At 54.1% G+C, this 57,671-nt stretch carries 48 protein-coding genes (2 of these 48 cut by a window edge); 26 read left to right on the forward strand and 22 right to left on the reverse strand.

Features of this window, described 5'->3' with window-relative positions; all coding sequences use genetic code 11:
* The 4 genes from aceE to ACLJNW_RS18745 form a co-directional block, all read left to right on the forward strand.
* A protein-coding gene (aceE, locus tag ACLJNW_RS18730; protein ID WP_000003852.1) for a pyruvate dehydrogenase (acetyl-transferring), homodimeric type crosses the window boundary here: on the forward strand, positions 1-1,282 show its 3' portion. The gene continues 1,382 nt to the left of window position 1, outside the view; only the last 1,282 of its 2,664 coding nucleotides appear in the window; its start codon lies beyond the left edge, outside the window; the stop codon is at positions 1,280-1,282.
* A 14-nt stretch (positions 1,283-1,296) separates the two neighbouring features.
* Positions 1,297-3,186, forward strand: coding sequence for a pyruvate dehydrogenase complex dihydrolipoyllysine-residue acetyltransferase (aceF, locus tag ACLJNW_RS18735; RefSeq protein ID WP_000963594.1), 1,890 nt, complete (start codon positions 1,297-1,299; stop codon positions 3,184-3,186).
* A gap of 200 nt (positions 3,187-3,386) precedes the next feature.
* Positions 3,387-4,811, forward strand: coding sequence for a dihydrolipoyl dehydrogenase (gene lpdA, locus ACLJNW_RS18740; protein WP_001519338.1), 1,425 nt, complete (start codon positions 3,387-3,389; stop codon positions 4,809-4,811).
* A 288-nt stretch (positions 4,812-5,099) separates the two neighbouring features.
* Complete coding sequence (locus ACLJNW_RS18745) at positions 5,100-5,384, forward strand: outer membrane protein (RefSeq protein WP_000765363.1); 285 nt, start codon at positions 5,100-5,102, stop codon at positions 5,382-5,384.
* Between the two features lie 37 nt (positions 5,385-5,421).
* Here ACLJNW_RS18745 and ACLJNW_RS18750 read toward each other — a convergent pair whose 3' ends face one another.
* Both ACLJNW_RS18750 and ACLJNW_RS18755 read right to left on the reverse strand, forming a co-directional pair.
* The gene (locus ACLJNW_RS18750) at positions 5,422-6,213 is read right to left on the reverse strand and encodes a DUF2950 family protein (RefSeq protein ID WP_000757452.1); all 792 of its coding nucleotides are present in this window, start codon (positions 6,211-6,213) and stop codon (positions 5,422-5,424) included.
* Between the two features lie 12 nt (positions 6,214-6,225).
* The gene (locus ACLJNW_RS18755; protein ID WP_000174520.1) at positions 6,226-7,851 is read right to left on the reverse strand and encodes a DUF3300 domain-containing protein; all 1,626 of its coding nucleotides are present in this window, start codon (positions 7,849-7,851) and stop codon (positions 6,226-6,228) included.
* A 388-nt stretch (positions 7,852-8,239) separates the two neighbouring features.
* On the opposite strand from ACLJNW_RS18755, the gene acnB reads away from it, so the two are divergent.
* A complete protein-coding gene (acnB, locus tag ACLJNW_RS18760; RefSeq protein WP_000888958.1) occupies positions 8,240-10,837 on the forward strand; it encodes a bifunctional aconitate hydratase 2/2-methylisocitrate dehydratase in 2,598 nt (865 codons plus the stop codon).
* 39 nt (positions 10,838-10,876) lie between these two features.
* Here acnB and ACLJNW_RS18765 read toward each other — a convergent pair whose 3' ends face one another.
* Together ACLJNW_RS18765 and ACLJNW_RS18770 are read right to left on the reverse strand one after the other, a co-directional pair.
* Complete coding sequence (locus ACLJNW_RS18765; RefSeq protein WP_000110436.1) at positions 10,877-11,341, reverse strand: membrane protein; 465 nt, start codon at positions 11,339-11,341, stop codon at positions 10,877-10,879.
* Between the two features lie 410 nt (positions 11,342-11,751).
* Complete coding sequence (locus ACLJNW_RS18770) at positions 11,752-12,075, reverse strand: low molecular weight protein tyrosine phosphatase family protein (protein WP_001101536.1); 324 nt, start codon at positions 12,073-12,075, stop codon at positions 11,752-11,754.
* 270 nt (positions 12,076-12,345) lie between these two features.
* On the opposite strand from ACLJNW_RS18770, the gene yacL reads away from it, so the two are divergent.
* The 5 genes from yacL (at position 12,346) to ACLJNW_RS18795 (ending at position 16,914) form a co-directional block, all read left to right on the forward strand.
* Positions 12,346-12,708 carry a protein YacL gene (gene yacL, locus ACLJNW_RS18775; protein ID WP_000384308.1) on the forward strand — a complete coding sequence of 121 codons (363 nt, stop codon included), beginning with the start codon at positions 12,346-12,348 and terminating at the stop codon, positions 12,706-12,708.
* 234 nt (positions 12,709-12,942) lie between these two features.
* Positions 12,943-13,896, forward strand: a complete 954-nt coding sequence (locus ACLJNW_RS18780) for a 2-keto-3-deoxygluconate permease 1 (protein ID WP_001022089.1) — start codon at positions 12,943-12,945, stop codon at positions 13,894-13,896.
* Positions 13,893-15,164 carry a D-threonate kinase gene (gene dtnK / locus ACLJNW_RS18785; RefSeq protein WP_000783303.1) on the forward strand — a complete coding sequence of 424 codons (1,272 nt, stop codon included), beginning with the start codon at positions 13,893-13,895 and terminating at the stop codon, positions 15,162-15,164. Before ACLJNW_RS18780 ends, dtnK begins: the two co-directional genes overlap by 4 nt.
* Positions 15,154-16,137, forward strand: a complete 984-nt coding sequence (locus ACLJNW_RS18790; RefSeq protein ID WP_000448753.1) for a D-threonate 4-phosphate dehydrogenase — start codon at positions 15,154-15,156, stop codon at positions 16,135-16,137. Before dtnK ends, ACLJNW_RS18790 begins: the two co-directional genes overlap by 11 nt.
* 9 nt (positions 16,138-16,146) lie before the next feature.
* Entirely contained in the window at positions 16,147-16,914 is a 768-nt protein-coding gene (locus ACLJNW_RS18795) for a DeoR/GlpR family DNA-binding transcription regulator (RefSeq protein ID WP_000678253.1), read from the forward strand.
* A gap of 29 nt (positions 16,915-16,943) precedes the next feature.
* Here the strand turns inward: ACLJNW_RS18795 and speD are convergent, their stop codons facing one another.
* The 3 genes from speD to ACLJNW_RS18810 form a co-directional block, all read right to left on the reverse strand.
* Entirely contained in the window at positions 16,944-17,738 is a 795-nt protein-coding gene (gene speD / locus ACLJNW_RS18800; protein ID WP_000734276.1) for an adenosylmethionine decarboxylase, read from the reverse strand.
* Positions 17,739-17,758: 20 nt separating this feature from the next.
* A complete protein-coding gene (speE, locus tag ACLJNW_RS18805; RefSeq protein ID WP_000829968.1) occupies positions 17,759-18,619 on the reverse strand; it encodes a polyamine aminopropyltransferase in 861 nt (286 codons plus the stop codon).
* Between the two features lie 106 nt (positions 18,620-18,725).
* Complete coding sequence (locus ACLJNW_RS18810; RefSeq protein ID WP_000846613.1) at positions 18,726-19,073, reverse strand: YacC family pilotin-like protein; 348 nt, start codon at positions 19,071-19,073, stop codon at positions 18,726-18,728.
* A 201-nt stretch (positions 19,074-19,274) separates the two neighbouring features.
* Here ACLJNW_RS18810 and cueO point away from each other — a divergent pair, with 201 nt between their 5' ends.
* Positions 19,275-20,885: a multicopper oxidase CueO gene (gene cueO, locus ACLJNW_RS18815; protein WP_000946060.1), complete on the forward strand. Its 1,611-nt coding sequence runs from the start codon at positions 19,275-19,277 to the stop codon at positions 20,883-20,885.
* A 77-nt stretch (positions 20,886-20,962) separates the two neighbouring features.
* On the opposite strand, the gene ACLJNW_RS18820 is transcribed toward cueO, so the two are convergent.
* Positions 20,963-23,353: a glucose/quinate/shikimate family membrane-bound PQQ-dependent dehydrogenase gene (locus ACLJNW_RS18820; RefSeq protein WP_000829727.1), complete on the reverse strand. Its 2,391-nt coding sequence runs from the start codon at positions 23,351-23,353 to the stop codon at positions 20,963-20,965.
* Between the two features lie 205 nt (positions 23,354-23,558).
* Here ACLJNW_RS18820 and hpt point away from each other — a divergent pair, with 205 nt between their 5' ends.
* A complete protein-coding gene (hpt, locus tag ACLJNW_RS18825; RefSeq protein ID WP_000683342.1) occupies positions 23,559-24,095 on the forward strand; it encodes a hypoxanthine phosphoribosyltransferase in 537 nt (178 codons plus the stop codon).
* 57 nt (positions 24,096-24,152) lie between these two features.
* On the opposite strand, the gene can is transcribed toward hpt, so the two are convergent.
* Complete coding sequence (can, locus tag ACLJNW_RS18830; RefSeq protein ID WP_000651591.1) at positions 24,153-24,815, reverse strand: carbonate dehydratase; 663 nt, start codon at positions 24,813-24,815, stop codon at positions 24,153-24,155.
* Positions 24,816-24,923: 108 nt separating this feature from the next.
* Between can and ACLJNW_RS18835 the strand changes: the two genes are divergently transcribed.
* Positions 24,924-25,850, forward strand: coding sequence for an ABC transporter ATP-binding protein (locus ACLJNW_RS18835; protein WP_000150619.1), 927 nt, complete (start codon positions 24,924-24,926; stop codon positions 25,848-25,850).
* Positions 25,847-26,617 carry an ABC transporter permease gene (locus ACLJNW_RS18840; protein ID WP_000983418.1) on the forward strand — a complete coding sequence of 257 codons (771 nt, stop codon included), beginning with the start codon at positions 25,847-25,849 and terminating at the stop codon, positions 26,615-26,617. Before ACLJNW_RS18835 ends, ACLJNW_RS18840 begins: the two co-directional genes overlap by 4 nt.
* 111 nt (positions 26,618-26,728) lie before the next feature.
* Here the strand turns inward: ACLJNW_RS18840 and ACLJNW_RS18845 are convergent, their stop codons facing one another.
* Genes ACLJNW_RS18845 through stiA form a run of 4 tightly spaced genes read right to left on the reverse strand, consistent with a single transcriptional unit; the run spans position 26,729 to position 31,660 of the window.
* Entirely contained in the window at positions 26,729-27,808 is a 1,080-nt protein-coding gene (locus ACLJNW_RS18845) for a fimbrial protein (protein WP_000794041.1), read from the reverse strand.
* Positions 27,809-27,816: 8 nt separating this feature from the next.
* Entirely contained in the window at positions 27,817-30,363 is a 2,547-nt protein-coding gene (locus ACLJNW_RS18850; RefSeq protein ID WP_023204292.1) for a fimbrial outer membrane usher protein, read from the reverse strand.
* A 26-nt stretch (positions 30,364-30,389) separates the two neighbouring features.
* On the reverse strand, positions 30,390-31,073 hold the full coding sequence (gene stiB / locus ACLJNW_RS18855) for a fimbrial biogenesis chaperone StiB (RefSeq protein WP_001086403.1): 684 nt from the start codon (positions 31,071-31,073) through the stop codon (positions 30,390-30,392).
* A gap of 47 nt (positions 31,074-31,120) precedes the next feature.
* Complete coding sequence (gene stiA / locus ACLJNW_RS18860) at positions 31,121-31,660, reverse strand: Sti fimbria major subunit StiA (protein ID WP_024154495.1); 540 nt, start codon at positions 31,658-31,660, stop codon at positions 31,121-31,123.
* A 369-nt stretch (positions 31,661-32,029) separates the two neighbouring features.
* Here stiA and ACLJNW_RS18865 point away from each other — a divergent pair, with 369 nt between their 5' ends.
* Together ACLJNW_RS18865 and ACLJNW_RS18870 are read left to right on the forward strand one after the other, a co-directional pair.
* A complete protein-coding gene (locus ACLJNW_RS18865; protein ID WP_000901960.1) occupies positions 32,030-32,470 on the forward strand; it encodes a PTS sugar transporter subunit IIA in 441 nt (146 codons plus the stop codon).
* A gap of 61 nt (positions 32,471-32,531) precedes the next feature.
* Positions 32,532-33,761, forward strand: coding sequence for a polysaccharide deacetylase family protein (locus ACLJNW_RS18870; protein ID WP_000245308.1), 1,230 nt, complete (start codon positions 32,532-32,534; stop codon positions 33,759-33,761).
* Between the two features lie 6 nt (positions 33,762-33,767).
* Here the strand turns inward: ACLJNW_RS18870 and panD are convergent, their stop codons facing one another.
* From panD to thpR, 9 genes are all read right to left on the reverse strand, one after another.
* The gene (panD, locus tag ACLJNW_RS18875) at positions 33,768-34,148 is read right to left on the reverse strand and encodes an aspartate 1-decarboxylase (protein WP_000621526.1); all 381 of its coding nucleotides are present in this window, start codon (positions 34,146-34,148) and stop codon (positions 33,768-33,770) included.
* A 94-nt stretch (positions 34,149-34,242) separates the two neighbouring features.
* A complete protein-coding gene (panC, locus tag ACLJNW_RS18880) occupies positions 34,243-35,097 on the reverse strand; it encodes a pantoate--beta-alanine ligase (protein WP_000905348.1) in 855 nt (284 codons plus the stop codon).
* Between the two features lie 125 nt (positions 35,098-35,222).
* Positions 35,223-36,014: a 3-methyl-2-oxobutanoate hydroxymethyltransferase gene (panB, locus tag ACLJNW_RS18885; RefSeq protein ID WP_000805493.1), complete on the reverse strand. Its 792-nt coding sequence runs from the start codon at positions 36,012-36,014 to the stop codon at positions 35,223-35,225.
* A gap of 120 nt (positions 36,015-36,134) precedes the next feature.
* Positions 36,135-36,614: a 2-amino-4-hydroxy-6-hydroxymethyldihydropteridine diphosphokinase gene (gene folK, locus ACLJNW_RS18890; protein ID WP_000150773.1), complete on the reverse strand. Its 480-nt coding sequence runs from the start codon at positions 36,612-36,614 to the stop codon at positions 36,135-36,137.
* A complete protein-coding gene (pcnB, locus tag ACLJNW_RS18895; RefSeq protein ID WP_125540466.1) occupies positions 36,611-38,008 on the reverse strand; it encodes a polynucleotide adenylyltransferase PcnB in 1,398 nt (465 codons plus the stop codon). Before pcnB ends, folK begins: the two co-directional genes overlap by 4 nt.
* A gap of 161 nt (positions 38,009-38,169) precedes the next feature.
* Positions 38,170-39,066 (reverse strand): tRNA glutamyl-Q(34) synthetase GluQRS, encoded by an 897-nt coding sequence (gluQRS, locus tag ACLJNW_RS18900; RefSeq protein WP_001667835.1) that lies wholly within the window; start codon positions 39,064-39,066, stop codon positions 38,170-38,172.
* A gap of 68 nt (positions 39,067-39,134) precedes the next feature.
* Positions 39,135-39,590, reverse strand: a complete 456-nt coding sequence (gene dksA / locus ACLJNW_RS18905) for an RNA polymerase-binding protein DksA (RefSeq protein ID WP_001155232.1) — start codon at positions 39,588-39,590, stop codon at positions 39,135-39,137.
* A 176-nt stretch (positions 39,591-39,766) separates the two neighbouring features.
* Positions 39,767-40,471: a DNA/RNA nuclease SfsA gene (gene sfsA, locus ACLJNW_RS18910; RefSeq protein ID WP_000899412.1), complete on the reverse strand. Its 705-nt coding sequence runs from the start codon at positions 40,469-40,471 to the stop codon at positions 39,767-39,769.
* 16 nt (positions 40,472-40,487) lie between these two features.
* On the reverse strand, positions 40,488-41,018 hold the full coding sequence (thpR, locus tag ACLJNW_RS18915) for an RNA 2',3'-cyclic phosphodiesterase (protein ID WP_001294185.1): 531 nt from the start codon (positions 41,016-41,018) through the stop codon (positions 40,488-40,490).
* Between the two features lie 72 nt (positions 41,019-41,090).
* Here thpR and hrpB point away from each other — a divergent pair, with 72 nt between their 5' ends.
* The 10 genes from hrpB to ACLJNW_RS18965 form a co-directional block, all read left to right on the forward strand.
* On the forward strand, positions 41,091-43,520 hold the full coding sequence (gene hrpB, locus ACLJNW_RS18920) for an ATP-dependent helicase HrpB (RefSeq protein ID WP_001750267.1): 2,430 nt from the start codon (positions 41,091-41,093) through the stop codon (positions 43,518-43,520).
* A 140-nt stretch (positions 43,521-43,660) separates the two neighbouring features.
* Positions 43,661-46,183, forward strand: a complete 2,523-nt coding sequence (gene mrcB, locus ACLJNW_RS18925; RefSeq protein ID WP_000918127.1) for a bifunctional glycosyl transferase/transpeptidase — start codon at positions 43,661-43,663, stop codon at positions 46,181-46,183.
* A gap of 292 nt (positions 46,184-46,475) precedes the next feature.
* Positions 46,476-48,665: a ferrichrome porin FhuA gene (gene fhuA, locus ACLJNW_RS18930; RefSeq protein ID WP_000113220.1), complete on the forward strand. Its 2,190-nt coding sequence runs from the start codon at positions 46,476-46,478 to the stop codon at positions 48,663-48,665.
* Between the two features lie 48 nt (positions 48,666-48,713).
* A complete protein-coding gene (gene fhuC / locus ACLJNW_RS18935) occupies positions 48,714-49,511 on the forward strand; it encodes a Fe3+-hydroxamate ABC transporter ATP-binding protein FhuC (protein WP_001157204.1) in 798 nt (265 codons plus the stop codon).
* On the forward strand, positions 49,511-50,401 hold the full coding sequence (gene fhuD / locus ACLJNW_RS18940) for a Fe(3+)-hydroxamate ABC transporter substrate-binding protein FhuD (RefSeq protein WP_001205357.1): 891 nt from the start codon (positions 49,511-49,513) through the stop codon (positions 50,399-50,401). Before fhuC ends, fhuD begins: the two co-directional genes overlap by 1 nt.
* 14 nt (positions 50,402-50,415) lie before the next feature.
* Positions 50,416-52,455, forward strand: a complete 2,040-nt coding sequence (gene fhuB, locus ACLJNW_RS18945) for a Fe(3+)-hydroxamate ABC transporter permease FhuB (protein WP_001673685.1) — start codon at positions 50,416-50,418, stop codon at positions 52,453-52,455.
* A 940-nt stretch (positions 52,456-53,395) separates the two neighbouring features.
* Positions 53,396-53,956 (forward strand): fimbrial major subunit StfA, encoded by a 561-nt coding sequence (stfA, locus tag ACLJNW_RS18950; RefSeq protein ID WP_001090554.1) that lies wholly within the window; start codon positions 53,396-53,398, stop codon positions 53,954-53,956.
* 85 nt (positions 53,957-54,041) lie between these two features.
* Positions 54,042-56,699 (forward strand): fimbrial biogenesis outer membrane usher protein, encoded by a 2,658-nt coding sequence (locus ACLJNW_RS18955; RefSeq protein WP_001750268.1) that lies wholly within the window; start codon positions 54,042-54,044, stop codon positions 56,697-56,699.
* Between the two features lie 17 nt (positions 56,700-56,716).
* Entirely contained in the window at positions 56,717-57,469 is a 753-nt protein-coding gene (gene stfD / locus ACLJNW_RS18960; protein ID WP_000982723.1) for a fimbrial chaperone StfD, read from the forward strand.
* Positions 57,470-57,487: 18 nt separating this feature from the next.
* Positions 57,488-57,671, forward strand: the start of a protein-coding gene (locus ACLJNW_RS18965) for a fimbrial protein (protein ID WP_001250313.1). Its footprint extends 329 nt past the window's final position; only the first 184 of its 513 coding nucleotides appear in the window; it begins with the start codon at positions 57,488-57,490; the stop codon falls past the right edge of the window.

The following is a 57,671-nucleotide window of genomic DNA, read 5'->3' on the forward strand; positions in this document are numbered from 1 at the left end:
CTACCTGCCAAGCCGTCAGCCGAACTTCACCGAGAAGTTAGAGCTGCCTCAACTTTCAGATTTCGGCGCGCTGCTGGAAGAGCAAAGTAAAGAGATTTCCACTACGATCGCTTTCGTGCGTGCCCTGAACGTGATGCTGAAGAACAAGTCGATCAAAGATCGTCTGGTTCCGATCATCGCCGACGAAGCGCGTACTTTCGGTATGGAAGGTCTGTTCCGTCAGATTGGTATCTACAGCCCGAACGGCCAGCAGTACACCCCGCAGGACCGTGAGCAGGTTGCTTACTACAAAGAAGACGAGAAAGGCCAGATTCTGCAGGAAGGTATCAACGAGCTGGGCGCAGGCGCATCCTGGCTGGCTGCGGCGACCTCTTACAGCACCAACGATCTGCCGATGATCCCGTTCTACATCTACTACTCTATGTTCGGGTTCCAGCGTATCGGCGACCTGTGCTGGCAGGCTGGCGACCAGCAGGCTCGCGGCTTCCTGATCGGCGGGACTTCCGGTCGTACTACGCTGAACGGCGAAGGTCTGCAGCACGAAGATGGTCACAGCCACATTCAGTCGCTGACTATCCCGAACTGTATCTCTTACGACCCGGCTTACGCTTACGAAGTGGCTGTCATCATGCATGATGGTCTGGAGCGTATGTACGGTGAGAAACAAGAGAACGTTTACTACTACATCACCACGCTGAACGAAAACTACCACATGCCGGCCATGCCAGCAGGTGCCGAGGAAGGTATCCGTAAAGGTATCTACAAACTCGAAACCCTCGAAGGTAGCAAAGGTAAAGTTCAGCTGCTGGGCTCCGGTTCTATCCTGCGTCACGTGCGTGAAGCAGCACAGATCCTGGCGAAAGATTACGGCGTAGGTTCTGACGTATATAGCGTGACCTCCTTCACCGAACTGGCGCGTGATGGTCAGGATTGTGAACGCTGGAACATGCTGCACCCGCTGGAAACCCCGCGCGTTCCGTACATCGCTCAGGTGATGAACGACGCTCCGGCTGTAGCATCTACTGACTATATGAAACTGTTCGCCGAGCAGGTTCGTACTTACGTACCGGCTGACGACTATCGCGTACTGGGTACGGATGGCTTCGGTCGTTCCGACAGCCGTGAGAACCTGCGTCACCACTTCGAAGTTGATGCTTCTTATGTGGTTGTCGCAGCGCTGGGCGAACTGGCTAAACGTGGCGAAATCGACAAGAAAGTGGTAGCGGATGCGATTACCAAATTCAACATCGATGCAGATAAAGTTAACCCGCGTCTGGCGTAAGAGGTAAAAGAATAATGGCTATCGAAATCAAAGTACCGGACATCGGGACAGATGAAGTTGAAATCACCGAGATTCTGGTCAAAGTGGGCGACAAAGTGGAAGCTGAACAGTCGCTGATCACCGTAGAAGGCGACAAAGCCTCTATGGAAGTCCCGTCTCCGCAGGCTGGCGTCGTGAAAGAGATCAAAGTCTCTGTCGGCGACAAAACCGAGACTGGTGCACTTATCATGATTTTCGATTCCGCCGACGGTGCAGCTGACGCTGCACCTGCTAAGGCAGAAGAGAAGAAAGAAGCGGCTCCGGCAGCAGCACCTGCTGCGGCAGCGGCGAAAGACGTTCACGTTCCGGATATCGGCAGTGACGAAGTTGAAGTGACTGAAGTGATGGTGAAAGTGGGCGACACCGTAGAAGCTGAACAGTCGCTGATCACCGTCGAAGGCGACAAGGCCTCTATGGAAGTTCCTGCTCCGTTTGCAGGCACCGTGAAAGAGATCAAAGTGAACACCGGCGACAAAGTCTCTACCGGCTCTCTGATTATGGTCTTCGAAGTGGCGGGTGAAGCAGGCGCAGCAGCACCAGCGAAAGCGGAAGCCGCTCCGGCTGCGGCTGCTCCAGCAGCAGCGACGGGCGTGAAAGACGTTAACGTACCGGACATCGGCGGTGACGAAGTTGAAGTCACCGAAGTGATGGTCAAAGTCGGCGATAAAGTTGCCGCTGAACAGTCGCTGATCACCGTCGAAGGCGACAAAGCCTCCATGGAAGTGCCTGCGCCGTTCGCGGGCACCGTGAAAGAAATCAAAATCAGCACCGGCGATAAAGTGAAAACCGGTTCTCTGATTATGGTCTTCGAAGTAGAAGGCGCAGCGCCTGCGGCCGCTCCGGCTAAACAGGAAGCGGCGGCACCGGCTCCGGCGGCGAAAGCTGAGAAGCCTGCTGCCCCGGCTGCCAAAGCCGAAGGCAAATCTGAGTTCGCTGAAAACGACGCTTACGTTCACGCTACCCCACTGATTCGCCGTCTGGCGCGCGAGTTTGGCGTCAACCTGGCGAAAGTGAAAGGCACTGGTCGTAAAGGCCGTATTCTGCGCGAAGACGTTCAGGCTTACGTGAAAGACGCTATCAAACGCGCGGAAGCTGCGCCGGCTGCTGCGGGCGGCGGTATCCCGGGTATGCTGCCGTGGCCGAAAGTGGACTTCAGCAAGTTTGGTGAAGTTGAAGAAGTGGAACTGGGCCGTATCCAGAAAATCTCTGGCGCGAACCTGAGCCGTAACTGGGTGATGATCCCGCACGTTACGCACTTCGACAAAACCGATATCACCGATCTGGAAGCGTTCCGTAAACAGCAGAACGCCGAAGCTGAGAAGCGCAAACTGGATGTGAAATACACGCCAGTGGTCTTCATCATGAAAGCGGTTGCCGCTGCTCTGGAACAGATGCCGCGCTTCAACAGCTCTCTGTCCGAAGACGGTCAGCGTCTGACCCTGAAAAAATACATCAACATCGGCGTGGCGGTTGATACCCCGAATGGCCTGGTGGTTCCGGTCTTTAAAGACGTGAATAAGAAGAGCGTGACCGAGCTGTCTCGTGAACTGACCACCATCTCCAAAAAAGCGCGTGATGGTAAGCTGACCGCTGGCGAAATGCAGGGTGGTTGCTTCACTATCTCCAGCATCGGCGGTCTGGGAACTACCCACTTCGCGCCGATTGTTAACGCGCCGGAAGTGGCTATCCTCGGCGTTTCTAAGTCGGCGATGGAACCGGTGTGGAATGGGAAAGAGTTTGTGCCGCGTCTGATGATGCCTATCTCTCTTTCCTTCGACCACCGTGTGATCGATGGTGCTGATGGTGCGCGTTTCATTACCATTATCAACAATATGTTGTCTGACATTCGCCGTCTGGTGATGTAATGAAAAAGCCGGCCCGACGGCCGGCTTTTTTTTGATAATCTCATGGAGTTTGTGAGGTTATTAGCGAAAGCGATAATTCGTGATCCGTTTGTTGTTTCAAAATTGTTAACAATTTTGTAAGATACGGGCGGATAGAACGACCCGGTGGATGATGGGCGATCAAGTACCCCGGACCGCCGGATACAAATAAAGAGGTCATGATGAGTACTGAAATCAAAACTCAGGTCGTGGTACTTGGGGCGGGCCCGGCAGGCTATTCTGCCGCTTTCCGTTGCGCTGATTTAGGTCTGGAAACCGTAATTGTAGAACGCTACAACACCCTTGGCGGTGTTTGTCTGAACGTCGGCTGTATCCCTTCTAAAGCGCTGCTGCACGTAGCAAAAGTTATCGAAGAAGCCAAAGCGCTGGCTGAACACGGTATCGTCTTCGGTGAGCCGAAAACCGATATCGACAAGATTCGTACCTGGAAAGAGAAAGTGATCACGCAGCTGACCGGCGGTCTGGCGGGTATGGCCAAAGGCCGTAAGGTGAAAGTGGTCAACGGTCTGGGTAAATTCACCGGGGCGAACACCCTGGAAGTTGAAGGCGAAAACGGCAAAACCGTGATCAACTTCGACAACGCGATCATCGCGGCAGGTTCTCGTCCGATCCAATTACCGTTTATTCCGCATGAAGACCCGCGCGTATGGGATTCTACCGACGCTCTGGAACTGAAAGAAGTACCGAAGCGTATGCTGGTCATGGGCGGCGGTATCATCGGTCTGGAAATGGGTACCGTATACCACGCGCTGGGTTCAGAGATTGACGTGGTTGAAATGTTCGACCAGGTTATCCCGGCGGCTGATAAAGACATCGTTAAAGTCTTCACCAAGCGCATCAGCAAGAAATTCAACCTGATGCTGGAAACCAAAGTGACTGCCGTTGAAGCGAAAGAAGACGGTATCTACGTTTCGATGGAAGGCAAAAAAGCCCCGGCTGAAGCGCAGCGTTATGATGCGGTTCTGGTAGCGATCGGTCGTGTGCCGAACGGTAAAAACCTCGACGCGGGCAAAGCTGGCGTGGAAGTTGACGACCGTGGCTTTATCCGCGTGGACAAACAGCTGCGCACCAACGTGCCGCACATCTTCGCTATCGGCGATATCGTCGGTCAGCCGATGCTGGCGCATAAAGGCGTTCACGAAGGCCACGTTGCCGCTGAAGTTATCGCCGGGAAGAAACACTACTTCGATCCGAAAGTTATCCCGTCTATCGCGTACACCGAGCCAGAAGTGGCATGGGTTGGCCTGACCGAGAAAGAAGCGAAAGAAAAAGGCATCAGCTATGAAACCGCCACCTTCCCGTGGGCAGCTTCTGGCCGTGCTATCGCTTCTGACTGCGCAGACGGTATGACCAAACTGATTTTCGACAAAGAATCTCACCGCGTGATCGGCGGGGCGATTGTCGGTACCAACGGCGGCGAGCTGCTGGGTGAAATCGGTCTGGCGATCGAAATGGGCTGTGACGCGGAAGACATCGCGCTGACCATTCATGCGCACCCGACTCTGCACGAGTCCGTCGGTCTGGCTGCTGAAGTGTTCGAAGGTAGTATTACCGACCTGCCGAACCCGAAAGCGAAGAAGAAATAATCTTCTGTAGGTGGCAATGCGCCACCCGATACAAAAAAGCGGCTTTACAGCCGCTTTTTTTATGCATGGCAAATCAGATGTGTCAAATGATGGCGAAGGATAACGAAACCGCAAAATTTATCGTTTCCGCAGCAGTACGTTTTTCAAAGCTTATGCCGTCGGTAGTGCCTTTGTCTGTCATTTTCGACCAACTAATTGTTTCATAAGAAATACCTCTCCTTACTTTGTCATCATCCTGAAATTGGTAACGCTATAAAATAATAGCGAGATAATTATGAGGTTTGATATATGAAACTTTTTCTGACAACAGCAGCGCTAACTGCGACCTTGATTTCCGGCATGGCATTTGCCAGCGATCCCGTCATCCCCTGGGCGACTAACAGCGGCGGTACGGAAAGCACGCATATTGCGGCAATGGGCGAGGATTTGAATGCGCAGCATCAGCAGATCACCCACACGCATGAAGGCGTATGGGCGGCCAATTCCGGCAGCATTCAGGCTGATGAAGCCGCGCTGACCAGCAACAAGCCGCCGGTACAAGGCCATCCGGAATTGATGCCGCATCAGGGCTAATGATCACGGCCTGGCGATAACGCCAGGCGCTTACGGGTTATTCGGCGACCTGCCACTGCGCGTCTGGCGCAAAACGCGTGATAGCCTGAACTTTACTCTCCGTCTCCTTGCCTAAATCCGCCTGATAAATACGATCGTCCTGGTTGACCATAAAACTCATCACCCCGGTTTCGCCGTAATGCATCGGCCAGGCCAGAAGCGCCGCGCCGTGACCGTCGTTATCGCTGATAATACGGAAATGGTAGCCGTGGTAACCCTCGTCTGGCGCTGCGGGACTAAAGTTTGGGCCTAACGGACTGGGGACGTCGCCTGCTTTGGTTGGCCAGTACAGGCCATCTTTTTGGCCTTCGCTACTGATTATCCTGTGCGCCCAGCGATGGTTTTGTAAGTAATAGTCCTGCTGCGCATCAACGTAAGCATGCATGGCCTGTAAGGTAGAAAGTTCATTTCGCCCAATAGTACGGGTGAGGATCTCATTCCCGGCTGCCGCCATATCAAAGCGCCAGCCGCCAGTCTCTTTCACCATGGGCACCGGGAGCTGCCAGTCTTCTCGTCCGACATTCAGGTGCGCCGTATTGTCTTTCTGTACAATGCGATGGCCTTCGCGCCAGTCACGATTGAAGCGGGCCACGGCCTCGGGATCGGCACCTTCCGGCGGCAGAAATTGCCGCCAGTCATCGCCCAGTAGCGCGGTAAGCTGCGTTTCGTTTTTTCCGGCTACCGCCGCGGCGAAGGCGCTGGCGGCCGCTTCCGGGGAGGGGAACCGTTCCTGCGCGTAGCCCAGCAAGGGTAACGACAGTAACAGAGCGCTTAACATAACCTTTTTCATTATCTGCTCCGGTTAACGGCGATGAAATTCATGATGTTCAGAAAAATGTTCCCGCGCGGCGGCGCGTTGCTCGGTGTTTAAGTGACTGCCGCGACGGCTTTCCAGGCCGCGTAGCTGTTGCGATTGCCATGACGGCGATCGACTGTCGTTCCCGCTAAACACATTGGCGTGCATATTCTGGCGAAATGCCTGACGCTGTTGCGGCGTAGAAGATTCAATACGCTGGCGGGCGGTGTCTCTCTGCTGTTGTGAAACAGGGTGCTGCTGGGCTTTAGCCTTCAGCTCGGAACGATGCTGCTGCGTGGTGGATTTATTCAGTGTCTGCTGCGCCGCCTCGCGACGACTGCTGTTTTGTGTTCCGTCATAGCCACGGTAATTATTACGCTGGGCAATTTGATTTAACTGCTGCGATGCCGCTTTGCGCTGTCTATCGCGGGATGTCTCGCCTGACAGGTTAGCGGGTGATGTATGGCTGCGCTGTTGGAATTGCGTCATGGCCGCCTGGCGCTGACTGTCGCGAGACACTGGCGCTTGCTGCGTTGCGCTTAACCCGCCGCTAACATTGGTGGGATGGAACCGTTGCGCAACGGTATTATTCGGATAGGGGACGCCATTGCGCCAGGCGGGATTATGCTGCCAGCCCATCGTTTGGCCCGGCAGGTTTTGCCCGGATATCCGGTTGAAATTATTGACATTGATGTTGATATTATCGCCATTATGTTGATAACCGTTACCACCATGATGGTAATCATCATCATGATGGTCGTCGTCATGGTGGTGATGATCGTCGTCATCCCAGTCTATGCTGCTGAACAACGCATAGGTGGTGGCGACGCCCAGACTATAACCAAAACCTTTAACAAAACTATCGGCAAACTGCTGCCCCGGAGGGGGCGGTAAATACACCGGCGGATAAGCGGTATTGGGCCAGGCGCCATACACCGTCGCGGGGTTATAGTTCGGCACGTACACCACCTGCGGATTCGCGGGTTCAATTTTGATGACGGTCGACGGTGTTGCTGGCGTACTGGCGGATGTGGTGGTGGTTGTTGTCGTGACGGCGGTAGAAGCGCTGGACTTCGGCACGCTGGTGACGGTTTGCTGTGGCGTGGATTTTAGCGAACCGGTTTGTTGAGCGAGCAGACGCAGCCTTTGCACCGCATCCATCACATCCTGTGGCTGGGCTAAGAACGCATCGCCCAGGTTTTGCACCCATTGCGGATTCTCGCCCATAAGCGCCATCAACTGAGGAAAGGCGACCAGCGATTTGACGCTGGGGTCCCACGGTTGGCTGGCCACCGCCTGAATAGCGGCATCGCCCTGCAGCGTGGGGTTATCTCGCGACCACTGGACGGCCTGAACCACGTTCGCCGGGTAGGTGGAGGCCATGAGCACCTGAGAAAGCAGGGCATCGGGATAAAGCGCGACAGGCGCGACCCATTGATCAATTTGCGCAGTGGTAAAGGTCGTTTTCGCGACAGGCGCGGGCACAGCGGTCTGCGTTGGCTCAGAGGCGGGAGCTGCCGCCTGCGCGGGCGCTTCGGGAGCGCGGCTTTTAACATACAGTACGCCCGAAGCGGCAAATAACCCGGCACTGCACACAAGGGCAATGAGATGGGGTTTAAAGGGCAACGTCATTTTATCTCTCCCGATTCCCGAGAATCGCTATGGTCATTATGCCTGCCGCCGACGGGGTGCAGTTTCGCGTGAGTATAAAGGGACGATAGTTTAATTTTTAGCTAATGTTGGGATCGGTAACGTTACGTGACGATCAAAGCACGAAATGAGGTAAGCATTTATGGCTGCAGCTCCCGTCTCAGTAGAGCATTAGACCATCCTTAACGATTCAGCCACTTTTTTATGTTGCTTTTTTGTAAACAGATTAACACTTAAAGAAAATCCTGTTATTGTGCCTTATGCGGTACCGGGCATTTACCCTACTAACTACTGTCTCACAGGAGCGTGAAGAGAATCGCCCATCAACAAAAGCGCCGCATTATGACAATGAGAGCGAGGAGATATCGTCGTGCTAGAAGAATACCGTAAGCACGTAGCTGAGCGTGCTGCCCAGGGGATTGTGCCGAAACCTTTAGACGCAACCCAAATGGCTGCGCTTGTCGAGCTGCTGAAGACCCCGCCTGTGGGCGAAGAAGAATTCCTGTTAGACCTGTTGATCAACCGCGTTCCTCCTGGCGTAGATGAAGCCGCTTATGTTAAAGCCGGTTTTCTCGCTGCTGTCGCGAAAGGCGACACCACCTCCCCGCTGGTATCCCCAGAAAAAGCCATTGAACTGCTGGGCACCATGCAGGGTGGTTACAACATTCATCCGCTGATTGACGCGCTGGACGATGCGAAACTGGCGCCGATTGCGGCCAAAGCGCTGTCTCACACCCTGCTGATGTTCGATAACTTCTACGACGTAGAAGAGAAAGCCAAAGCGGGCAATGAATATGCCAAACAGGTGATGCAATCCTGGGCCGACGCCGAATGGTTCCTGAGCCGTCCGCCGCTGGCGGAAAAAATCACCGTCACCGTTTTCAAAGTGACCGGCGAAACGAATACCGACGATCTCTCTCCGGCGCCGGATGCGTGGTCGAGACCGGATATCCCGTTACATGCGCAGGCGATGCTGAAAAACGCCCGTGAAGGCATTGAGCCGGATCAGCCAGGCGTTGTCGGCCCCATCAAACAAATCGAAGCATTGCAGAAAAAAGGCTACCCGCTGGCCTACGTGGGCGACGTGGTGGGCACCGGTTCTTCTCGTAAATCCGCGACCAACTCCGTGCTGTGGTTCATGGGCGATGACATCCCGAACGTGCCGAACAAGCGCGGCGGCGGCCTGTGCCTCGGCGGCAAAATTGCGCCTATCTTCTTTAACACTATGGAAGATGCGGGCGCACTGCCAATCGAAGTTGACGTTTCTAACCTGAATATGGGCGACGTGATTGACGTCTACCCGTACAAAGGCGAAGTGCGCAATCATGAAACCGGCGAGCTACTGGCAACCTTCGAACTGAAAACCGACGTGCTGATCGACGAAGTGCGTGCCGGTGGTCGTATCCCGCTGATTATCGGCCGTGGCCTGACCACCAAAGCGCGTGAAGCGCTGGGTCTGCCGCACTCTGATGTTTTCCGTCAGGCAAAAGACGTGGCGGAAAGCAGCCGTGGCTTCTCGCTGGCGCAGAAAATGGTCGGTCGCGCCTGCGGCGTGAAAGGCATTCGTCCGGGCGCGTACTGCGAACCGAAAATGACCTCCGTCGGTTCTCAGGATACGACCGGCCCGATGACCCGCGACGAGCTGAAAGACCTGGCCTGTCTGGGATTCTCCGCCGATCTGGTCATGCAGTCGTTCTGTCACACCGCAGCCTATCCGAAGCCGGTTGACGTCACCACGCACCACACGCTGCCAGACTTCATTATGAACCGTGGCGGTGTCTCTCTGCGTCCGGGCGACGGCGTGATTCACTCCTGGCTGAACCGTATGCTGCTGCCAGATACCGTGGGTACCGGCGGCGACTCCCATACCCGTTTCCCGATCGGTATCTCCTTCCCGGCGGGCTCTGGTCTGGTGGCGTTTGCCGCCGCGACCGGCGTGATGCCGCTGGATATGCCGGAATCCGTGCTGGTACGCTTCAAAGGCAAAATGCAGCCGGGCATCACCCTGCGCGATCTGGTCCATGCCATCCCGCTGTACGCCATCAAACAGGGCCTGCTGACCGTTGAGAAGAAAGGCAAGAAAAACATCTTCTCTGGCCGCATCCTGGAAATCGAAGGTCTGCCGGATCTGAAAGTGGAGCAGGCGTTTGAGCTGACCGATGCTTCTGCCGAGCGTTCCGCTGCCGGTTGTACCATCAAGTTGAACAAAGAGCCGATCATTGAATACCTGACCTCCAACATCGTCCTGCTGAAGTGGATGATTGCGGAAGGCTACGGCGACCGTCGTACGCTGGAACGCCGTATCCAGGGCATGGAAAAATGGCTGGCGGATCCGCAACTGCTGGAAGCCGATGCTGACGCAGAGTACGCGGCGGTGATCGACATCGATCTGGCGGATATCAAAGAGCCAATCCTCTGTGCGCCGAACGATCCGGACGACGCGCGTCTGCTGTCTGACGTGCAGGGCGAGAAGATCGACGAAGTGTTCATCGGTTCCTGCATGACCAACATCGGCCACTTCCGCGCGGCTGGTAAGCTGCTGGATAGCCACAAAGGCCAGTTGCCAACCCGCCTGTGGGTAGCGCCGCCAACCCGTATGGACGCTGCGCAGCTGACCGAAGAAGGTTACTACAGCGTGTTTGGTAAGAGCGGTGCGCGTATTGAGATCCCAGGCTGTTCCCTGTGTATGGGTAACCAGGCGCGTGTAGCCGACGGTGCGACGGTCGTCTCGACTTCAACCCGTAACTTCCCGAACCGTTTAGGTACCGGTGCGAACGTCTTCCTGGCTTCTGCGGAGCTGGCGGCGGTGGCAGCGCTTATCGGCAAACTGCCGACGCCGGAAGAGTACCAGACCTTTGTGGCGCAGGTAGATAAGACGGCGGTGGATACTTACCGTTATCTGAACTTCGACCAGCTTTCTCAGTACACCGAGAAAGCGGACGGCGTGATTTTCCAGACTGCGGTGTAACAGAGACGGGCCCGGATTTCCGGGCCCGAATGGCGCTTCTTATTTATTATTACGCTTCACTTCCCGTAGCCCCGGAAAATACGTAATTACCCCGCCCATTATTGCCCCGGCTACAATCGCTGGAATAAGCATAATCAATACTTCACCATATATTAATGGTAGTATGCTTATGTCAAAACCATATCGCGCAAAATTAAACAGCGTCGTGATCAGACCACCTGCAATGGCGCAAAGGATCATCCTGTTAATTATTTTTTGATATAATTTCAGGGGTATCAGCGCGCAGGCGACACCGGTTAACCATGCGGGGAGGAGACTGTATATCCAGCCGGTAATAATCACTAATGCTGGTATTGTTCTGCAGAAATACAACAAAAATGAGTCTGGTCCGCCAATAATGGCGGGTAAAAAGTTTATGATACCTATCGCGATGGCTGCGCCTATTAACGGCCCAAACAGAATAAACCAACCGCTATGATAAATTATTCGTCGAAATACAGACATAATGTATCCTTCCTGAATTTTCCTTCAACCGTCTGACAAAAAATACAACTCACTACGGCTTCTCTGCTGATATCGCCCATTGCTGGAGCTTAGTTGAAAAGCGCTTATCAAGTAGCCAACAATTTCATGACAACGACCCGGATGATAAGGAAGCGTCTGAAAGACTAGCAGGCATCGGCGTGGCAGGGTATTGATGATTTCTGAAAAAAAACGCCAGAGGGACACCGGGCTGGTAATGCTATAACTGGATGAGGGGCAGCCATTTTTAATGACTGCGCTCTTCCGGCACATAATAAAAGGTCATCTAAACGGCGCGCTGCCTGATGTGAAATTTGTCGTCGAGTTTTCGCTTAACGGAGATTAAGTGTATGTAAGCGTGATGGATGATGGACATTTCCTTGCGGCAACGCCTATATCCCCAGCACTTCCGGCACCAGCTCTTCCAGTTGCCTGACCAGTTCAGGGTCCATATAGCGATAATCGTCGGGGATATCGAGTACGTGCAGGGGCTTATTTTCAATAATACGACGATATTCAGCCATCAACCGGTCTTTATGTTTCTGCTCCATAACGCAGATAACATCAGCCCACTGAAGTAACCCGCACGACACGCTTTTTTTGGCATTACGGCTGGTGCCGGCGGAACGGACGCTAAGGCCAGGATAGCGGCGGAACACCTGCTCCGCCGTGGGGCTGCGCCATTGATTTCGGCTGCATATGAAAAGCACATTCATTAAATAAATACTCTTCCAGATCGCGCTTCGCTAACGGCGAGTTTGTGAATCGTGGAGACTTAATACCCCACGGTGCGGCACGTAGCACTTTGTCGGAGTGCGTGTAGATATATTGAAGCGCTAGAGTGACTTTCTGTATGAATAATAAACTGTTTTGGCATTTTTATTTTATCTTTTGTGCGCCCCGCTGTTTTTCTTTCACCGTGCTGCGATAATTACCTTAAGGCGCAATGCGGTATTGGCGCATTGCCAGGGCAGAGGAAAACAATTATGGATTACGAATTTCTGCGCGACGTTACCGGAGGGGTAAAAGTACGAATGTCGATGGGCCACGAGGTGGTCGGTCACTGGTTTAATGAAGAGGTTAAAGACAACCTCTCGCTACTGGATGAAGTAGAACAAGCCGCGCGTACGGTCAAAGGCAGCGAACGCTCCTGGCAACGAGCAGGGCATGAATACACGATCTGGATGGACGGCGAAGAGGTGATGATTCGCGCCAATCAGCTGGATTTTTCCGGCGATGAGATGGAAGAGGGGATGAGTTATTACGATGAAGAGAGTTTATCCCTGTGCGGCATGGAGGATTTTCTGCGGGTCGTCGCCGCGTATCGGGAATTCGTCAGTAAAGCCTGACCCTCTCTTCGTTATTGTCCCACAACGCCAGTCGACGGACAGTTGGGGGCGGTAGCGGAAACGAAATCACCACACATTCCAGCCGGGAGTATCCCGGCTTTTTTATAGCAGAATGATTTTTTGATTTTTATTAATCATTTTAAAACTGTGAACTGACGCGTTTGTGATCTTAATTTGATTGAATATAATCGTTATGATTTTATTCAATCACAACAAGCAACAGGCGGTAAGACCATGAACATCAAAAAAGCAATAGAGCGCGTACCCGGCGGCATGATGGTCGTACCGCTCGTTATTGGCGCAGTCATTAACACCTTCGCCCCGCAGGCGCTTGAGATCGGCGGTTTTACCACCGCCTTATTTAAAAACGGCGCGGCGCCGCTAATTGGCGCTTTTCTGCTGTGTATGGGAGCCGGTATCAGTGTGAAAGCTGCGCCCCAGGCGTTATTGCAGGGCGGGACGATTACGCTCACTAAGTTGCTTGTCGCCATCGGCATTGGCCTGGGCGTGGAGCATCTTTTCGGCGCGGAGGGTATTTTTGGCCTGAGCGGCGTGGCGATTATCGCGGCGATGAGCAATTCGAATGGCGGACTTTATGCTGCGCTGGTAGGCGAATTCGGCAATGAGCGCGACGTCGGCGCTATCTCTATTTTGTCTCTTAATGATGGCCCTTTCTTTACGATGATTGCGCTGGGCGCGGCAGGGATGGCGAACATTCCCATTATGGCGCTGGTGGCGGTGCTGGTTCCGCTGGTTGTCGGCATGATCCTCGGCAATCTTGATCCTCATATGCGCGATTTTTTGACCAAAGGCGGCCCGCTGCTCATTCCTTTCTTTGCTTTTGCGCTGGGGGCGGGCATCAATCTGGAAATGTTACTGCAAGGCGGACTTGCCGGAATTCTGCTCGGCGTGCTGACAACGTTCGTTGGCGGTTTCTTTAATATTCGCGCAGATCGTCTGGTTGGCGGAACTGGCATTGCCGGGGCGGCGGCCTCCAGCACCGCGGGTAATGCCGTTGCGACGCCGCTGGCTATTGCGCAGGCCGACCCTTCGCTCGCCGAGGTGGCCGCTGCTGCCGCTCCGCTGATTGCCGCCTCGGTGATCACCACGGCAATCCTGACGCCAGTGTTGACCTCCTGGGTTGCGAAAAAACAGGCGCGTCAGGCTTCTTTGGAGAAAAACGCATGAAAATGATGGTTATCGCCGATGATTTTACCGGATCGAATGATACCGGCGTCCAGTTGGCGAAGAAGGGGGCGAGAACGGAAGTTATGTTGAGCGCGTCGCAAAAACCGTCCCGCCGCGCCGATGTGTTAGTCATTAACACCGAAAGCCGGGCGATGCCCGCAGATCAGGCGGCATCTGCCGTTTATGCCGCGCTTTCCCCGTGGTGTGAGACATCGCCAGCGCCGCTGGTGTACAAAAAAATCGACTCCACATTTCGCGGCAATATCGGCGCCGAAGTGACGGCGGCCATGCGCGCCAGTCAGCGAAAACTGGCCGTTATCGCCGCCGCGATCCCTGCGGCCGGACGCACGACGCTTGAAGGAAAATGTCTGGTTAATGGCGTCCCGCTACTGGAAACCGAATTTGCCAGCGATCCGAAAACGCCCATTGTCTCTTCCCGTATTGCCGAGGTAGTGGCGTTGCAAAGTGAGATCCCTGTGTATGAAGTCTTTTTGCAGGATGTCCGACGCGGCGGGTTAAGCGCCTTACTTACGGCTTATGCGGCTGAGGGCGAAGGGATTATCGTCGTGGATGCGGTGGAAGAGCGGGACCTGACGTTGATTGCGCAAGCGGCGTGTGAACAACCGTCGATGCCGCTGCTCGTCGGCGCAGCGGGTCTGGCGAATGCGTTGCCGGTTGAACTTTTTATGCAAGACCGGCAGCGGCTGCCGGTGCTGGTGGTGGCCGGTTCGATGAGCGAAGCCACGCGACGTCAGGTGGATAATGCGCTGTGCCGGGGACGTGCGGAGGTCGTGGATATCGATGCCGCGCGCATGGTGTCGGATAGCGCGGAACAGGAAATCGCGTCTGTCGTAGAGCAGGCCTGCGCGCTGTTAAGTCAGCATCGACATACGATTTTACGCACCAGCCGTCGCGCAGAAGATCGACAGTTAATCGACGCGCTGTGCGAAAAATCCGCGATGAGTCGTCAGCAATTGGGCGAGCGACTGAGTCAGCGGCTTGGCGTCGTCACGTTAAACATTATCGAGCAGGCGCGGATTGGCGGGTTGTTTCTGACCGGCGGCGATATCGCTACCGCCGTCGCCGGCGCGCTTGGCGCTGAAGGTTATCGCATTCAGAGCGAGGTGGCGCCCTGTATTCCCTGTGGAACGTTTGTAAACAGCGAAATTGACGATCTGCCGGTCATTACCAAAGCGGGCGGATTCGGTTCAGACAGTACGTTGTGTGACGCGCTTTATTATATTGAGGAGATGTATTGTGGAGACTAAAACCGTTGCCATTACCATGGGCGATCCAGCGGGCATTGGGCCGGAAATTATTGTTAAAGCGCTAAGCGAAGACGGTCTCAACGGCGCGCCGCTGGTGGTTATTGGATGCCTCACAACGTTGAAACGTTTACAGGCGAAGGGCATCACGCCGAACGTCGAGTTACGGGCCATTGAACGGGTCGCCGAAGCGCGTTTTGCGCCCGGCATCATTCATGTGATTGATGAGCCGCTGGCGCAGCCGGAGGCGCTGGAGGCCGGGAAAGTTCAGGCGCAGGCGGGGGATTTAGCGTATCGCTGCGTGAAGCGCGCCACCGAGTTAGCGTTACGGGGCGACGTACAGGCTATCGCTACCGCGCCGCTGAATAAAGAGGCGCTGCACCTGGCAGGGCACAACTATCCGGGCCATACCGAGCTGCTCGCGACCCTGACCCATAGCCGCGATTACGCGATGGTACTTTACACCGATAAACTAAAAGTGATTCACGTTTCAACGCATATCGCGCTGCGTAAATTCCTTGATACGTTAAGTACCGCGCGTGTCGAAACGGTGATTGGCATTGCTGATACTTTCCTCAAGCGTGTGGGTTACGTTAAACCGCGTATCGCCGTGGCAGGCGTGAATCCTCATGCGGGCGAGAATGGCCTGTTTGGCGATGAAGAGACGCGTATCCTGACGCCAGCCATTACCGATGCCCGCGCAAAAGGTATGGACGTTTATGGGCCGTGCCCGCCGGATACTGTATTTCTCCAGGCTTATGAGGGACAGTATGATATGGTGGTGGCGATGTATCATGATCAGGGGCATATCCCGTTGAAATTGCTTGGCTTTTATGATGGCGTGAATATCACCGCGGGGCTGCCGTTTATTCGGACCTCTGCCGATCATGGCACCGCATTTGATATCGCCTGGACGGGAAAAGCAAAATCTGAGAGCATGGCCGTATCGATCAAACTGGCAATGCAACTGGCATAATTCCCTGTTATGAAAGGACAACACCGTCTGGATCTCATTGTGGCGTATCTGAAAAATCATACGCTGGTTACGGTAGAACAGCTGGTTGAGGCGGTTGACGCATCGCCAGCCACTATCCGTCGCGATTTGATCAAGCTGGATGAGCAGGGCGTGATCAGCCGTAGTCATGGCGGCGTGGCGCTGCGGCGTTTTGAACCCGCCCAGCCCACCACCAATGAAAAACAACTGCGATCGCCCGCTGAAAAACGGGCGATCGCACGCGTTGCCGCATCGCTGGTCAATGCTGGCGATGCCGTCGTGCTGGATGCCGGTACGACAATGATGGAACTGGCGAAATGCTTAACCCATCTTCCGCTGCGGGTCATCACCGTCGATCTGCATATTGCGCTGTTTTTAGCTGAGTTCCGGCAAATTGAAGTGACGATTGTCGGCGGTCGTATCGATGACAGCAGTCAGTCCTGTATCGGTGAGCATGGGCGCAAGCTGTTGCGCAGCGTTTACCCGAACATCGCGTTTATGAGCTGTAATTCATGGGGGGTAAAAACGGGCGTGACGACCCCAACGGAAGATAAGGCCGGGCTTAAACAGGAGATTATTGCTAATGCGCAGCGCAAAGTGTTGCTGGCGGACAGCAGTAAGTATGGCGCGCATTCGCTCTTTAATGTGGTGCCGCTTGAGCGCTTTAATGATGTGATTACTGACGTCAATCTGCCGCCGTCAGCGCAGGTTGAACTGAAAGGGCGCGCTTTTGCGCTAATGCTGGTGCAGCCGGAGTGACAGCGCCGTCAGGCGCTGCCAGTGGTGAATCAGACCGCAGAAATATTGCGGCCGTAGTAAATCTCGCGCATCTCTTTCCACAGCGCGGCGGTGATCTCCTGGCGTTCGGTTTCAGTGAGATCTTCCGGTTTGGTGTGAAACATGTAGTGCTTAAGATCGAACTCTTTAAGCAGCATCTTGGTATGGAAAATATTTTCCTGATACACGTTTACATCCACCATGTCATACAGCGACTTCATATCTTCCGACATAAAATTCTGAATAGAATTAATCTCATGATCGATAAAGTGCTTCATACCGTTGACGTCGCGTGTAAAGCCGCGCACGCGGTAATCGATGGTGACGATATCGGACTCTAGCTGGTGGATCAGGTAATTGAGCGCTTTTAGCGGTGAAATCACCCCGCAGGTTGACACTTCGATGTCGGCGCGAAAGGTGCATAGCCCGCCTTCCGGATGGCTTTCCGGATAGGTATGCACGCAGATATGGCTCTTATCGAGGTGCGCCACCACGGTTTCCGGCAGCGGGCCGGGATGTTCGGTTTGATCGATAAGTTTCGGGTCGATCGGCTCTTCGCTCACCAGAATCGTGACGCTGGCACCCTGGGGTTCATAATCCTGACGGGCGATGTTCAGGATGTTCGCGCCGATAATGGAGCAGGTCTCCGACAGGATCTCGGTCAGTCGGTTGGCGTTATAGAGTTCATCGATATAGGCGATATAGCCATCGCGCTCTTCTGCGGTTTTGGCGTAGCAGATATCGTAAATACAAAAACTCAGGCTTTTCGTCAGATTGTTAAAGCCATGCAGTTTCAGCTTTTTCAATTTTTATCACCTCCTTAACGTCACTGTGCGGACAGTGCGTCATGTAGATATTGCGGTAGCGCAAATGCAGCGGCATGAATAGCCGGGTTGTAATAGCGACATTTGAGGCCGGCGGCATGAAAACGCGCCTGAATAATTTCGCTCGACAGGTGACGAAGAGCGTCGTTGTCCGTCGCCCAGGCGAAGGTCATAATGCCGCCGTAATAGGTCGGAATCGCCGCCTGGTAGAAGCCGACATCGCTGAAGTAATGACTCAGCTTTCGGTGGCTGTCGAGCGCTTCATCCTGTTGCAGGAAGCACACGCCGTTCTGGGCAACAAAAATGCCGCCCGGATTCAGGCAACGCTTACAGCCTTCATAAAAGGCGGAGGTAAACAGGCTTTCGCCGGGGCCTATCGGATCGGTACAGTCGGAAATGATCACATCAAAGGTCTGATGGGTCTGATTGACGAAATTCACGCCGTCGTCGATCACTAGCGTAAAGCGCGGATCGTCGTAGCTGCCGGCATTGTGGTTGGGTAAATACTGGCGGCAAAACGAGACTACGCCAGCGTCTATCTCTACCATGGTGATGGTTTCGACGTTTTTATGCCGGGTAACTTCACGTAGCATTGCGCCGTCGCCGCCGCCGATAATCAGAACGTGTTTCGCATGACCGTGCGCCAGCAGCGGGACGTGGGTCATCATTTCATGATAAATAAACTCGTCGCGTTCGGTGGTCTGTACCACGCCGTCCAGCGCCATCACGCGGCCAAAAGCGGCGTTTTCAAAGATGATTAAATCCTGGTGATCGGTTTTTTCATGATACAGAACGTTGTCTACGGCAAAGTACTGACCAAACTGGTCGTGTAGCGTTTCATGCCACATCGTATTTTCGGCCATTGGCTGATACCTCTATTGTTAACACCCGTAAAAAAAGGGCGCAACATCATAGCTAACAATGACCGTGGATGCACGGTCATTATTTCAGCAATAGGATCACGGAGGATTATTTAACGTAGGCTAACAGGCTCAGAGAATCGCGGGCCAAAGCTTTGCATTTTTTAGCGACCGGAATACCGATGCCGCTAAGATCGCGGTAGCTGTCTTCGCCCAACGATTTCATATCGAAGGTGTCGTAGTTACTCAGGTCCCACTGATTTTGCTGGGCAAAAAAGACCAGCGCACGCCGAATCTGACTGTTGGGTAAATTTTGGTAACCACAGTCATTTTTCAGAAAAACGAAAACCGCCGTTAAATCGGCCATATCTTCAGCTTCGGATTCAGTAAGCGCATAGCTATTTGCGCATAAGGCCATCAGGCTGCCAAACAACACGGGTCTGAAAAACGTCTTCATTGCTTCTACCACGGCATCAGGGAAAGTCAACGTTAGCATACTGAGAACGTAGCGACGACTTTTATTATCAGGATTGGTCGCGGTGTTTTCATTCTTATTGTATTGCTGTCAGGAATGGTAAAGACGTGTTGCTGGCTTGACCTTCCCGTTAGGGCAGGGTCTAAGCTTAGACACCCGCCTGTTCATTATAAGGAAATGATTATGTTACGCCGTGATTTCTTAAAATATTCAGTGGCGCTGGGGGTTGCATCAGCGCTGCCGCTGTGGAGCCGCGCCGCTTTTGCCGCCGAACGTCCCGCGTTGCCTATTCCTGACCTGTTAACGGCAGATGCGAGCAACCGTATGCAGTTAATTGTTAAAGCCGGACAGTCCACATTCGCCGGTAAGAACGCGACAACCTGGGGCTACAACGGTAATTTGCTGGGGCCAGCGGTACAGCTTCACAAAGGAAAAAGCGTGACCGTTGATATCCATAACCAACTGGCCGAAGACACGACGCTTCACTGGCATGGTCTGGAGATTCCAGGCATCGTCGACGGCGGTCCGCAGGGGATTATTCCCGCAGGCGGAACCCGTACGGTGACGTTTACGCCGCAGCAACGCGCCGCGACCTGCTGGATTCATCCGCACAAACACGGCAAAACCGGGCGCCAGGTGGCGATGGGCCTTGCCGGACTGGTGCTGATTGAAGATGACGAGATTCGCAAATTGCGCCTGCCGAAACAGTGGGGCATCGACGATGTGCCGGTGATCATTCAGGACAAACGCTTCTCCGCCGATGGCCAGATTGATTATCAACTGGATATTATGACCGCCGCCGTCGGCTGGTTTGGCGATACGCTGCTGACCAATGGCGCTATCTATCCGCAGCATTCCGCGCCGAAAGGCTGGCTACGTCTGCGCTTGCTAAATGGCTGTAATGCGCGTTCGCTGAATATCGCCGCCAGCGATAATCGTCCGCTTTATGTGATCGCCAGCGACGGCGGCCTGCTGGCGGAGCCGGTGAAAGTCACCGAACTGCCGTTATTAATGGGCGAGCGTTTTGAAGTGCTGGTGGATATCAGCGACGGGAAAGCCTTTGACCTGGTGACGCTGCCGGTCAGCCAGATGGGAATGGCGATCGCTCCGTTTGATAAACCGTATCCGGTGATGCGTATCCAGCCGCTGCGGATTACCGCCTCCGGTACGCTGCCGGATACGTTGACGACGATGCCGGCGCTGCCGTCGCTGGAAGGGCTGACGGTGCGCAACCTGAAACTGTCGATGGACCCGCGTCTTGATATGATGGGGATGCAAATGCTGATGAAGAAATATGGCGCTCAGGCGATGAGCGGCATGGATCATGACAGCATGAACGCGCATATGCAGGGCGGCAATATGGGGCATGGCGAGATGGATCATGGCAACATGGATCACAGCGGGATGAATCATGGCGCGATGGGCAATATGAATCACGGCGGAAAATTCGACTTCCATAACGCTAACTTTATCAACGGCCAGGTCTTTGATATGAACAAACCGATGTTCGCGGCGCAAAAAGGCCGACATGAACGTTGGGTGATTTCCGGCGTGGGTGACATGATGCTGCATCCTTTCCATATTCACGGCACGCAGTTCCGTATTTTGTCAGAGAACGGCAAAGCGCCAGCGGCGCACAGAACGGGCTGGAAGGATACGGTACGCGTTGAGGGTGGTATCAGCGAAGTGCTGGTCAAGTTCGATCACGACGCGCCGAAGGAACATGCCTATATGGCGCACTGTCATCTGTTAGAACATGAAGATACGGGAATGATGTTAGGATTTACGGTCTGACCGATGTCTCCGACGCAGGCCGGGTAAGGCGAAACCGCCACCCGGCACAATGCCCGGCATACGCCGGGCATTAATGGTTATTTCGCGTCGTCAGGCAAAGCATAGGCCACGATATAGTCGCCCATCTTCGTACCAAACGAACCGTGGCCTCCGGCAGAAACGACCACGTACTGCTTACCGTTTACCTCATAGGTCATCGGCGTTGCCTGGCCTCCGGCGGGTAAACGTCCCTGCCACAGTTTTTCCCCGTTGCTCATGTTATAAGCGCGCAGGTAGTTGTCGGCGGTCGCGGCGATAAACAACACGTTACCGGCGGTTGAGATTGGCCCGCCCAGCATTGGCATCCCCATGTTGAACGGCACCGGAACCGGCATCGGGAACGGCATACTGTCGCGCGGCGTCCCTATACGTTTCTTCCACACGATTTCATTGGTCTTCAGATCCAACGCGGAAATATAGCCCCAGGCCGGTTGTTTACACGGCAGGCCAAACGGCGAAAGGAACGGATTCAGCGTGACACCGAACGGTACGCCGTACTGTGGCTGAATACCCGCTTCTGTTCCGGTACCTTTCGCGTCTTTCGGCGGCTCCATCGGATTACCCGGGCCGCGTGGGATCAGTTTCGAGACAAACGGCAGCGCCATCGGGTTAGCGATAGCGACCTGACGGTCTGGATCGACGGAAATACCGCCCCATTCAAACATCCCCAGGTTGCCAGGGAATACCAATGTCCCCTGCTCGGATGGCGGGGTGAAGATACCTTCATAGCGCAATTGGTGGAACATAACGCGGCACACCAGTTGGTCGAACATGGTCGCGCCCCACATATCCGCGCCGGAGAGATCTTTTTTCGGGCGGAAGGTTAAATCAGAGAACGGCTGAGTTTTGGCGACATAATCGCCTTTTGCCGCGCCCTGCGGGACCGGTTTTTCCGGAGCGGGCACGACCAGCTCGCCATTACGTCTGTCCAGCACAAAGATATTACCGGTTTTCGCTGGCGCATAGATAACCGGAACGGTAGTACCGTCAACGGTAATATCCGCCAGCGTCGGCTGTGCCGGCAGGTCCATATCCCACAGATCGTGATGGACGGTCTGATAACTCCAGGCCAGTTTCCCGGTGGTGGCATTCAGCGCCAGGATGGAGCTGGCATAACGCTCCTGCTCCGGCGTGCGGTTACCGCCCCAGATATCCGGCGTGGTCACGCCCATCGGCAGATAGACCAGATCCAGTTTCGCATCATAGGCGGCAGGCGCCCAGGAGTTCGGCGAGTTAAAGGTAAAAGCGTGCTCATCGGCTGGAATCGCGTTCGGATCTTTCGCCCCCGGATCGAAGGCCCACAGTAGTTTACCGCTATTAACATCAAAACCACGGATAACGCCGGACGTTTCGCGGGTAGAGAAGTTATCCGTGACCGAACCGGCAATGACAATCGTTTTATCGGTGATAATCGGCGGCGACGTCGGTTCATACAGTCCCGGCGTGGTATCCGGCATATTGGTTTGCAGATTCAGGACGCCTTTGTTGGCGAAGGTTTCACACAGCTTGCCGGTTTCGGCATTCACCGCGAAAAGGCGACCGTCGTTGACCGGGAGGATAATACGGCGCGGACAGTCGGCGATGACCTCCGGCGAGGCGGTATCCGCTTTGGCCTCATGATAAGAGACGCCGCGGCAGGTCACATGCTGGAAAGACGAATCGGTCTTCAACTGAGGATCAAAATGCCACTTCTCTTTACCGCTGGCGGCGTCCAGCGCGAACAGACGCTGGTGAGCCGTACACAGATAAAGCGTATCGCCGACTTTAATCGGGGTCACTTCGTTGGTGATTTCACCCGGATCGTTGGGTTGTTTCAGATCGCCGGTGCGGAAGACCCACGCTTCTTTCAGTTGGTGAACGTTATCCGCAGTGATCTGTTTCAGCGGTGAATAGCGTTGGCCTTCCTGATTGCGTCCATAGGCCGGCCAGTCTTCGTCGGCGATCGACGAGCTTGTTGCGGCGGGCGTGGCGTCGGCGCGAAGCGTACCGTTGATCTCCTGCGGGTCGTTGAAGCCAGCCCAGGTCAGAATGCCGCCACTAATCAGCAGCGCCACGACCAGCGCCGCCACTGCGCCGCTGGAAGGAACCACCAGCCGATGCCAGACAAACGGCAATATTAGCCAGATGCCGAAAAACACCAGAATATCGCTACGCGGCGTGAGCGCCCAGAAGTCGAACCCGACTTCCCACACGCCCCAAATCATTGTCGCCAGCAGCAGGGCGGCATACAGCCACAGTGCGGCACGTTTACTGCGCCATAGCAATCCGGCCACAACCAGCATCACGAGGCCCGCGATGGGGTAGTACCAGGAACCGCCAATAGCAACCAGCCAGACACCTCCGATAAGAAGATACAGCCCACAAAGTGCTGCAAAGAGGGCCGTCAGCGTCACGAGTAATCGTGGCGATCGTGCGTTATTTTCTGCCATAAAAAGACACCATCCCAAATTGTTAATTTTTTAGTAGCAATTAAGTATAGGAATTAACATGTGTGATCGTCATCACAAAATGAGCTTTCTTATCAAATGCCGCGAATGAATACGTTTGCTGTTATACTGCGTGCCTTGCGCGTCAATGCGGCGTTATTAGTCACCGGCATTGAGTGATTTGTTTTTAAATCATATGGTTATAAATATGAAACATACTGTTGAAGTCATGATCCCCGAAGCGGAGATCAAAGCACGTATTGCCGAGCTGGGTCGTCAGATTACCGAACGTTATAAAGACAGCGGCAGTGAAATGGTGCTGGTAGGTCTGTTGCGTGGCTCATTTATGTTTATGGCGGACCTGTGCCGTGAAGTTCAGGTTCCTCATGAAGTCGATTTTATGACCGCCTCCAGTTATGGTAGCGGCATGTCCACCACCCGCGACGTGAAAATCCTCAAAGATCTGGATGAGGATATTCGTGGTAAAGACGTGCTGATTGTCGAAGACATTATTGATTCCGGTAATACGCTGTCGAAGGTCCGTGAAATCCTGGGCCTGCGCGAGCCGAAATCGCTGGCGATTTGTACGCTGCTGGATAAACCTTCTCGCCGCGAAGTGGACGTGCCGGTTGAGTTCGTTGGCTTTTCGATTCCGGACGAATTTGTAGTCGGTTACGGTATCGACTACGCTCAGCGTTATCGCCATCTACCGTATGTTGGTAAAGTGGTGCTGCTGGACGAGTAAGCGCAGAAATGCCGGATGGCGTCGCTAAAGCGACTTATCCGGCCTATAGCTAATGGCTTATTGGTGGGGAATGTATTTCAGACTTAGGGCGGAAATACCCTTATGATAGCCGTTCTCCAGCGTTTCTCTGTTGGTGGCGGTGACGTCAAGATCGCGCAGCAGGCCATCATTGATACTGTACGCCCAGCCGTGAATGGTCACATTCTGACCGCGTTTCCACGCTGACTGCATAATGGTGGAATGCCCCAGGTTATAGACCTGTTCCATGACGTTCAATTCATAGAGCGCGTCCAGACGTTGCTCTTCGGGCATTTTTCCCAACAGCGAGCTATGTTTAAGCCAGATGTCGCGGATATGCAGCAGCCAGTTATTAATCAAGCCCAGCTCAGGGTTTTCTACCGCAGCCTTGATACCGCCGCAACCGGAGTGGCCGCAAATGATAATATGCTCAACTTCCAGAACATCTACCGCATACTGAACCACGGAGAGACAGTTCAGATCGGTGTGAATAACCAGGTTAGCCACATTACGGTGAACAAACAATTCGCCCGGTTCAAGCCCGGTTAAACGCTCTGCGGGAACGCGGCTGTCGGAACATCCAATCCATAGAAAGCGCGGTTTTTGCGCTTGCGCCAGTTTCTCAAAAAATCCGGGGTCCTCTTCCACCAGCATTTTTGACCATAGTGCATTGTTGCTGATGAGTGTATCTATGTCTTTCATGGAAGTTAACGACCTGTAACCAAATAAGTGCGTTGGGCTAATATAGGGCAACTCCGTAATTATTTAAACCATATATAAAGTGTAAGAACGTAAAGTAAGTGAGAATTTATGACCATTGCGCTGGAACTTCAACAACTTAAAAAAACCTATCCCGGCGGCGTTCAGGCGCTGCGCGGCATAGATTTGCAGGTCGAAGCGGGGGATTTTTACGCGCTTCTGGGGCCAAATGGAGCAGGGAAATCGACCACCATCGGTATTATCAGCTCATTGGTTAATAAAACGTCCGGGCGCGTTAACGTTTTTGGTTACGACCTGGAAAAAGACGTGGTTAACGCCAAGCGACAGCTTGGACTGGTGCCACAGGAGTTTAACTTTAACCCGTTTGAAACGGTGCAACAGATCGTAGTGAATCAGGCCGGTTATTACGGCGTGGAGCATAAAGAGGCGGTTTTACGTAGCGAAAAGTATTTAAAACAACTCGATCTGTGGGAAAAACGTCATGAACGCGCGCGGATGCTCTCCGGTGGGATGAAGCGCCGCCTGATGATCGCCCGCGCGCTGATGCATGAGCCTAAACTATTGATTCTCGATGAGCCGACGGCGGGCGTCGATATCGAATTGCGTCGCTCGATGTGGGGATTCCTGAAAGACTTAAACGCCAAAGGCACCACCATTATTCTCACCACCCACTATCTGGAAGAGGCGGAAATGCTGTGCCGCAATATCGGTATTATTCAGCACGGCGAGCTGGTGGAAAATACCTCCATGAAAAATCTGCTTTCAAAGCTGAAATCGGAGACGTTTATTCTGGATTTAGCGCCAAAAAGCCCGCTACCTAAGCTTACGGGTTATCAATATCGTCTGGTGGATACCTCGACTCTGGAGGTGGAAGTGTTACGCGAGCAGGGGGTTAACAGTGTCTTTAGCCAACTGAGCGAGCAGGGGGTTCAGGTATTAAGTATGCGTAATAAAGCCAACCGTCTGGAAGAACTGTTTGTGTCGCTGGTGCATGAAAAACAAGGAGATCGCGCATGATGCAGCTTTACTGGGTTGCCCTTAAAAGCATCTGGGCGAAAGAGATCCACCGCTTTATGCGGATCTGGGTGCAAACGCTGGTGCCGCCTGTCATCACCATGACGCTCTATTTTATTATTTTCGGTAACCTGATTGGTTCGCGCATCGGCGAAATGCATGGTTTTAGCTATATGCAATTTATTGTGCCGGGCCTGATTATGATGGCGGTCATTACTAACTCCTACGCGAATGTCGCGTCGTCATTTTTTAGCGCCAAGTTTCAGCGCAATATTGAGGAACTGCTGGTCGCGCCGGTGCCAACGCACGTGATCATCGCCGGATTTGTCGGCGGCGGCGTAGCGCGCGGGCTATGCGTAGGGATTCTGGTGACGGCGATTTCGCTCTTTTTCGTGCCTTTCCAGGTGCATTCCTGGGTATTTGTCGCGCTAACGCTGATTCTGACCGCGATTCTGTTCTCGCTGGCCGGACTGCTGAACGCCGTGTTTGCGAAAACCTTTGACGATATCAGTCTGATCCCGACCTTTGTGCTGACGCCGCTGACCTACCTCGGCGGGGTATTTTACTCGCTGACGCTGCTGCCGCCGTTCTGGCAAGGGCTGTCGCACCTGAACCCGATCGTCTACATGATCAGCGGCTTCCGCTACGGCTTCCTGGGTATCCATGATGTACCGCTGGTGACGACGTTTGGCGTACTGGTGATCTTTATCGCCGCTTTCTACCTGCTGTGCTGGTCGCTGATCCAGCGTGGGCGCGGGTTGCGCAGTTAAGCGTTGACAGGGGCGTTGGGTTGCGCTTCGCTTCACCCCATCTACGGGGCCGTAATATCAATGGGTTACGGGGCTGTAGGTGGGAGGGCTTGCTGAAACCCAACGCTTCTCTCAGCGAATCTGAATCTCCAGCGTGGCGGTAGCCTGGTATTCTCCGGTGTGGGGAACATGTCCGGTGGTATTGACCGGCGCGGCGGTGAACTCGGTGCTGCCTTTACCGTCGGCGTAATCTTCAATCGGCAATTCAGCGCTGCCGCCGGGAACGATGGTATTATCGTATTTATCGGAAATCCGTATCCCCAAATTCTCATTGTCAGTTTTCAGGTAGTCCGGGTTGTGCGGATCGGTTGCGCCATTTAATGACATCGACAGGTTGGTGCCGTCCGCCACGTTGCTACAGGTAAAGTTTACCTGAGTGGTGACGTGCGAGTTCTGCGGACTGTCGCCGAGGTGACGAATATCTTTGCCCTCAATATCCGGTAGCCTGACCTCGATAACCTGCCCGGCGTTGATGGAGCAGGACTGCGGCACGGTAATGGTCCCGGACATGGTGACGTGCGCCATCGGTGGAACGGAAGGGGGAATATTATCTCCGCTGCTGCCCGGCGTTTTTGACAAATAGAGATTCATAATCGTCGTCTCAGGAATGGTGATTTCACCTACCAGTGGGTGAGTAATATAAATACGCACGTTACCCTTATTCCCTGCGGACATTTTGTTTATGTCCGCGCCCGTACACCCGCCTGCGGTGGGGTCCTGATTACTGATCGCTGAAAAGGGAACGGGGATATACTGTTTCAGGTTACCGACGATGTAGGTTTCCGTACCAATCTCCAGCTTACCCGCGACCAGAACATAAAAATCCATCTGTTGCCCATTGCTACCCGCTTCGCTGTACGTTCCTTTTTGTGTTAAATCGCCGGTCGTGGCGGTGAAATAGTTAACGCCCTGATAATCTTTATTATCGCAGTCGCACCTGGCGCTGTATTCGCCGCCGACCGACCAACTCTCTTTGACTATTTTCCCTGCCTGGTTCTCATCCGTATCGGTAATGGTCTGGTCAAGGGGAAAAAAGAAATTATGCGTGCCGCTGGTGGGTTGACACCAGCCGCTTCCGTTGCCCATCGTTCCGTCTGCCAGCGCATGGCCTGAAAATAGCGACAGCGCCAGCAGCATCCATAAATTCTTCATTGTGTTCCTCACTGGCAGACGGCGTTCGCCATCACTATGCCGTTCATATTTTTGCTGATATCCAGGCGGTAATCCGCGCGGCAAGAGGCGCTTCCCCAGTTCACCAGCAGCAGGCCCTCTTCCGGCAGGCCGCTGAGGAAGACCTGGCCTTTATCGCCGACGATACTGGCCAGGTTCGCATCCTGCCCATCGACGCTTGCCGTCGCGCCAAAGGGTACGGGCTCGCCATTGCTGCGCGTCAGCGTTAACAACACGCGATAGCCCTTATGCGTGTCATACGCCGCGCGCACCACCGCATTACGCGTCGGGTAGACGGTCTGGTTGTTGAGCGGAATATCCACGTTGTCAGCAAACGTGCTGCTGTCGAGCGAGATATCGTAGCGATAATACGGCGTGACGTTGGGGATCACCGTATAACCCCGGAAGTCGGTGGCGACGCCGGTCTGGTTTTCAACCGAAACGCCGCTGGCGCCGGGCGCTTTAATTAAAATCGCCGCGCCGGTAATCGGCTGGCTCAGGGTAATACCGTTTTCGTGCGCCAGAATGCCGCCGCTGATGCCGTAGCTGACCTGTTGGCTATCTGGCGACTGATTGTAACCGGCGTTGAGGTTGGCATAAGTGCCTTTATAGCTGGCGTTTACCCCGCCGGAATCACCGTCTTGTGTGCTGTGGCTTTGCTGTAACGACCAGTTCAGGTTTCTGTCACGCAGCGCGGTGCCGCTAAGGGTGGTGCTGTTCACCGTGGCATCGTGCTTACGCGTGTTCAGCATATAGCTGGCGTATAGCCTGGAATCGAACACCGTAAACGGAACGTGCAGCGACAGCGTGAACAGCCGATCGTTCTGGTTATAACGATCGTCGTCGTTGTCATCATCGTCATTGCCCGAACGGTACTGGTAGGTGTTTTTGTTATAGCTGTAGCTCAGCGTATAGCTCACCGGACCCCAGCTATTGTTGTAGCTGGCGCTCAGGGATTCCATCTGCTGCGCGCTGTGCCAGTAATCTTCTTTGACCCAACTTAGCGTTAAGGAACCGAGCGTATTGCTAATTTGCTGGTTGACCGAAGCTTCGAAACGATTATGGCGCTTGCCGTAGTTATCATAAAAATCGTCGTCCGGGTTGATCACCTCGCTCAGCGAATTGTAGTTTTCGCTGGCGTAACGATAGCCGGCCAGCGAAAACGTGGTGCCCGTACTGACGACGCCCTTGCTGTAGCGGACGCGCCAGGATTGCCCGATTTCTTTGCGGCCATCGTCAAATTTGGCGTGCGACCAGATGCCGTCCAGGGAAATGGCCCCCAGCATCTGCATATTTTGCCCGACGCCGAAGGCGACGGACTGGTATTTATCGCCGGCAATCTGGCTGCCGCCGTACAGGGTGATGCCCCACGGCAGGCCGTACAGCAGGGTCGCCTGGCCGAAGTCGTCCAGCGTGTGGTTGTTATAATCGCGATATTTACCCACGGTCACGCTGTATTTTGCCCGTCCGGTGCGCTGCAGAATCGGCAGCGAAGAGTAGGGCACGATAAAATGCTGTTCGCTGCCGTCGGCTTCTTTTACCGTTACGTCATAGTCGCCGTTGCTGCCGGTGGGAAACATATCGTTGATTTCAAATTCGCCCGGCGAAACGGCGGTCTGATAGGCGATATAGCCGTTTTGCCGCACGATAACCTGCGCGTTTGAGCGGGCAATGCCGCGAATCGTCGGGGCGTAACCACGCTGGCTGTTGGGCTGCATTTGATCGTCAGAGGTGAGCTGGAGGCCGCGAAAAGGTACGCTGTCGAACACGTCGGATGGCGTATTGCTGTCTCCGGCGGTGAACTGGCTTTTCAGCGCGATAATGTCGCGCTGTAAATAGTTATAAACGCTGTTCCAGCTACCGCTCTCGCCGTTATTTGAACTCCAGTTACTGTAGTTGCGAAAACGCCACGGCCCGAGGTTAAAACCCGGCTGGAGAGCGAGATACTTCGATTCCGCATCGTCGGAATCCTCACTGGAACCGTACTCTTTATAGCCGCTGAAGCTGTAGTTCAGCATCAGCGCGGTAATCCCCTCCTGCCACTTTTCCGGCGGTACGTAGCCGCGTGCGTTGTTGGCGATGTAGAGTTGCGGGATGCTTACTGATAATGCCTGTTGCTGAAAATCAAACCGCTGGCTGGCGCCGGGGATAACGCTGAGATCGACGCAGCCTTTTTCACTCTCCAGCGTTGGAAAAAGGTCGGTTTTGACGCCGTTATCTTTTAGTTCCTGGAGCCGTAAACAGCCCTGTAATGCCTGTTGACCGTCACTGAGCGTCGCGAGTTGAAAATCAACGTTTCGTGCGCCGATTTCTGTTTTATTGATATTGATAGTGACGTAATAGGTGCCAGGCAGCTGGCTTTTGTCGTTATCAAATGTCGACAGATCGACGCTTGTGCGACTCGCCTGCCCATGGTTTTCAATAAATGCCGGATTGAAATAGTCGCGCGCCCATGCAACGTGTGCGAACGTGCTGCCCAGCGCGATACACACAGCGCAGCGCGATAAATAAAATACCCGGTGTTGCCTTTTGCGCATCGGCACTCTCATCCCTGTCACTCTTCTCAAGGCGTTTGTTTATGTTCGGGGCCAGTACCGCCAAAATCGTTGATGATAGACCAGACAATCGGGCCGCTGGCGGCGGCAGGCAGCGTGTACTGCGCGTTGCCGAAAGGCGCCACATAGCGCGGGGCTTTCACTTTTTGACTGCCAACGGAAAGGGTGGCGAAGTTCATATAATAGGGCGTGGGGTTCTTCACGGTGAGCGTGCGACCCTGACGCGACCACGTTAACCGATCGGCAACCTCTTCTGGTTTTTGGGTTAACGCTTTTGGCCGGTAAATCAGCTTAAATTCCGCTTTAACGGCCAGCATGAGTGTGTTGTGTTTATTGTCCGGATTGCTGCTGGGAATCGATTTAATATCCAGCCAGTACAGCGACTCGCGATCTTCCGGCAAATTGCCGCCGGTACGGATAATTCGTAGTACGTTCTTTTGCCCGCCATTAAGGCGAAAAAGCGGCGGGGTGACCATAAACGGCGCATCGCCGCTCGCCCCTGTTTCGCTGATCGATTGCGCCCAGGACTGAATTAAATAGGGAACGTTGTCGTTATTGCTTATCGATATGGACGCATCTTTGGCATCGCCGTGAAAAATAACCCGCGTTGTGCCGATGTTTATCCCTGCGGCATGCGCCAGCGAACCGCACAACAGGCAACAAAGCAACCCTGCTTTAGCCAATGAATTCATTGATGACCTCAATAAACAAAGGGGCCAGCCGACGCTGGCCGCCAGGATCAGTTATATTGCAGATAGAATGTTGCGGTTGCATCGACCGTTCCCGACTTAACGGGAACCGCGGTGGAGATATAGCGGGCGGTGAAAGGCATTGAGAGTTCCGTCACCCCCTCTGCTGTAGGGAGGTTGACTGGGGCAGACCATGCCTGAAGATCGTTAAAGGTCATAGGGATGCTAGTTTTATCAAGAATTTGCACGCCAATATTCTCAGCATCATCCTCATTTTTCAGGATGGTCGCATCGGTTCCGTCGAGTGTGCCTTCAAAGCGCGCCTGTACACTGCTGTAGACGTTTGCGTCGCAGTTTTCGAGTTCGATGGTGAAGTCTGTATCCCCTGCCGTCTGCCCTGCGGCAGTGAAAAGAGAGGCAAATTCTTCCTGTAATGTCACCTCTACTGAATCCGTTTTTACCGTACAGGCGTTTTGCTTAATGAGGCCGGTGATATGTACGGTGCCGTCTTTGGCGGTGTCTGCCAGCGCGGCGGGGGAGAGGGTGATGGCAGCCAGTGCCACAGTGAGTGTTTTTAAGGTGAGTTTCATTATCTTTGATCCTTTAAGATATTATAAATATTGACATAGTAACAATATCTATAGTGTGGGAAGTTATTGTTCTTTTTATTGCCGAATGAGTAAATATAATGTCCGATGATTTTTGCGGCGCGAAGAAAAATTCAGAATACATAAATATGAAATATTTATAATATATATTTAATCAATTATTTTGGTGAGTGTTTGTTTAATTGAATCGCCGTGGTTACCCTTTAATGGGCCAGATTCTATGAAGGCTGCTAACAATTTTAAAAATAATGCAAATTTTTTTGAATAAAAAATGATCGTGGTCATAGTGTGTTGTCGGCCAAAAAAACATGCTGACATCATGCAGGATTGGAGCTCAATGGAGGAGAAGTTATGCTGGGATGGGTCATTTCCTGTCATGACGATCGGGCGCAGGAAATGCTCGAAGGTCTTGAAAAGAAGTATGGGCCGTTGGCGCAGTGTCGGGCGGTCAATTTCTGGCGTGGGTTAAGCGTAAATATGCTCAGCCGCATGATGTGTGACGCCCTCCATGCCACCGACTCCGGTGAAGGCGTGATATTTTTAACCGACATTTCCGGCGCGGCGCCTTATCGTGTAGCGTCGCTGATGAGCCATAAACATTCTCAATGTGAAGTTATTTCCGGTGTCAGCTATTCATTGATGGAGGAAATGATTACCTGGCGAGAGTCGATGAGCAGTTCAGCATTTCGCGACCAGATTGTCGCGCTTGGCGCGCCGGATGTCACCAGTCTCTGGCATCAGCAGCAGAAAAATCCGCCTTTTGTGTTGCTGCATGATTCGTATGAGTTTTGATCAATACCATTGACGACGCTTTTGCTACAATGACGGCGTTTTTTCGCCTCGGTTATGATATATGGTTATGCGCGTTGTTCTTATCTTGCTGTTCTTTTTCGCCGGTAATGTGTTGGCTGCCTTGCCCGCTCGTTATATGCAAACGACGAAAGATGCCGCCATCTGGTCGCAGATTGGCGACAAAATGGTGACCGTAGGGAATATCCGCGCCGGACAAATTCTTTCCGTAACGCCTGTTGCGGCTGATTATTATGCCTTTAAATTCGGCTTCGGTGTGGGCTTTATCGATAAAGGCCATCTGGAATCCGTGCAGGGAAAACAAAAAGTGGAAGATGGGCTGGGCGATCTTAACAAGCCGCTCAGCAATCAGAATCTGGTGACCTGGAAGGACACGCCGGTGTATAACGCGCCGGACATCAGTAGCGCCCCGTTTGGCGTATTGGTGGATAATTTGCGTTACCCCATTATTAGCAAGCTGAAAGGCCGGCTACATCAAACCTGGTATCAGATCCGTATTGGCGACAGGCTGGCTTATGTCAGCGCCATGGATGCGCAGGAAGACAACGGCATTCCGATTTTGACCTATCATCACATCTTACGTGATGAAGAGAATACCCGTTTTCGCCATACGTCCACCACGACTTCGGTTCGGGCATTCAGCAACCAAATGACCTGGCTTCGCGATCGCGGCTATGCCACGTTGACGATGTACCAACTGGAGGATTACATCCATAACCGCGCCAATTTCCCGGCGCGCGCGGTGGTTATCACCTTTGACGATGGCCTTAAATCGGTGAGTCGCTATGCATATCCGGTATTAAAGCAGTACGATATGAAAGCGACGGCATTTATTATCTCATCGCGTATTAAGCGCCATCCGCAAACATGGAATCCCAGGTCGCTGCAATTTATGAGCGTGTCCGAATTGCGCAAGATAAGCGATGTTTTTGATTTTCAGTCGCATACCCATTTTTTACACCGGGTAGACGGGCATCGTCGCCCGATTTTATATAGCCGCAGCTACCATAATATTCTGTTTGATTTTGAACGCTCGCGGCGGGCGCTCGCACAGTTTACTCCGCACGTATTTTATCTTTCTTATCCCTTTGGCGGCTATAACGTGACCGCGATCAAAGCAGCAAAAGACGCCGGTTTCCATCTGGCGGTCACCACGGTGAGAGGGAAGGTGAAGCCGGGGGATAATCCGATGTTGCTCAAAAGGCTGTATATTCTGCGCACGGATTCGCTGGAAACCATGTCGCGGCTGATCAGCAACCAGCCGCAGGGATAAGGACTATCAGGCAACCTGTACCGGAATGGCTTTCGCGGTGCGCTTCATTTCGTTGTCGCCTTCAAAATAGGCCACTTTCGGACGCCATGTACGCGCTTCTTCATCAGACATGGTGACGAAGCTGGCGATAATCACAATGTCGCCAACTTCAGCGCAGTGCGCCGCCGCACCGTTCACCGAGATGATTCTGGAGCCGCGTTCAGCCGCAATCGCATAGGTTGAGAAACGTTTCCCATTGGTCACGTTCCAGATATCAATCGCTTCGTTTTCCAGAATACCGGAGGCATCAAGGAAATCCTGGTCAATGGCACAAGAACCTTCGTAGTGCAGGTCCGCCTGCGTGACTTTTACGCGGTGGAGCTTGCCTTGCAGCATGGTGCGAATCATAACTTCTTTACCCTGTCGTTTACCTTGGCTAAGCAGGCGCTTGTGGCCTGCTTTGGAAATTCTCAGGCAGTATTGCCCGATTTTTAACCCTTGTCTACTGGGCTAATGTAACGCTTTGATTATCGATCAGACGCGCCTGACCCAGCCAGGCGGCGGCCAGAATCACTGCGCGTTTGCTGGTTTCCGTCAGCTCCTGCAGCGTGTCGGCATCACGGATTTGAATGTCGTCGGCACGGAAGCCTTTTTCATTCAGTTCCTGTTCGGCAATGGCAATAATCTCTTGCAGCTCACGATTACCCGCAATCAGTTTTTCAGCGATGCTATTCATCACGTTGTATAGACCCGGCGCAATTTTGCGCTGCTCTGCGGTCAGATAAGCGTTACGTGAGCTGAGCGCCAGACCGTCTTTAGCGCGAATAATCGGCACGCCGACGATCTCAATGTCATAACTCATATCCGCCACCATTTTGCGGATCAGCGCCAGTTGCTGGAAATCCTTCTCGCCAAAGCAGGCGATATCCGGCTGGATCAGGTTGAACAGCTTGCTGACGATAGTCGAGACGCCGCGGAAATGACCTGGACGGCTGGCGCCTTCCAGCATGGTAGAGAGGCCGGGAACATCAACGTACGTCTGGCCTTCCAGCCCCTGTGGGTAGATTTCCTCAACGGCTGGCGCAAAGACATAATCGACTTTGCGTTTGTTCAGCTTTTCACAATCTTCCTGCAGCGTGCGCGGATAACGCACCAGATCGTCCGGCCGATCAAACTGCATCGGATTGACGAAAATGCTGACGATCACCACATCAGCCCGGGCTTTTGCCTCATCGACCAGCTTCATATGGCCGTCGTGCAGGTTGCCCATGGTGGGAACCAGTGCGACGCGTTTACCTTCCTGACGCAGACGACGAATATGCTGGCGCAGCAGCGGCAGGGTTTCAATGATTAGCACAACAAAACTCCTTGAGTTGCTTGATGATCCTGCCCGATGGCGCTGCGCTTATCAGGCCTACATCCGTTGAGGATCTGTAGGCCGGATAAGACGCGTCGCGTCGCCATCCGGCACGGTCAGAAAAATTAGTGAAAGCTGTGTTCTTCGCCCGGATAAACGCCGGACTCCACTTCAGCCATATACTGCTGTACGGCGGCGCGCATGTCGCCCGCTTCGGCAAGGAAATTTTTCGCGAATTTTGGAATATGACCGCCGGTGATGCCAAACGCATCGTGCATCACCAGGATCTGACCGTCGGTGACGTTGCCCGCGCCGATGCCGATCACCGGAATCGACAGCGCTTCCGTGACGCGCTTCGCCAACTCAACCGGCACGCATTCCAGCACCAGCAGTTGAGCGCCAGCGGCTTCTAAAGCCAGCGCATCATCCAGCAGTACCTGCCCGGCGTCGCCGCGGCCCTGAATTTTATAGCCGCCGAAGATATTCACCGACTGTGGCGTTAGCCCCAGATGACCACAAACCGGCACGGCGCGTTCGGTGAGCATTTTCACCGTATCAACCAGCCAGGCGCCGCCTTCAATTTTGACCATATTGGCCCCCGCACGCATCACGATAGCCGCGTTTTCAAACGCCTGTTCCGGGGTGGCGTAAGCCATAAACGGCAGGTCGGAGAGCAGCAGGCAGTTCGGCGCGCCGCGGCGTACCGCGCGGGTGTGGTAGGCGATATCTTCCACGGTGACAGGCAGGGTGGAGTCGTGCCCCTGAATTGTCATGCCCAGTGAGTCGCCAACCAGCATCACATTGATACCTTCGTCGGCAAATAACTTAGCGAAGCTGTAGTCGTAGGCGGTAATTGTCGCGAAGCGTTTTTTCTCTTGCTTGCATTTCTGCAGCAGTGAAATAGTGGTGGGTTTCATAACGTTTCCTGATGGTAAAAGTTATATTTCCCGGCATTCTAACAGTCATATTCAGGGGGGCAATTGATTTAAGCAATCGTTTGGCGCTAAAGCAGTAAACGCTAAAGGGGAGGCGATGTTTTACCAGTGGGCGGGTTTTGCAGCACCAAGATGGGTGAGATGCTGATGCAGGCTGATACCATCCGGAAAGATCAGATCAGGAGCGATTTCGAATAACGGCCACAGCATAAAACCGCGGTTTTTCATGTCGTAGTGCGGCACGGTCAGACGGTCGGTGTTAATGACTTCATCGCCAAACAGCATAATGTCGAGATCCAGCGTGCGCGGCCCCCAGCGTTCGGCCTTGCGCACCCGGCCCTGTTGCAGCTCAATGCGCTGGGTATGGTTAAGCAATTCTTCGGGGGCGAGAGCGGTATCCAGCGCCACCGCAGCGTTCAGGTAATCGGGCTGATCCTGTGGGCCAAGCGGCGGCGTGCGGTAAAACGAAGAAACCGCGACGATACGGCTATCGGGAATGTCGGCGATAGCCTTCAGGGCGGCATTGACCTGCTCCAGCGGAGAGGCCAGATTACTGCCAAGCGCGATATACGCGATCGTCATACGGTGCCCTCGCGGCGCGGCGCGCGTTTGCGCGGACGTGAACGACGGCGGCGTGGAGCAGGATCGTCGTCCAGCTCGTTGAGCATCCCTTTTTGTTCCGGCGGCGCGGAAGCCTGAAACTCGGCCCACCACTGCGCCAGACGTTGCAGTTCAGTATTATTTTCCACCTGAGCGCGCAGCTCCAGCAAATCAAACGCGGCGCGGAATTTGGGATGTTCCATCAGCTTCCAGGCGCGTTTGCCCTGACGACGGGACATGCGTAACTGAAGCTGCCAAATATCACGGGTCAGCGTGGTAAGGCGTTTCGGGATCGCCAGTGAACGGCAGGCCTCATCCAGCACGTCATTCATGGCCAGCGCGAAAGCATCGTAATAGGCAAGGCCGCTCTCCTGAGCGATTTTTTGCGCCATCTCCAGCAGCGGATACCAGAACATGGCGGCAAACAAAAATGCCGGGTTAACGCGCATCTCGTTACGGATGCGGTTATCCGTATTCTTCAACACCTGTGCAATGATGCGTTCCATTGCGCTGTCGCCGTTTTCGGTGAAATAACGCGTAATGGTAGGAAACAACGGCTGGAAGAGGTGGTATTCCCGCAGTTGTTGATAGGTTTCGTAACCGTTCCCCGCCTGCAACAGCTTCAGCGACTCTTCGAACAGGCGCGCGGGAGGAATGTCGTTTAGCAAGGTTGCCAGACGCGGGATTGGCTCAGCCGTTTCAGGGCTGATACGCATATTGAGCTTCGCAGCGAAACGCACGGCGCGCAGCATTCGAACCGGATCTTCGCGGTAGCGCGTTTCCGGATTGCCGATCAGGCGAATCACGCCTTCTTGCAGATCCTGCATTCCGCCGACGTAATCGCGCACGGTAAAATCCGCTACGCTGTAGTAAAGGCTATTGATGGTGAAATCGCGGCGCTGGGCATCTTCTTCGATAGAGCCGAAGATGTTGTCGCGCAGCAGCATACCGTTTTGCCCACGCTGGGAGGTCGTACGGTCGCTTTCACTGCCTTCATGATGACCACGAAACGTTGCCACTTCGATAATTTCCGGGCCAAACATCACGTGAGCCAGGCGGAAACGACGCCCCACCAGACGGCAATTGCGGAATAATTTCCGTACCTGATCCGGTGTTGCGTTGGTGGTCACGTCGAAATCCTTCGGCTTTTTGCCGAGCAAGAGATCGCGGACGCCGCCGCCGACCAGGTAGGCTTCATAGCCCGCTTTGTTCAGCCTGTACAGTACCTTGAGGGCATTTTCACTGATATCTTTGCGGGAGATAGCGTGCTGTTCACGCGGGATAATCGTCATATGTGGACGGGCGACGGCTTGTTCTGCCTCGCTCTCCTCGCGGCTTAACACCTTACGGCAAAAATTAGCGACTCGGGTAAAAATAGCGCACCTCGGTAGTGTCATACATTAATAAGATCAACTTACTCTATGTCTTTCGCATTACGGCAGACGGGCGTAAGAGAGCAACGCGACCTGGGCTGTAAGCATCATTAACGCCGCAGCAATGCGAAAGACGATGAGCAAAAATAGCGGCTAATCATAGCTCAGCGAGACGCATTTGAGAATGCCGGATTTACATTAGCCGATGTGGGTACGGCTGTAAGCCTCCAGTGCGTCACCGCAAAGCGCAGCAACTCCTCAACAGACATCTCCTGCCACGCTACGACGTCGCGTTGGCCTAAAAAGCGCAATGCCTGGACCAGTACCGGGCGCGGATCGCCTGTCGCAAGCGCAGGGGCATGATTTTGCTTGGAAAGTTTAGCGCCTTGTTCGTTGAGCGCCAGCGGAAGGTGCACGTAACCTGGCGCACGCCAGCCAAACTGTTTATACAGAGAAAGTTGTCGGACAGTGGGTTCGATTAAATCTGCGCCGCGGACGATCTCCGTCACCCCCTGAAAATGATCGTCGACCACCACGGCCAGATTATAAGCAAACAGTCCGTCGCGGCGGTGGATAATAAAATCTTCGCTCGCCAGCTGTGGGTCAGCCTGGATATCGCCGCGCAAGGCATCATGGAAATGCATCACTGGATGCTGCTGTTTAATTCTGACGGCGGCATTCTCCGGCCCGTGGCATAACGTCCGGCAATGGCCGTCGTAAATACCGCCCAGACGTTGAATGCGCGAGCGGGGGCAAGTGCAGTAGTAGCTCAGTCCCTGCTCGTGAAGCCAGGCCAGCGCCTCGCGATAAGCCTCATGACGCTGTGATTGCCATAAGACCTCGCCATCCCAGTGCAGGCCGTAATGTTCCAGCTGGCGCAGAATGGTCGCTGCGGCACCGGGAACTTCACGTGGGGGGTCGATATCCTCTATGCGAACGCGCCAAATTCCGCGTTGCGCACGGGCTTGTAGATAGCTGCCGAGGGCGGCGATTAACGAGCCGAAATGCAGTTCGCCGGATGGCGATGGCGCGAAACGGCCAATATAGTGTGAGTCAGTCATGCTGCGGGCAATAAAGAATAAGGCGGGAAAACTCCCGCCTGTCATAAATAGGGTAGAAACGAACGGGATTAACCCGCCATCTGTTTTTCGCGAATTTCAGCCAGCGTTTTGCAGTCGATGCACAGATCGGCTGTTGGACGCGCTTCCAGGCGGCGGATACCAATCTCCACCCCGCAGGACTCGCAATAACCGAAGTCTTCATCTTCCACTTTCTTCAGCGTCTTCTCGATCTTTTTGATCAGTTTGCGCTCACGGTCACGATTACGTAACTCCAGGCTAAACTCCTCTTCCTGCGCGGCGCGATCGACCGGATCGGGGAAGTTGGCGGCTTCGTCCTGCATGTGCGTCACAGTGCGATCGACTTCATCCCGGAGTTGATTACGCCATGCTTCAAGAATACGCTTGAAGTGCGATAGCTGGGCTTCGTTCATATACTCTTCGCCCGGTTTCTCCTGGTACGGCTCCACCCCAGCGATGGCGAGAATACTCAGGGACGATGTTTTACGGTTTTGCCCTTCTTGCATGTTGCTTCTCCTTAACACGCACTATCGATCCCCATGTTCGGGGGAAAATCAGGTCGCTATAAATAGCAGATGCTTTTCCGGATAGCAATTATCTAAACGTAACACTTGACAACCCTGTGAGGAAAAGCGTATTTACGCACGCGGCCAGAATACTTAATAATCAGGCTGTTATTCCACTACAACGTTATGGGTACTGGTTCGTTCAGTTCCATTTTTTGGGCTGAAAGTTCTGCTTTATAAGCTAAAACTTCCACGCCTTTATTCTGAGCCTCGCTCAATAGCTGCGCGTATTTTATATCGATATGACGTGCGGGTGAAAAACGTGTAATGGCGGAGTGCAGCACCGCGAACACCACCACTGCGCGATGACCTGCCGCCGCAACGCCCATCAACTCCCGAAGATGTTTTTGCCCTCGTTCGGTGATGGCGTCGGGAAAATAACCGTTTTCTTTTTCCGCTAACGTGACCGATTTCACTTCAATATAGCAGTCCGGGCGGAAATCTGCCTGTAACATAAAATCTATACGGCTGCGCTCGGCGCCATATTTGACTTCACTTTTCAGAATATTGTACCCCGCCAGCGCTGGCAGGCGATTCTCCTGAATCGCTTCTTTCGTTAGCTGGTTCGCCCGCAGCGTATTCACGCAAATGAATGCGCCGGATTGCGTTTCAGTCAATTCCCAGGTATGCGGATATTTGCGTTTAGTATTTTCTGATGTCGAATACCAGACGGTATCGCCAGGCGTGGCGCAGCCGGTCATCGCGCCGGTATTAGGACAGTGCAGCGTAAGCGTTGTACCGTCAGGGGTGATCACATCGGCTAAAAAACGTTTATAGCGCTGAATCAACGTAGCGCGTTGTAAAGGGGGGGAGAATAGCATCGACATTCCTTCATTATTATTCGCCCAGCGTCCAGCGCTGCAGCTCGGCATAGCGGGTACGGCCTTGCCCATACGAAGAGGCGTAAAGCGCAAATGACGTAACCGGAAATGACCAGCAAAAGCCCGGCGGCGGGATAGCCACCGTATGGCTGGCGTCGCGCAGCAGCGTAATATGCGGGTGAAAAGGCTGCGGGCTTTGGTAACAACCGCTGCGGGCGGCCTGCGCGCGCAGCATATTAGCCAACTGCAACAACCCGCGCGGCGGATGGCGCATCCCCAGCCACACCACGCGTGAACGCAGCCACTGACCGGCGTCATCCAGATGTAGCGTAAAGCCCGGCTGGCGAATTCGTCCGGCCAGTTGCGCAAGCGCGCGCTGCTTATCGTTACTGACGTCGCCTAAAAAGGCCAGCGTCAGGTGCAGGTTCGCCGCTGCGACGGGGCGTCCGTCTTCAGACGCAAAATGAGCGGCGCGCCAGGCGATAATTTGCGTGCGCGCGTCGTCGGGTAAGTCAATCGCAAAAAACAGCCGTTTTGGCTCAGACATAGGGATACTCGGTTATGGATTAACACGATGCTACAATGCGGCGCAAAGAAAGTTAACCCCGTGGAGCCGTTTGTGACGTCATTGCCCGTTGCCGCCGTATTGCCTGAATTGTTGACAGCCCTAAAAACCGCGCCGCAGGTTTTGTTGTCCGCGCCTACCGGGGCGGGGAAATCCACCTGGCTGCCGTTGCAACTCCTGCAACAAGGTCCGGTTGCTGGAAAAATCCTCCTGCTTGAACCGCGTCGTCTGGCGGCGCGTAATGTCGCGCAGCGTCTGGCGGAAGCGTTGAATGAAAAGCCTGGCGAAACGGTAGGTTACCGGATGCGCGCGCAAAGCTGCGTGGGGCCGCGTACCCGGCTGGAAGTAGTGACAGAAGGCGTATTGACCAGAATGATTCAGCGCGATCCCGAATTACGCGGCGTGGGGCTGGTGATACTGGATGAATTTCATGAGCGCAGTTTACAGGCGGATTTAGCGTTAGCGCTGTTGCTGGATATCCAGCAAGGGCTCCGTGACGATCTCAGGCTGTTAATCATGTCTGCGACGCTGGATAACGACAGGCTTTGTCAGCGACTGCCTGATGCGCCGATGATCGTCTCGGAGGGGCGCGCGTTTCCCGTGGAGCGACGTTATCAGCCGCTCGCGACGCATTTGCGTTTTGATGAAGCCGTCGCGATGGCGACAGCGGAACTGTTGCGCAATGAAAACGGTTCGCTGCTGCTATTTTTACCCGGCGTAGGCGAAATACAGCGCGTTCATGAACATCTGGCGTCGCGGGTAGGCAGCGATGTCCTGCTTTGTCCGCTGTATGGCGCATTGTCTCTGGAAGCGCAACGCAAAGCGATTGTTCCGGCACCCGCCGGGATGCGTAAAGTGGTGTTGGCGACTAACATTGCCGAAACCAGTTTGACGATTGAAGGGATTCGTCTGGTCGTCGATAGCGCTCAGGAGCGCGTGGCGCGATTTGACGCGCGAACGGGACTGACGCGGCTGGTTACGCAGCGTATCAGTCAGGCATCAATGACGCAGCGCGCGGGGCGCGCCGGACGACTGGCGCCGGGTATCTGTTTACATCTGCTGGCCAAAGAACAGGCGGAGCGGGCGGCGGCGCAAAGCGATCCGGAAATCTTACACAGCGACCTTTCCGGTTTATTGATGGAGGTGTTGCAGTGGGGATGTCACGATCCGGCATCGCTTTTCTGGCTGGACAGGCCGCCGGAGGTGAATCTTCAGGCCGCCCGCCGTTTATTATTGATGTTAGGCGCGCTGGAGGGCGAGCGGTTAAGCGCGCGGGGCCGGAAAATGGCGGCAACAGGTAACGATCCGCGCCTGGCGGCGATGTTAGTCAACGCCGGCGAGGGCGATAGCGCCGCCACTGCCGCCATGCTCGCGGCCATCCTTGAGGACCCGCCGCGCGGCGGCGGTACGGATTTAAGCGTAGTATTTTCGCGGCGACAGCCGGGCTGGCAGCAGCGTAGCCAGCAGCTTTTAAAACGGCTGCAGGTGCGTAATGGCGAGCCGGATAGCGCGCTTATTATGCCGCTGTTGGCCAGAGCGTTTAGCGACCGCATCGCGCGGCGTCGTGGTCAGGAAGGGCGCTATCAGTTAGCCAATGGTATGGGCGCGATGTTAGATGCGGATGACGCGTTGGGACGTCATGAATGGCTGATCGCGCCGCTGTTACTGCAAGGTAGCGCCTCGCCGGACGCCCGAATATTGTTGGCGCAGCCGCTGGATATCGCCTCGCTGATTCAGGCGTGTCCTGATTTACTGCGCCAGTCCGACACGGTTGAATGGGACGAGGCGCAGGGAACGTTGAAAGCATGGCGCAGAATGCGTATTGGACAGTTGACGGTTAGCGTTCAGCCACTGGCGAAGCCGTCTGAAGAGGAGCTTCATCAGGCGATGCTGAACGGCATCCGCGATAAAGGTCTGTCCGTCCTTAACTGGACGCCGGAAGCGGAGCAGTTCCGTCTGCGTCTGCACTGTGCGGCGAAATGGCTGCCGGAATATGACTGGCCTGCCGTGGATGAGGCGTCGCTGCTGGCGACTCTGGAAAATTGGTTGCTGCCGCACATGACAGGCGTACAGTCGTTACGAGGGCTAAAATCCCTGAACGTTAATCAGGCGTTACGGGGACTGCTTGACTATGCCATGCTGCAACGTCTGGATAGTGAACTGCCTGGGCATTACACTGTGCCGACGGGAAGCCGAATAACGATTCGTTATCATGAAGATAACCCGCCCGCGCTGGCGGTCAGAATGCAGGAAATGTTTGGCGAAGCGAAGACCCCAACCATCGCTCAGGGCCGCGTGCCGCTGGTGCTGGAACTGCTTTCGCCAGCGCAGCGACCGCTACAGATTACGCGCGATTTAAGCGCTTTCTGGCAGGGGGCGTATCGCGAAGTGCAAAAAGAGATGAAGGGCCGTTACCCCAAACATGTCTGGCCGGACGATCCGGCGAATACGGCCCCAACGCGGCGCACGAAGAAGTATTCGTGACGTGTTATACGTTGCCTCCAGGCCAGATAAGGCGTTAATCGCCATCCGGCAAAAGGGTAAATTGAGAGATTTCTTCTTCTGTCGTCTGGCGGAAGAATAGAGAATCGGGCCTTTGCGCCTGTATGTTGCGGAGAAAAAGCATGGCGGGGAATGACCGCGAGCCGATTGGACGTAAGGGGAAACCGTCACGTCCTGTGAAACAAAAGGTGAGCCGTCGTCGGCAGCATGACGACGATTATGATGATGACTATGAGGATGAAGAACCGATGCCGCGTAAAGGTAAGGGCAAAGGGCGTAAGCCTCGTGGCAAGCGCGGCTGGCTGTGGCTATTGCTAAAACTGTTTATCGTTTTTGTGGTGCTGTTCGCCATTTACGGCGTCTATCTGGATCAAAAAATCCGCAGCCGTATCGATGGCAAGGTCTGGCAGCTTCCGGCGGCGGTATATGGCCGGATGGTGAACCTTGAGCCAGACATGCCTGTCAGCAAAAACGAGATGGTAAAATTGCTGGAAGCGACGCAGTATCGTCTGGTGACGAAGATGACCCGTCCCGGCGAATTTACCGTGCAGGCCAATAGCATTGAGATGATCCGTCGTCCGTTTGACTTCCCGGACAGCAAAGAAGGGCAGGTGCGCGCGCGGCTGACGTTCAGTGACGGGCGTCTGGAAACCATCGTCAATCTGGATAACAACCGCCAGTTTGGCTTCTTCCGTCTCGATCCGCGGCTTATCACCATGCTTTCTTCGCCAAATGGCGAGCAGCGTTTATTCGTCCCGCGCAGCGGTTTCCCGGATCTGCTGGTCGATACGCTGTTGGCGACGGAAGACCGTCATTTCTATGAGCATGATGGCATTAGTCTTTACTCTATCGGGCGTGCGGTGCTGGCCAACCTGACGGCGGGACGCACGGTGCAGGGGGCCAGTACGCTGACCCAGCAGCTGGTGAAGAACCTGTTCCTCTCCAGCGAAAGATCATACTGGCGTAAAGCGAATGAAGCCTACATGGCGCTGATCATGGATGCCCGTTACAGTAAAGATCGTATTCTTGAGCTGTACATGAACGAGGTCTACCTCGGTCAAAGCGGGGACAATGAAATTCGCGGTTTTCCGCTGGCGAGCCTGTATTACTTTGGCCGTCCGGTAGAGGAACTGAGCCTCGATCAGCAGGCGTTACTGGTGGGGATGGTAAAAGGGGCGTCGATTTATAACCCGTGGCGTAACCCGAAACTGGCGCTGGAGCGTCGTAACCTGGTGTTACGCCTGTTACAGCAGCAGAAAATCATCGATCAGGAACTCTATGACATGCTGAGCGCGCGTCCGCTTGGCGTACAGCCGCGCGGCGGCGTTATTTCACCGCAGCCAGCGTTTATGCAGATGGTTCGTCAGGAACTGCAGGCGAAGCTGGGGGATAAAATTAAAGATCTCTCCGGCGTGAAGATCTTCACCACCTTTGACTCCGTGGCGCAGGATGCCGCAGAAAAAGCCGTTGTCGAAGGTATTCCGGCGTTGAAGAAGCAGCGTAAATTGAGCGATCTGGAAACTGCGATGGTGGTGGTGGATCGCTTTAGCGGCGAGGTGCGCGCGATGGTTGGCGGGGCGGAGCCGCAGTATGCCGGCTATAACCGTGCCATGCAGGCGCGCCGTTCCATCGGGTCGCTGGCGAAACCGGCGACCTATCTGACCGCGTTAAGTCAGCCGAACTTATACCGTCTGAACACCTGGATTGCCGATGCGCCGATTTCTCTGCGCCAGCCGAATGGTCAGGTCTGGTCGCCGCAGAACGACGATCGTCGCTACAGCGAAAGCGGGAAAGTGATGCTGGTGGATGCGTTAACTCGCTCAATGAACGTACCGACGGTCAATCTGGGGATGGCGTTAGGTTTACCGGCGGTAACCGATACCTGGACGAAGCTCGGCGTGCCGAAAGATCAGCTCAATCCGGTTCCGGCGATGCTGTTAGGGGCGCTGAACCTGACGCCGATCGAAGTGGCGCAGGCGTTCCAGACTATCGCCAGCGGCGGAAATCGCGCGCCGTTATCAGCGCTGCGTTCGGTTATTGCGGAAGATGGTAAGGTGTTGTACCAAAGTTATCCGCAAGCTGAACGCGCTGTACCGGCACAGGCGGCTTACCTGACGCTCTGGACAATGCAGCAGGTCGTCCAGCGTGGTACGGGGCGTCAGCTTGGCGCGAAATATCCGGGTCTGCATCTGGCCGGTAAAACCGGGACGACAAACAACAATGTCGATACCTGGTTTGCCGGTATCGACGGCAGCCAGGTGACTATCACCTGGGTAGGCCGTGATAACAACCAGCCGACGAAATTGTACGGCGCCAGCGGCGCGATGGCGATTTACCAGCGCTATCTGGCGAACCAGACGCCGACGCCTTTAGTTCTGACGCCGCCGGAAGATGTGGTGGATATGGGCGTTGATTACGACGGTAATTTTGTCTGTAGCGGCGGTATGCGCACTCTGCCGGTCTGGACGGACGATCCAAATACGCTGTGCCAGCAGGGCGAGATGATGCAGCAGCAACAGCAGCCGTCAGGCAATCCGTTCGATCAGTCGTCTCAGCCGCAGCAGCCTGCGCAGCAACAGCCGCCGAAAGAAGAGAAGAGCGACGGCGTTGCCGGCTGGATTAAGGAGATGTTCGGCGGCAATTAATCACGGTAATAGTACCGGGTGGCGCTGTGCTTACCCGGTCTACACCGTTACGACCCCATTATGTGCGACGTAGGCCGAATAAGACGCTTACGTCGCCATCCGGCAAATCCTCCATAAATAACATTTCAGTCTAATTTATTAACCCTTCCTTTTCATCTGGTTATTTCTTAACCCCTTAGTTTTCGTAGGGCCGCGTATCGCTTGCCATTGCGACGATATTTCGCCTATCATGCTGCGGTTATAATAATAATTATCGTTTACGTTATCATTCACTTTCATCAGAGATATACCAATGGCGCGTCTTAAAACTGCTCAGCCAAACTCCTCACTGCGTAAAATCGCAGTTGTAGTAGCCACAGCGGTTAGCGGCATGTCTGTCTATGCACAGGCGGCGGTTCAACCGAAAGAAGAAACCATTACCGTAACCGCAGCGCCTGCCGCGCAGGAAAGTGCCTGGGGACCGGCTCCGACCATCGCCGCGAAGCGTTCCGCCACCACCACCAAAACTGATACACCTATCGAAAAAACGCCACAGTCGGTTTCGGTGGTCACTAACGAAGAGATGCAGATGCATCAATTCCAGTCAGTAAAAGAAGCGTTGGGTTACACGCCGGGTGTAACGGTAAGCAGCCGCGGCGCTTCCAATACCTATGACTTCGTGATTATCCGTGGCTTCTCTTCCGTCGGCCTGAGCCAGAACAACTATCTGGATGGCCTGAAATTGCAGGGGAACTTCTACAACGATGCGGTTATTGATCCCTACATGCTTGAGCGTGTTGAGTTGATGCGTGGCCCAACGTCCGTCCTCTACGGTAAGAGCAACCCGGGCGGTATCATTTCGATGGTTAGCAAGCGGCCGACTACTGAGCCGCTGAAAGAAATTCAATTCAAAATGGGGACGGACAATTTGTTCCAGACCGGTTTTGATTTTAGTGATTCCCTGGATGACAACGGTGAGTTCTCATATCGTCTGACGGGGCTGGCGCGTTCGACAAATGAGCAGCAAAAGAGTTCTGAGTCGCAGCGCTATGCGATTGCGCCCTCTTTTACCTGGCGTCCTGATGAGAAAACGAATTTTACGTTCCTTTCTTATTTCCAGAACGAACCAGAGACCGGCTACTACGGCTGGCTGCCGAAAGAGGGAACGGTTGAACCGTTACCGAATGGTAAACGCTTGCCGACAGATTTCAATGAAGGGGCGTCAAACAACACCTATTCTCGTAACGAGAAAATGGTGGGATACAGTTTCGAGCATGGCTTCAACGACACTTTTACCGTGCGCCAGAATTTACGTTTTGTCGAAATGAAAACCGCGCAAAAAAGCGTCTATGGCACGGGGATTGCGGCGGACGGCCATACGCTTAACCGCGGTACTATCGTTGACAACGAGCGTTTACAGAATTTCAGCGTAGATACACAACTGGAAAGTAAATTCGCGACCGGCGATATTGATCATACGTTGCTGACGGGTGTCGATTTCATGCGTATGCGTAATGATATTAACGCGACGTTTGGTAGCGCGCCGTCAATCGATCTCTATAACAATTACCATCCTGAATACTTTGCTTTCGGCGGCGCTGAGCCGTACCAGATGAACGAAAGTAAACAAACAGGCCTCTATGTTCAGGATCAGGCGGAATGGAATAAGTGGGTATTTACTCTCGGCGGCCGCTATGACTGGTCTAAACAAGCGACAACGGTGCGTCAGAATTCCACTACGCCGACAGAAGGATATATTGAACGTAATGACCACCAGTTCACCTGGCGCGGTGGCGTAAACTACGTATTCGATAATGGAATTTCACCTTACTTCAGCTATAGCCAATCTTTCGAGCCAAGCGCCTTCGATTTGTGGAGCACCCCACGCGTTTCTTACAAGCCGTCAAAAGGCGAGCAATATGAAGCAGGGGTGAAATATGTACCGAAAGACATGCCGGTTGTTGTTACGGGTGCCGTTTATCAGCTGACCAAAACCAATAACCTGACCGCCGATCCAACCAACCCATTAGCGCAGGTGCCGGCAGGCGAAATTCGTGCGCGAGGTGTAGAGCTGGAAGCCAAAGCAGCATTGACGGCTAACATCAATATGACGGCGTCTTACACTTATACTGATGCTGAATACACGAAAGACACTAATCTGAAAGGGAATACGCCAGAGCAGGTGCCTGAACACATGGCGTCGTTGTGGGGCGATTACACCTTCAACGAAGGTCCGTTGTCAGGTTTAACGCTGGGAACAGGCGGTCGTTTTATTGGTTCCAGTTACGGCGATCCGGCTAATAGCTTCAAGGTAGGCAGTGCAGCGGTGATGGATGCGGTCGTCAAGTACGATCTGGCGCGTTTTGGTATGGCGGGCTCCAGCATTGCGGTTAACGTTAATAATCTGCTCGACCGCGAATACGTCGCCAGCTGCTTCCAGACCTACGGCTGTTTCTGGGGCGCAGAACGTCAGGTCGTTGCAACGGCAACCTTCCGTTTCTAATTTCTTTTTGGGCACGGCTTGCCGTGCCCGTTTTACAAGTTGGCTGCGATGCAGGAAAACCACATTCATTCCGATACCACCTTTGCGCTGCGAAGCGTCGCCTTTCGTGTGCCGGGCCGCACGCTTTTACACCCCCTCTCGTTAACGTTTCCCGCAGGTCGCGTCACCGGACTTATTGGTCATAATGGTTCCGGTAAATCCACGCTGTTAAAAATGCTGGGCCGCCATCAGCCGCCTTCCGAAGGGGATATTCTGCTCGACAATCAGCCGCTGGCGAGCTGGAGCAGCAAGGCGTTTGCCCGCAAAGTTGCCTATCTGCCTCAACAATTGCCACAGGCGGAAGGAATGACGGTGCGCGAACTGGTGGCGATTGGCCGCTATCCGTGGCACGGCGCGCTGGGACGCTTTGGCGTCGCGGACCGGGAAAAAGTAGACGAGGCGATTACGCTGGTCGGCTTAAAACCGCTGGCGCATCGTCTGGTAGACAGTCTTTCCGGCGGTGAACGCCAGCGCGCGTGGATTGCCATGCTGGTCGCGCAGGACAGCCGTTGTCTGCTGCTGGATGAGCCGACGTCAGCGCTGGATATCGCCCATCAGGTTGACGTGCTGGCGCTGGTGCATCGTTTAAGCCAACAGCGCGGGCTGACGGTGGTAGCGGTGCTGCACGATATCAACATGGCGGCCCGCTACTGTGATTATTTAGTCGCGCTACGCGGCGGTGAAATGATTGCGCAAGGAACGCCTGCGGAACTGATGCGCAGTGACACGCTGGAACAGATTTACGGTATCCCGATGGGTATCCTTCCGCATCCGGCGGGCGCGGCACCTGTGAGTTTTGTGTATTAATGCGTGATTTATATCCTCTTACTCGCCGCCGTTTATTAACGGCGATGGCGCTCTCGCCGCTGCTGTGGCAAATGAATACGGCGCAGGCTGCCGCTATCGATCCCCGCCGGATTGTGGCGCTGGAGTGGCTGCCGGTTGAGCTGCTGCTGGCGCTCGGTATTACGCCGTATGGCGTGGCGGACGTGCCAAATTATAAGCTGTGGGTTAGCGAACCGCCGTTGCCGGATTCGGTGATTGATGTGGGTCTTCGCACTGAACCCAATCTCGAACTGCTGACGGAGATGAAGCCGTCGTTTATGGTCTGGTCGGCAGGCTACGGACCCTCGCCGGAGAAACTGGCGCGGATCGCGCCGGGGCGCGGGTTCGATTTTAGCGACGGCAAAAAGCCGCTGGCGGTGGCCCGACGCTCGCTGGTTGAACTGGCGCAGACGCTGAATCTGGAAGCTGCGGCAGAAAAACATCTGGCGCAATACGATCGCTTCATCGCCAGCCAGAAGCCGCATTTTATCCGCCGCGGGGGGCGTCCGTTACTGATGACGACGCTTATCGATCCGCGGCATATGCTGGTGCTCGGCCCGAATTGCCTGTTCCAGGAGGTGCTGGACGAGTATGGCATCGTCAATGCCTGGCAGGGTGAAACCAACTTTTGGGGCAGTACGGCGGTTAGCATCGATCGGCTGGCGATGTATAAAGAAGCGGATGTGATCTGCTTCGATCACGGGAATAACACCGATATGAACGCGCTGATGGCAACGCCGCTGTGGCAGGCCATGCCGTTTGTCCGCGCCGGGCGCTTTCACCGGGTGCCCGCCGTTTGGTTCTATGGCGCGACCCTCTCCACGATGCACTTTGTCCGCATCCTGAATAACGTGTTGGGAGGCAAAGCGTGAGCAGAAAACGTGAAATGCCGGATGGCGGCGCGAAAAGCGTCTTATCCGACCTACGGTTCGGGCGCTTTGTAGGCCGGATAAGGCGAAGCCGCCATCCGGCGTTGCTGTTATTGGCGCTGTTTGTTGCCGCCTGCTGGCTGACATGGGTTAACTTCTCCGTTGCGCTACCGCGCAGCCAGTGGCAACAGGCTATCTGGTCACCGGATATCGACATCATTGAGCAGATGATTTTTCATTACAGCCTGCTGCCAAGACTGGCGATTTCGCTACTGGTGGGCGCGGGACTTGGGCTGGTAGGCGTCCTGTTCCAGCAAGTATTACGTAACCCGCTGGCGGAACCGACCACGCTGGGTGTGGCGACCGGCGCGCAATTGGGGATCACGGTGACTACGCTTTGGGCGATTCCCGGCGCGCTGACCACGCAGTTTGCCGCCCTGGCGGGAGCCTGTATCGTCGGCGCGCTGGTGTTCGGCGTGGCGTGGGGCAAACGTCTGTCGCCAGTGACCCTGATCCTCGCCGGGCTGGTGGTCAGCCTTTACTGTGGCGCAATCAACCAGTTACTGGTGATTTTCCACCACGATCAGTTGCAAAGCATGTTTTTATGGAGCACAGGAACGCTAACGCAAACCGACTGGAGCGGCGTGCAGCGTCTGTGGCCGCAGTTGCTGGGCGGTGTGATGCTCACGTTATTGTTGTTACGCCCGATGACGCTGATGGGGCTGGATGACGGCGTTGCGCGTAATCTGGGTCTAGCGCTGTCGTTAGCGCGTCTGGCGGCGCTGTCGCTGGCGATTGTGTTGAGCGCTCTGCTGGTCAACGCGGTGGGCATTATCGGTTTTATCGGCCTGTTTGCGCCGCTGCTGGCGAAAATGCTTGGCGCAAGACGTCTGCTGGCGCGCCTGATGCTGGCGCCGCTCATTGGGGCGCTTATTTTGTGGCTATCCGATCAGATTATCCTTTGGCTAACCCGCGTATGGATGGAGGTTTCCACCGGGTCAGTGACGGCGTTAATCGGCGCGCCGCTGCTCCTGTGGCTGCTGCCGCGGCTTAAAAGCATGAGCGCGCCGGATATGAACGCCAGCGATCGTGTGGCGGCGGAACGTCGGCACGTTCTTGCTTTTGCCGTTGCCGGTGGCGCGCTCCTGCTGCTGGCAACATGGGTCGCCCTCTCTTTTGGTCGCGACGCGCACGGCTGGACGTGGGCGAGCGGAACGCTGCTTGAAGAACTGATGCCGTGGCGCTGGCCGCGGATACTGGCGGCGTTAATGGCGGGCGTCATGCTGGCGGTGGCGGGCTGCATTATTCAGCGTCTGACCGGTAATCCAATGGCCAGCCCGGAAGTGCTGGGGATCAGTTCCGGAGCCGCGTTTGGCGTGGTGTTGATGCTGTTTTTGGTGCCGGGGAATGCCTTCGGTTGGCTACTGCCTGCCGGAAGCCTGGGCGCGGCGGCGACACTGCTGATTATTATGATAGCCGCCGGGCGCGGCGGTTTCTCGCCGCAACGGATGTTGCTGGCGGGGATGGCGCTCAGCACCGCGTTTACCATGCTGCTAATGATGCTCCAGGCGAGCGGCGACCCGCGGATGGCGGAAGTATTGACCTGGCTCTCAGGATCTACCTATAACGCCACTGGCGGGCAGGTTACGCGAACCGCGATCGTAATGGTGATTTTGCTGGCACTTGTGCCGTTGTGTCGCCGCTGGTTAACGATTTTGCCCCTGGGCGGCGATGCCGCGCGTGCGGTGGGCATGGCGCTTACGCCGTCGCGTATCGCGCTGCTGGCGCTGGCGGCGTGTTTGACGGCAACCGCGACGATGACCATTGGGCCGCTGAGTTTCGTTGGACTGATGGCGCCGCATATTGCGCGGATGCTCGGTTTTCGCCGGACGATGCCGCATATGGTCATCTCGGCGCTGGCAGGGGGCGTTTTACTGGTCTTTGCCGACTGGTGCGGCAGGATGGCGCTATTTCCGTATCAGATCCCGGCGGGACTGCTTTCAAGCTTTATTGGCGCGCCGTACTTTATCTATTTGCTACGTAAACAGAGTCGGTAAAAAAAAGCTGTGCCACATTTATGTCGGGTGGCAGCCATGCTCAACCCGACCTACAAATTACACAATATCAATATGTTGTGGCAATATTTTGTAGGCCTAAAAATAGCTGAACGCTATCAGGTGCGAGAGCTGTCCTGTCACGTTTTATCGAGGGAACTCTGCTTTTATTTTCAGCAAGAAGCAGGTGTTATTTTTGTATCGATAAGTCATGAGCTATTTCAGTGGCGCGCCGCTGTCTCGTGAACAGGGTGACTAATTTCAACATATCCAGGCCCGAAACGTTGATGATAAATTGCGGCATGATCTATCCAATAATAAGAATTACCGGTTTCGGTATTAAGCCTTTTTAAATATTAAGATGCGGATGCCGCATCTTTAATGCATCTCGTAAATCAATTTTAATTTAATAATAAATTTTCATTATAAAACTTCGATAATAAAATATTATTTTTTTATCGAAGTAATAAAAAACAACTCTATTAAAATAAATTAATTGCCACGAGTAAACAAAAAAAATGTAATTTAGCATTTTTTGTTTTTTTTTAATGAAATTTATACCAAAAATAAATGTTACGCGTCATTGCTATATATTCAGTACTGTAATTCTGATCTTTTTTTATTCATTTTGACATGTTTATTGTTTTTTTGGCTCTCCCGTCTTGCTTGCTTTGTTTGTTTTTTGAACGGTAAAAATATTTATTATTTAATTCTGATAATCCTTTAAATAAAAAACGCTTGTCTTTAGGTTTTTAATGGAAAATACTTCACCGCGCCTAAGGGATGTTATTTATTAACGTGTTGTTTGCTTCTTTTGAATGTTGCATCGGCAATTTCATAACTCGTCATATAATATATATCTACTAATATAAACATGGGGTATTGAGTATAACTCTGTGTGAATAGCGTAAAAATACTCACCAACTTTTAATAAGGATGAAAAATGAATACAGCAGTAAAAGCTGCGGTTGCTGCCGCACTGGTTATGGGTGTTTCCAGCTTTGCCAATGCTGCGGGCAGTAATACTGGTACGGTGACTTTTACCGGTACTATTGAAGATTCACCGTGTTCAATCGTGGTTGGCGACGAACACCAGACCGTTAACCTGGGCCATATCGGTACCGGTTCTCTGATGGGCGGTAAAGAATCTTCAAAAGTCGATTTCCATATCGGTCTGGAAAACTGCGCATTCACCACTGAGAAAGAAGCGTCTACCGTTTTCTCTGCCATCGGTAACGAATCCAGCGCTAATCCGGGCAGCGTTGCGCTGATGCGTATCGGCGGCGGCGAAATGGCGGGTTCCAGCATTGTTATCGGCAACCACCTGGGTTCCGCGATCAAATTGGGCGACGCTTACAGCGAAAACCTGACGATGAACGGCAGCGTTGCGGCGGCGAAACAGACTCTTAACTTCAAAGCCTGGGTGAAAGGCGATTCTGCTGCCACCACTATCGATACCGGCGAATTCAGCAGCACCGTAAACTTCACGATCAGCTATCTGTAAGTGAAATATCATCCTGCGGCAGTCTGCCGCAGGATGATGCTCAAAGTAAAAAAATAGATTATATATTTCAGGGATAGATTGTCTGATGGCTCACTATAAAAAATTTCGTCTGAGCACGCTTGCGGCCGTGGTGGGTATTGTTCTGGCTGTCGGTCCGGAAAATAGCTACGCGGAAGCGCCCATTCAATTTAATACCCGATTTCTTGATGTTAAAGATGATGCCAGCCTGGATCTCTCCCGTTTTTCCCGTAAAGGCTACATTATGCCGGGGAGCTATCATCTCCAGGTGCTGGTCAATCAGAGTCAAATTGTCCAGGATAATGTTATTACGTATTCCGTTGATAATAACGATCCTGATAACACCTATCCCTGTTTATCGCCTGAACTGGTCTCGCTGCTGGGGTTAAAACCTGAAATAGCAGATAAAATGATCTGGATAAATGCCGGTCAGTGTCTGCAACCAGATCAACTGGAAGGGATGGAAACCCAAACGGATTTAAGCCAGTCAACGCTGACGGTGATTATTCCGCAGGCGTATCTGGAATACAGCGATGAAGAGTGGGATCCACCTTCCCGCTGGGATGAAGGGATTCCCGGCGTATTATTTGACTACAACGTTAACAGCCAGTGGCGACATGCTGAACATGATGACGGCGATGAATATGACATCAGCGGCAACGGCACGGTGGGTGCCAACCTCGGCGCGTGGCGTTTGCGCGCGGACTGGCAGGCTAACTATCGTCACGAAAATGACAGCGAAGATAAAGACAACTTTGGCTCCAGTTCCGAACAGAACTGGGACTGGAACCGCTATTACGCCTGGCGGGCGATCCCGCAGCTCCGGGCGCAGCTAACGCTGGGCGAAGGATCGCTGGAATCCGATATTTTCGACGGCTTTAACTATGTTGGCGGCAGCCTTATCACCGACGATCAGATGTTACCGCCTAATCTGCGCGGCTACGCCCCGGATATATCAGGCGTGGCGCGCACCAACGCCAAAGTCACCGTGACCCAGCGCGGGCGGGTGATTTATGAGTCGCAGGTCCCGGCTGGGCCGTTTCGCATTCAGGATATTAATGAAACGGTATCCGGCGATCTACACGTCAAAATTGAAGAACAAAGCGGTCAGGTGCAGGAATATGACGTCAGCACCGCCTCCATTCCGTTTCTGACCCGTCCCGGCCAGGTGCGCTACAAGTTGGCAGCCGGGCGACCGCAGGACTGGGATCACAATATGGAAGGCGGCTTTTTCACCTCAGCCGAAGCCTCCTGGGGGATCGCTAACGGCTGGTCGCTGTACGGCGGTGCCATCGGTGAGCAGGATTATCAGGCGCTGGCGTTAGGACTGGGGCGCGATCTGGCGCTGCTGGGCGCGTTTTCCGTCGATGTCACCCATTCCCGTGCGACGCTGCCAGAGGGTAGCGCCTACGGCGACGGCACCATTCAGGGTAACTCGTTCCGTGCCAGCTACGCTAAAGATTTTGATGATATAGACAGCCGTCTGACGTTTGCTGGTTATCGCTTTTCCGAAGAAAACTACATGACGATGGACGAGTTTATCGATACGCATAATGACGATAACGATCGTCAGCGCACCGGCCACGATAAAGAGATGTATACCCTGACGTACAGCCAGAACTTTTCGGCAATAAACGTCAACGCCTATATCAACTACACCCATCGCACCTACTGGAATCAACCTAACCAGGACAGCTATAACCTGACGCTGTCGCACTATTTCGATGTCGGTGAGGTGCGCGGGATCAGTCTGTCGGTGAACGGTTTTCGCAACGAATATGACAATGAGCGTGATGACGGCGTGTACGTCTCGCTCAGTATTCCGTGGGGCAACAACCGCACGCTGAGCTACAACGGCTCCTTTAGCGATGACAACAACAGCAATCAGGTCGGCTATTACGAGCGCATTGACGATCGCAATAACTACCAGATCAACGCTGGTCGCGCGGATAACGGTGCGACTCTCGACGGCTACTACCGTCATCAAGCGAGCTATGCCGACATTGACGTCAGTGCGAACTATCAGGAAGGCGACTATACCTCCGGCGGACTGAACATCCAGGGCGGCGCGACGCTGACTGCTAAAGGCGGGGCGTTGCACCGCACCAGCGTCAACGGCGGCTCGCGGCTGCTGGTGGATGTCGGCGATGAAGCGAACGTACCCATCTCCGGCTACAGCACGCCGGTATATACCAACGCGTTTGGTAAAGCCGTCATTGTCGACGTCAACGACTACTACCGCAACCAGGTGAAAATCGACATTACCCAGTTGCCGGAAGACGCGGAAGCAATCCTCTCCATCGCTCAGGCGACCCTGACGGAAGGGGCGATCGGTTATCGCCGCATGGAGGTGCTCAGCGGTAAAAAAGCCATGGCCAGTATCCGCCTGCGCGATGGCGGCACGCCGCCCTTCGGCGCAGAGGTTTACAACAGTCGCCAGCAACAGTTAGGGATCGTAGGTGAAGACGGCAGCGTTTATCTGATCGGCATTAACCCCGGCGAGCGGTTGCAGGTGACATGGGAAGGTAAAACGCAGTGTGAAGCGGCGTTGCCCGATCCGCTGCCGGGCGATCTGTTTAGCAGCCTGTTGCTGCCGTGCATCGGCGACGCTTCATCACCTGAGGCAACGCAGCCCGAAGAGAAACCATTACTCCAGCTTCATACGCAGCGGCGGACGTCTTCGACGCAACCCGAAGCGCTCTCTTCTCGTTATCCAACACATTGATTCAGGAAACCGCATTCATGATGCCATTAAAACGTTATAACCTGGCCGCTGTTTTGCTGCTTTTGCTGGGCGGCTACGGTAGCGCCCAGGCCGCCATCGCGCCCGATCGCACCCGCCTGGTGTTTCGCGGCGAAGATAAATCGATAAGCGTCGATCTGAAAAACGCCAACAGCAAACTGCCCTATCTGGCGCAGTCCTGGGTGGAAGATGAGAAGGGCGTCAAAATCACCTCGCCTTTAATCGTCGTCCCACCGGTCCAGCGCATTGAGCCGTCGGCAATCGGACAGGTCAAAATTCAGGGGATGCCGGCGCTGGCGTCGCTCCCCAAGGATCGGGAAACCCTTTTTTATTACAACGTGCGCGAAATTCCGCCGCAAAGCGACAAGCCCAATACGCTGCAAATCGCCCTGCAAACGCGCATCAAAGTTTTTTACCGTCCGCAGGCGCTGTCGAAAATCGATATGCAGCATCCCTGGCAATACAAAATCACCCTTCAGCGTCAGGGCAATGGCTATCAGGTGAGCAACACAACCGGCTACTACGTGGTGTTAAGTAACGCCAGTAACCGCATGGACGGCACACCAGCCAGAGGCTTTAGCCCATTAGTGATTGCACCAAAAAGCAACGTGACGCTGGGAGGGGACGCCAGTGAATTAGGTCGCTCGCCTGTGCTGACTTACGTCAACGATTATGGCGCGCGGTTACCGCTGATTTTTAACTGTACTGACAACAGTTGTGCGGTAGATGAAGCAAAAAGCAGAAAGTCGTAACCGACAAGGAGACGCAAGATGAGGCAATGGCGGTTACGGCTGGGCACGGTAACGTGTGCGGCCATGCTGAGTGCGGTCAGTATGCCGCTGGCAGCGGGAAGTAAGACGGTCAACATGACGCTGACGATAGTCGTTAATGCCGCGCCGCCCTGTACTGTGACCGGCGGTGAGGTGGAATTTGGCAATGTGTTGACGACGAAAG

It is taken from the genome of Salmonella sp. SAL4457 (genome assembly GCF_046548235.1).
GTDB lineage: Bacteria > Pseudomonadota > Gammaproteobacteria > Enterobacterales > Enterobacteriaceae > Salmonella > Salmonella enterica.

What these genes read in the sequence shown, in the direction of transcription:
- ACLJNW_RS18840 (WP_000983418.1), top strand. Translation starts at nt 25,847, where the DNA reads ATGATGCAGCTTTACTGGGTTGCCCTTAAAAGCATCTGGGCGAAAGAG.
- fhuB (WP_001673685.1), top strand. Translation starts at nt 50,416, where the DNA reads ATGCCGGATGGCGGCGCGAAAAGCGTCTTATCCGACCTACGGTTCGGG.
- panD (WP_000621526.1), bottom strand. Translation starts at nt 34,148, where the DNA reads ATGATTCGCACCATGCTGCAAGGCAAGCTCCACCGCGTAAAAGTCACG.
- lpdA (WP_001519338.1), top strand. Translation starts at nt 3,387, where the DNA reads ATGAGTACTGAAATCAAAACTCAGGTCGTGGTACTTGGGGCGGGCCCG.
- hpt (WP_000683342.1), top strand. Translation starts at nt 23,559, where the DNA reads ATGAAACATACTGTTGAAGTCATGATCCCCGAAGCGGAGATCAAAGCA.
- fhuD (WP_001205357.1), top strand. Translation starts at nt 49,511, where the DNA reads ATGCGTGATTTATATCCTCTTACTCGCCGCCGTTTATTAACGGCGATG.
- ACLJNW_RS18845 (WP_000794041.1), bottom strand. Translation starts at nt 27,808, where the DNA reads ATGAAGAATTTATGGATGCTGCTGGCGCTGTCGCTATTTTCAGGCCAT.
- ACLJNW_RS18780 (WP_001022089.1), top strand. Translation starts at nt 12,943, where the DNA reads ATGAACATCAAAAAAGCAATAGAGCGCGTACCCGGCGGCATGATGGTC.
- ACLJNW_RS18770 (WP_001101536.1), bottom strand. Translation starts at nt 12,075, where the DNA reads ATGAATGTGCTTTTCATATGCAGCCGAAATCAATGGCGCAGCCCCACG.
- stfD (WP_000982723.1), top strand. Translation starts at nt 56,717, where the DNA reads ATGATGCCATTAAAACGTTATAACCTGGCCGCTGTTTTGCTGCTTTTG.
- ACLJNW_RS18810 (WP_000846613.1), bottom strand. Translation starts at nt 19,073, where the DNA reads ATGAAGACGTTTTTCAGACCCGTGTTGTTTGGCAGCCTGATGGCCTTA.
- fhuC (WP_001157204.1), top strand. Translation starts at nt 48,714, where the DNA reads ATGCAGGAAAACCACATTCATTCCGATACCACCTTTGCGCTGCGAAGC.
- ACLJNW_RS18755 (WP_000174520.1), bottom strand. Translation starts at nt 7,851, where the DNA reads ATGACGTTGCCCTTTAAACCCCATCTCATTGCCCTTGTGTGCAGTGCC.
- dksA (WP_001155232.1), bottom strand. Translation starts at nt 39,590, where the DNA reads ATGCAAGAAGGGCAAAACCGTAAAACATCGTCCCTGAGTATTCTCGCC.
- yacL (WP_000384308.1), top strand. Translation starts at nt 12,346, where the DNA reads ATGGATTACGAATTTCTGCGCGACGTTACCGGAGGGGTAAAAGTACGA.
- mrcB (WP_000918127.1), top strand. Translation starts at nt 43,661, where the DNA reads ATGGCGGGGAATGACCGCGAGCCGATTGGACGTAAGGGGAAACCGTCA.
- cueO (WP_000946060.1), top strand. Translation starts at nt 19,275, where the DNA reads ATGTTACGCCGTGATTTCTTAAAATATTCAGTGGCGCTGGGGGTTGCA.
- fhuA (WP_000113220.1), top strand. Translation starts at nt 46,476, where the DNA reads ATGGCGCGTCTTAAAACTGCTCAGCCAAACTCCTCACTGCGTAAAATC.
- ACLJNW_RS18750 (WP_000757452.1), bottom strand. Translation starts at nt 6,213, where the DNA reads ATGAAAAAGGTTATGTTAAGCGCTCTGTTACTGTCGTTACCCTTGCTG.
- ACLJNW_RS18745 (WP_000765363.1), top strand. Translation starts at nt 5,100, where the DNA reads ATGAAACTTTTTCTGACAACAGCAGCGCTAACTGCGACCTTGATTTCC.
- thpR (WP_001294185.1), bottom strand. Translation starts at nt 41,018, where the DNA reads ATGTCTGAGCCAAAACGGCTGTTTTTTGCGATTGACTTACCCGACGAC.
- ACLJNW_RS18765 (WP_000110436.1), bottom strand. Translation starts at nt 11,341, where the DNA reads ATGTCTGTATTTCGACGAATAATTTATCATAGCGGTTGGTTTATTCTG.
- can (WP_000651591.1), bottom strand. Translation starts at nt 24,815, where the DNA reads ATGAAAGACATAGATACACTCATCAGCAACAATGCACTATGGTCAAAA.
- stfA (WP_001090554.1), top strand. Translation starts at nt 53,396, where the DNA reads ATGAATACAGCAGTAAAAGCTGCGGTTGCTGCCGCACTGGTTATGGGT.
- ACLJNW_RS18955 (WP_001750268.1), top strand. Translation starts at nt 54,042, where the DNA reads ATGGCTCACTATAAAAAATTTCGTCTGAGCACGCTTGCGGCCGTGGTG.
- aceF (WP_000963594.1), top strand. Translation starts at nt 1,297, where the DNA reads ATGGCTATCGAAATCAAAGTACCGGACATCGGGACAGATGAAGTTGAA.
- ACLJNW_RS18820 (WP_000829727.1), bottom strand. Translation starts at nt 23,353, where the DNA reads ATGGCAGAAAATAACGCACGATCGCCACGATTACTCGTGACGCTGACG.
- ACLJNW_RS18795 (WP_000678253.1), top strand. Translation starts at nt 16,147, where the DNA reads ATGAAAGGACAACACCGTCTGGATCTCATTGTGGCGTATCTGAAAAAT.
- panB (WP_000805493.1), bottom strand. Translation starts at nt 36,014, where the DNA reads ATGAAACCCACCACTATTTCACTGCTGCAGAAATGCAAGCAAGAGAAA.
- gluQRS (WP_001667835.1), bottom strand. Translation starts at nt 39,066, where the DNA reads ATGACTGACTCACACTATATTGGCCGTTTCGCGCCATCGCCATCCGGC.
- sfsA (WP_000899412.1), bottom strand. Translation starts at nt 40,471, where the DNA reads ATGCTATTCTCCCCCCCTTTACAACGCGCTACGTTGATTCAGCGCTAT.
- stiB (WP_001086403.1), bottom strand. Translation starts at nt 31,073, where the DNA reads ATGAATTCATTGGCTAAAGCAGGGTTGCTTTGTTGCCTGTTGTGCGGT.
- ACLJNW_RS18870 (WP_000245308.1), top strand. Translation starts at nt 32,532, where the DNA reads ATGGTTATGCGCGTTGTTCTTATCTTGCTGTTCTTTTTCGCCGGTAAT.
- ACLJNW_RS18850 (WP_023204292.1), bottom strand. Translation starts at nt 30,363, where the DNA reads ATGCGCAAAAGGCAACACCGGGTATTTTATTTATCGCGCTGCGCTGTG.
- stiA (WP_024154495.1), bottom strand. Translation starts at nt 31,660, where the DNA reads ATGAAACTCACCTTAAAAACACTCACTGTGGCACTGGCTGCCATCACC.
- dtnK (WP_000783303.1), top strand. Translation starts at nt 13,893, where the DNA reads ATGAAAATGATGGTTATCGCCGATGATTTTACCGGATCGAATGATACC.
- speE (WP_000829968.1), bottom strand. Translation starts at nt 18,619, where the DNA reads ATGGCCGAAAATACGATGTGGCATGAAACGCTACACGACCAGTTTGGT.
- folK (WP_000150773.1), bottom strand. Translation starts at nt 36,614, where the DNA reads ATGACGATCGCGTATATCGCGCTTGGCAGTAATCTGGCCTCTCCGCTG.
- ACLJNW_RS18865 (WP_000901960.1), top strand. Translation starts at nt 32,030, where the DNA reads ATGCTGGGATGGGTCATTTCCTGTCATGACGATCGGGCGCAGGAAATG.
- ACLJNW_RS18835 (WP_000150619.1), top strand. Translation starts at nt 24,924, where the DNA reads ATGACCATTGCGCTGGAACTTCAACAACTTAAAAAAACCTATCCCGGC.